General features: G+C 65.8%; 43 protein-coding genes and 1 pseudogene (2 of these 44 running past the window's edge). 25 read left to right on the top strand and 19 right to left on the bottom strand.

Features of this window, described 5'->3' with window-relative positions:
• The 7 genes from HWX22_RS09665 to HWX22_RS09635 form a co-directional block, all read left to right on the top strand.
• Positions 1–540, top strand: partial view of a succinylglutamate desuccinylase/aspartoacylase family protein gene (locus HWX22_RS09665; RefSeq protein ID WP_175915513.1) — the 3' portion only. 495 nt of this gene lie to the left of the window's left edge; only the last 540 of its 1,035 coding nucleotides appear in the window; its start codon lies beyond the left edge, outside the window; the stop codon is at positions 538–540.
• Between the two features lie 273 nt (positions 541–813).
• The gene (locus tag HWX22_RS09660; protein ID WP_059525532.1) at positions 814–1,374 is read left to right on the top strand and encodes a GNAT family N-acetyltransferase; all 561 of its coding nucleotides are present in this window, start codon (positions 814–816) and stop codon (positions 1,372–1,374) included.
• 63 nt (positions 1,375–1,437) lie between these two features.
• Entirely contained in the window at positions 1,438–2,379 is a 942-nt protein-coding gene (locus tag HWX22_RS09655; RefSeq protein WP_175906927.1) for an ABC transporter substrate-binding protein, read from the top strand.
• A gap of 38 nt (positions 2,380–2,417) precedes the next feature.
• The gene (locus HWX22_RS09650) at positions 2,418–3,467 is read left to right on the top strand and encodes an LLM class flavin-dependent oxidoreductase (RefSeq protein WP_175915512.1); all 1,050 of its coding nucleotides are present in this window, start codon (positions 2,418–2,420) and stop codon (positions 3,465–3,467) included.
• Positions 3,468–3,474: 7 nt separating this feature from the next.
• Complete coding sequence (locus HWX22_RS09645; protein ID WP_175915511.1) at positions 3,475–4,833, top strand: LLM class flavin-dependent oxidoreductase; 1,359 nt, start codon at positions 3,475–3,477, stop codon at positions 4,831–4,833.
• A 59-nt stretch (positions 4,834–4,892) separates the two neighbouring features.
• On the top strand, positions 4,893–6,674 hold the full coding sequence (locus HWX22_RS32240; protein ID WP_175915510.1) for an amino acid ABC transporter permease/ATP-binding protein: 1,782 nt from the start codon (positions 4,893–4,895) through the stop codon (positions 6,672–6,674).
• A gap of 34 nt (positions 6,675–6,708) precedes the next feature.
• Positions 6,709–7,638 carry an ABC transporter substrate-binding protein gene (locus tag HWX22_RS09635; protein WP_175915509.1) on the top strand — a complete coding sequence of 310 codons (930 nt, stop codon included), beginning with the start codon at positions 6,709–6,711 and terminating at the stop codon, positions 7,636–7,638.
• Positions 7,639–7,754: 116 nt separating this feature from the next.
• Here the strand turns inward: HWX22_RS09635 and tssJ are convergent, their stop codons facing one another.
• From tssJ to tssB, 12 genes are all read right to left on the bottom strand, one after another.
• Positions 7,755–8,282 (bottom strand): type VI secretion system lipoprotein TssJ, encoded by a 528-nt coding sequence (gene tssJ / locus HWX22_RS09630; RefSeq protein WP_175906917.1) that lies wholly within the window; start codon positions 8,280–8,282, stop codon positions 7,755–7,757.
• A 12-nt stretch (positions 8,283–8,294) separates the two neighbouring features.
• A complete protein-coding gene (gene tssG, locus HWX22_RS09625) occupies positions 8,295–9,413 on the bottom strand; it encodes a type VI secretion system baseplate subunit TssG (protein ID WP_175906915.1) in 1,119 nt (372 codons plus the stop codon).
• A complete protein-coding gene (gene tssF, locus HWX22_RS09620; RefSeq protein WP_175915508.1) occupies positions 9,410–11,224 on the bottom strand; it encodes a type VI secretion system baseplate subunit TssF in 1,815 nt (604 codons plus the stop codon). Before tssF ends, tssG begins: the two co-directional genes overlap by 4 nt.
• A gap of 12 nt (positions 11,225–11,236) precedes the next feature.
• Positions 11,237–12,817 carry a type VI secretion system protein TssA gene (gene tssA, locus HWX22_RS09615; protein WP_175915507.1) on the bottom strand — a complete coding sequence of 527 codons (1,581 nt, stop codon included), beginning with the start codon at positions 12,815–12,817 and terminating at the stop codon, positions 11,237–11,239.
• Positions 12,817–16,326, bottom strand: coding sequence for an ImcF-related family protein (locus tag HWX22_RS09610; RefSeq protein WP_175915506.1), 3,510 nt, complete (start codon positions 16,324–16,326; stop codon positions 12,817–12,819). Before HWX22_RS09610 ends, tssA begins: the two co-directional genes overlap by 1 nt.
• Positions 16,327–16,424: 98 nt before the next feature.
• The gene (locus HWX22_RS09605; protein ID WP_175906906.1) at positions 16,425–16,715 is read right to left on the bottom strand and encodes a PAAR domain-containing protein; all 291 of its coding nucleotides are present in this window, start codon (positions 16,713–16,715) and stop codon (positions 16,425–16,427) included.
• An 89-nt stretch (positions 16,716–16,804) separates the two neighbouring features.
• A complete protein-coding gene (locus HWX22_RS09600; RefSeq protein ID WP_175915505.1) occupies positions 16,805–18,058 on the bottom strand; it encodes a hypothetical protein in 1,254 nt (417 codons plus the stop codon).
• 9 nt (positions 18,059–18,067) lie between these two features.
• Entirely contained in the window at positions 18,068–19,147 is a 1,080-nt protein-coding gene (locus HWX22_RS09595; RefSeq protein WP_175915504.1) for a T6SS immunity protein Tli4 family protein, read from the bottom strand.
• Entirely contained in the window at positions 19,144–20,700 is a 1,557-nt protein-coding gene (locus HWX22_RS09590; protein WP_175915503.1) for a hypothetical protein, read from the bottom strand. Before HWX22_RS09590 ends, HWX22_RS09595 begins: the two co-directional genes overlap by 4 nt.
• Before the next feature lie 77 nt (positions 20,701–20,777).
• Positions 20,778–23,249, bottom strand: a complete 2,472-nt coding sequence (gene vgrG / locus HWX22_RS09585; protein WP_175915502.1) for a type VI secretion system Vgr family protein — start codon at positions 23,247–23,249, stop codon at positions 20,778–20,780.
• Positions 23,250–23,335: 86 nt separating this feature from the next.
• Positions 23,336–24,868 (bottom strand): type VI secretion system contractile sheath large subunit, encoded by a 1,533-nt coding sequence (gene tssC, locus HWX22_RS09580; protein WP_059690135.1) that lies wholly within the window; start codon positions 24,866–24,868, stop codon positions 23,336–23,338.
• Between the two features lie 73 nt (positions 24,869–24,941).
• Positions 24,942–25,454, bottom strand: a complete 513-nt coding sequence (gene tssB, locus HWX22_RS09575; RefSeq protein ID WP_059700463.1) for a type VI secretion system contractile sheath small subunit — start codon at positions 25,452–25,454, stop codon at positions 24,942–24,944.
• A 574-nt stretch (positions 25,455–26,028) separates the two neighbouring features.
• Here tssB and tssK point away from each other — a divergent pair.
• The 6 genes from tssK (at position 26,029) to tssE (ending at position 33,714) form a co-directional block, all read left to right on the top strand.
• Complete coding sequence (gene tssK, locus HWX22_RS09570) at positions 26,029–27,381, top strand: type VI secretion system baseplate subunit TssK (protein ID WP_175909931.1); 1,353 nt, start codon at positions 26,029–26,031, stop codon at positions 27,379–27,381.
• Positions 27,378–28,118: a DotU family type IV/VI secretion system protein gene (locus HWX22_RS09565; protein WP_175915501.1), complete on the top strand. Its 741-nt coding sequence runs from the start codon at positions 27,378–27,380 to the stop codon at positions 28,116–28,118. The genes tssK and HWX22_RS09565 overlap by 4 nt, the downstream gene beginning before the upstream one ends.
• The gene (locus HWX22_RS09560) at positions 28,115–29,842 is read left to right on the top strand and encodes an OmpA family protein (protein WP_244135203.1); all 1,728 of its coding nucleotides are present in this window, start codon (positions 28,115–28,117) and stop codon (positions 29,840–29,842) included. The genes HWX22_RS09565 and HWX22_RS09560 overlap by 4 nt, the downstream gene beginning before the upstream one ends.
• Before the next feature lie 95 nt (positions 29,843–29,937).
• Positions 29,938–30,423, top strand: a complete 486-nt coding sequence (locus HWX22_RS09555) for an Hcp family type VI secretion system effector (protein ID WP_059690140.1) — start codon at positions 29,938–29,940, stop codon at positions 30,421–30,423.
• Between the two features lie 134 nt (positions 30,424–30,557).
• Positions 30,558–33,266, top strand: coding sequence for a type VI secretion system ATPase TssH (gene tssH, locus HWX22_RS09550; protein WP_175915499.1), 2,709 nt, complete (start codon positions 30,558–30,560; stop codon positions 33,264–33,266).
• 13 nt (positions 33,267–33,279) lie between these two features.
• Positions 33,280–33,714: a type VI secretion system baseplate subunit TssE gene (gene tssE / locus HWX22_RS09545; RefSeq protein WP_059700474.1), complete on the top strand. Its 435-nt coding sequence runs from the start codon at positions 33,280–33,282 to the stop codon at positions 33,712–33,714.
• 48 nt (positions 33,715–33,762) lie between these two features.
• On the opposite strand, the pseudogene HWX22_RS31960 reads toward tssE, so the two are convergent.
• Positions 33,763–33,876, bottom strand: a pseudogene (locus HWX22_RS31960) (ABC transporter substrate-binding protein); the annotation flags it as partial.
• A 124-nt stretch (positions 33,877–34,000) separates the two neighbouring features.
• Between HWX22_RS31960 and HWX22_RS09540 the strand changes: the two are divergent.
• The 3 genes from HWX22_RS09540 to HWX22_RS09530 all read left to right on the top strand — a co-directional run bounded on the left by HWX22_RS09540 (position 34,001) and on the right by HWX22_RS09530 (position 37,268).
• Positions 34,001–34,918, top strand: coding sequence for an alpha/beta hydrolase (locus HWX22_RS09540; RefSeq protein ID WP_175915498.1), 918 nt, complete (start codon positions 34,001–34,003; stop codon positions 34,916–34,918).
• Positions 34,915–35,346, top strand: coding sequence for a MarR family transcriptional regulator (locus tag HWX22_RS09535; RefSeq protein WP_175915497.1), 432 nt, complete (start codon positions 34,915–34,917; stop codon positions 35,344–35,346). The genes HWX22_RS09540 and HWX22_RS09535 overlap by 4 nt, the downstream gene beginning before the upstream one ends.
• 461 nt (positions 35,347–35,807) lie before the next feature.
• Entirely contained in the window at positions 35,808–37,268 is a 1,461-nt protein-coding gene (locus HWX22_RS09530) for a sialidase family protein (protein ID WP_059819130.1), read from the top strand.
• A gap of 64 nt (positions 37,269–37,332) precedes the next feature.
• On the opposite strand, the gene adhP is transcribed toward HWX22_RS09530, so the two are convergent.
• Positions 37,333–38,361, bottom strand: coding sequence for an alcohol dehydrogenase AdhP (gene adhP / locus HWX22_RS09525; RefSeq protein WP_175915496.1), 1,029 nt, complete (start codon positions 38,359–38,361; stop codon positions 37,333–37,335).
• A 463-nt stretch (positions 38,362–38,824) separates the two neighbouring features.
• Here adhP and HWX22_RS09520 point away from each other — a divergent pair, with 463 nt between their 5' ends.
• The 3 genes from HWX22_RS09520 to otsA all read left to right on the top strand — a co-directional run bounded on the left by HWX22_RS09520 (position 38,825) and on the right by otsA (position 44,804).
• The gene (locus HWX22_RS09520) at positions 38,825–40,852 is read left to right on the top strand and encodes a TonB-dependent receptor (RefSeq protein ID WP_175915495.1); all 2,028 of its coding nucleotides are present in this window, start codon (positions 38,825–38,827) and stop codon (positions 40,850–40,852) included.
• 411 nt (positions 40,853–41,263) lie between these two features.
• Positions 41,264–42,901 (top strand): methyl-accepting chemotaxis protein, encoded by a 1,638-nt coding sequence (locus tag HWX22_RS09515; RefSeq protein WP_175915494.1) that lies wholly within the window; start codon positions 41,264–41,266, stop codon positions 42,899–42,901.
• 496 nt (positions 42,902–43,397) lie between these two features.
• A complete protein-coding gene (gene otsA, locus HWX22_RS09510) occupies positions 43,398–44,804 on the top strand; it encodes an alpha,alpha-trehalose-phosphate synthase (UDP-forming) (RefSeq protein WP_059525559.1) in 1,407 nt (468 codons plus the stop codon).
• Between the two features lie 7 nt (positions 44,805–44,811).
• Here otsA and HWX22_RS09505 read toward each other — a convergent pair whose 3' ends face one another.
• The gene (locus HWX22_RS09505; protein WP_175909944.1) at positions 44,812–45,279 is read right to left on the bottom strand and encodes an OsmC family protein; all 468 of its coding nucleotides are present in this window, start codon (positions 45,277–45,279) and stop codon (positions 44,812–44,814) included.
• A 124-nt stretch (positions 45,280–45,403) separates the two neighbouring features.
• On the bottom strand, positions 45,404–47,371 hold the full coding sequence (gene ftsH, locus HWX22_RS09500; RefSeq protein WP_175909945.1) for an ATP-dependent zinc metalloprotease FtsH: 1,968 nt from the start codon (positions 47,369–47,371) through the stop codon (positions 45,404–45,406).
• A gap of 413 nt (positions 47,372–47,784) precedes the next feature.
• On the opposite strand from ftsH, the gene HWX22_RS09495 reads away from it, so the two are divergent.
• A complete protein-coding gene (locus HWX22_RS09495) occupies positions 47,785–49,449 on the top strand; it encodes an acid phosphatase (protein ID WP_175915493.1) in 1,665 nt (554 codons plus the stop codon).
• A 102-nt stretch (positions 49,450–49,551) separates the two neighbouring features.
• Here the strand turns inward: HWX22_RS09495 and HWX22_RS09490 are convergent, their stop codons facing one another.
• Entirely contained in the window at positions 49,552–51,051 is a 1,500-nt protein-coding gene (locus HWX22_RS09490) for an FAD-dependent oxidoreductase (RefSeq protein WP_175909947.1), read from the bottom strand.
• Between the two features lie 291 nt (positions 51,052–51,342).
• The gene (locus HWX22_RS09485; protein WP_175915492.1) at positions 51,343–51,552 is read right to left on the bottom strand and encodes a hypothetical protein; all 210 of its coding nucleotides are present in this window, start codon (positions 51,550–51,552) and stop codon (positions 51,343–51,345) included.
• A gap of 452 nt (positions 51,553–52,004) precedes the next feature.
• Here HWX22_RS09485 and HWX22_RS09480 point away from each other — a divergent pair, with 452 nt between their 5' ends.
• The 5 genes from HWX22_RS09480 (at position 52,005) to HWX22_RS09460 (ending at position 55,940) form a co-directional block, all read left to right on the top strand.
• Positions 52,005–52,421, top strand: a complete 417-nt coding sequence (locus HWX22_RS09480; RefSeq protein WP_175915491.1) for a nuclear transport factor 2 family protein — start codon at positions 52,005–52,007, stop codon at positions 52,419–52,421.
• A gap of 3 nt (positions 52,422–52,424) precedes the next feature.
• Positions 52,425–53,282 carry an SDR family oxidoreductase gene (locus tag HWX22_RS09475; protein WP_175915490.1) on the top strand — a complete coding sequence of 286 codons (858 nt, stop codon included), beginning with the start codon at positions 52,425–52,427 and terminating at the stop codon, positions 53,280–53,282.
• Between the two features lie 41 nt (positions 53,283–53,323).
• Positions 53,324–54,082: an SDR family oxidoreductase gene (locus HWX22_RS09470; protein WP_175915489.1), complete on the top strand. Its 759-nt coding sequence runs from the start codon at positions 53,324–53,326 to the stop codon at positions 54,080–54,082.
• Between the two features lie 40 nt (positions 54,083–54,122).
• Positions 54,123–54,956 carry an SDR family NAD(P)-dependent oxidoreductase gene (locus tag HWX22_RS09465; protein ID WP_208456471.1) on the top strand — a complete coding sequence of 278 codons (834 nt, stop codon included), beginning with the start codon at positions 54,123–54,125 and terminating at the stop codon, positions 54,954–54,956.
• A gap of 78 nt (positions 54,957–55,034) precedes the next feature.
• Positions 55,035–55,940 carry an NAD-dependent epimerase/dehydratase family protein gene (locus HWX22_RS09460; RefSeq protein WP_175915488.1) on the top strand — a complete coding sequence of 302 codons (906 nt, stop codon included), beginning with the start codon at positions 55,035–55,037 and terminating at the stop codon, positions 55,938–55,940.
• 130 nt (positions 55,941–56,070) lie between these two features.
• Here HWX22_RS09460 and HWX22_RS09455 read toward each other — a convergent pair whose 3' ends face one another.
• Positions 56,071–57,671, bottom strand: the 3' portion of a protein-coding gene (locus HWX22_RS09455) for a phosphoenolpyruvate carboxykinase (GTP) (protein ID WP_059700504.1). The gene runs 265 nt beyond the window's last position; 1,601 of the gene's 1,866 nt are visible here — the last part of the coding sequence; its start codon lies beyond the right edge, outside the window; it ends in the stop codon at positions 56,071–56,073.

Below are 57,671 nucleotides of genomic sequence, written 5' to 3'. Positions count from 1 at the left end.
GACCCGCTCGACGATGACGAGGCCGCGAAGCTCAACGGCCTGCTGGTCGCGTTCGGGCTGCCGAACGCGCTGCTGCACGCGCCGAACCCGGTGCACTCGGCATCGGCCGCGCGCCGGCAGGGCGCGATCTCGATCGTGACCGAACTCGGCGGCGCGGGGATGGCCGATCCGTCGCTGATCCGGCTCGGCCGCCACGGGCTGCTGCACTACCTCGGCCATATCGGCCTGCTGCACGGCGCGCTCGTGCCCGATGCGCCGCCGACCGTCACGCGCTTCCTGCGTGTCGACGGCGATCGCCACTTCGTCTACGCGTACGAGCGCGGGCTGTACGAACCGCTCGTCGAACTCGGCGACCAGGTAAAGGCCGGCCAGCCGGCCGCGTGGGTGCACTTCCCCGATACGCCGCTGCGCGAACCGGTGCTGCACCGCTTCAACGGCGACGGCGAAGTGGTGTGCAAGCGCGTGCCCGCGCAGGTGCGGCGTGGCGATTGCCTGTTTCAGCTGGCGGAGGCGTCGACGCCTCCGCGCGTCATCGGGTAATGCGCCTGATCGACTATGGCTTCTTCGCCCACCCCACTCCCCCTGCAAGCCTTCTGACGCTCCCCGCGAAATCCTTATCGAAATTGCTTCGTTCGTCTTTGCCGGCCGCGCCGCTAACGTGTTCGAAACGGCGGCGGCACGCCGGATGCAGCGCAGGAAGCACCGCGGCCGCCGTCATCACGACAACCGCGTCGCGATAACGGAGCAGACCGGACGGGCCGTGTGGCAGGCCCCCGCCAGGAACGTCCGCATCGCGCGCCCTTCGCGATGCCCATGGCCACGAACGACCGCCTCATCGACACGACACCGCTCGACGTCCGCGCCCAGCCGCTGGTCGACGCGCTGATCGACGAATACGCGACGCGCTACGACGCGTATCGCCCCGACAGCCGCGCGTCCGCACGCGACGAACTCGCGCGCTACCCGGCCGAGCTGTTCGCGCCGCCCGAAGGCGCGTTCGTGCTGCTGCTGCGCGACGGCGAAACGATCGGCGGCGGCGCATTCAAGCGCTACGACGCGCAGACCGCCGAACTCAAACGCATCTGGACCCGCGCGGACCTGCGCCGCCAGGGGCTCGCGCGCCTGATCGTCGATGCGCTCGAACTGCGTGCCGCGCAGCAGGGCTATCGACGCGTGTACCTGACCACCGGCTTTCGCCAGCCCGAAGCGTGGGCGCTGTACGACCGCACCGGCTATACGCGGCTGTTCGATTCGTCGATCGATCCGGAAGCGTATTTCCACCTGCGCTTCGGCAAGGATCTCGCCGATCCGTCGCGCACGTCGACGCTCGCCGACCTGTGGGCGCCGCTTCCCGAAGCCGTGCTGCCGCGCTGAACGCCCCGCGCCACCCGATTCCGCTCTCCCGTTCCCCAAGACACGAAACGACAGGACACATCCATGCAACGAGCCGTACCCTTCACGCCGCGTGCGCTCCGCACGCTGGCCGCCGCGCTGATCGGCGTGACCGCGATCGCCGCGGCCGCCGCGACCTTCGACCTCAGCCCCGAGCAACGTGGCCGCCCGCGCGGTGCAGCCGATGCGGCCGTCGAGCGCGCGGTGCCCGCGTCGTTCAGGTTCGCCGAAGCCGGCACGCTGACGATCGGCGTCGCGCCGAGCCTGCCGCCGATCAGCTCGTATGCGACCGACGCGCGCACGGTGATCGGCTTCGACGCGGACGTCGGCCAGCTCGTGTCCGACAGCCTCGGCCGCAAGCTGAAGATCGTCCCGCTCGCATGGGCCGACTGGCCGCTCGCGCTCGAATCGGGGAAAGTCGACGCGGTGATCTCGAACGTAACCGTCACCGAGGAGCGCAAGCAGAAGTTCGATTTCTCGACCTACCGCAAGGACCAGGTCGGCTTCTACGTGCGCAACGACAGCAAGATCCAGTCGATCCGCGAGCCGAAGGACGTCGCGGGGCTGCGCATCGTCACCGATGCCGGCACCAACCAGGAAAAGATCCTGCTCGCATGGGATCGCGAGAACGTCGCGCACGGCCTGAAGCCCGTTCAGGTCCAGTACTACGACGACCAGGCGATGCGGATCGTCGCCGTGCAGTCGGGCCGCGCCGATGCCGTGTTCAGCGTGAACTCGGTGCTCGCCTACCAGAGCGCGCAGCAGGGCAAGACGCGCCTCGTCGGCGCGATCAGCGGCGGCTGGCCGCGCACGGCCGACATCGCGATCGCGACGCGCCGCGGCAGCGGGCTCGCCGATCCGCTGACGGTCGCGCTGAACGGGCTGATCCGGAACGGCCGCTATCAGCAGGTCCTCGACCGCTGGAACCTCGCCTCCGAAGCGATCGACCAGTCGCGCACGAATCCGCCGGGCTTGCCGAAGAGCTGAGCGCCGCCCGTCCACGCCCTCGCAGGAACGCCGACACCATGTCTTATTCGCTTTCATTGCTGGACAAAAGCCCGATCGCCGACGGCGCGACCGCCGCCGACGCGCTGCGCTTCACGACGACCCTCGCGCGGCGCGCGGAACAGCTCGGCTACGAGCGCTTCTGGGTCGCCGAGCATCACGGCGCGCCGGGCTTCGCGAGCTCCGCGCCCGAGATCGTCGTCGCGCACCTGCTGGCGCACACATCGCGCATTCGCGTCGGTTCGGGCGGCGTGATGCTGCAGCACTACAGCCCGTTCAAGGTCGCCGAGTCGTTCAAGCTGCTCGCCGCGCTCGGGCCGGGCCGCGTCGATCTCGGCATCGGCAAGGCGCCCGGCGGATTGCCGCTGACCACGCGCGCGCTGCAATGGTTTCACGACAAGGCGAAGAAGCCCGACTTCGCGGGCCAGCTCGCGGAACTCGACGCGTTCCTCGGCTGGGGCGTCGCCGAGGATCATCCGCTCGCCGGCGCGGTCGCGATGCCGGTGCCGCCGCACGCGCCCGAACGCATCCTGCTCGGCGGCTCGCCCGACAGCGGCGCGCTCGCCGCCCGCCACGGCTGGCGCTTCTGCTACGCAGGACACTTCAACGGCGACGACGCGAACCTCGAACGCTCGCTGGCGGCGTACCGCGACGCGGGCGGCACACGCCCGATCGTCGCGTTGTACGCCGTCGCCGCGCCGACCCGCGACGAAGCCGAGCAACTGATCGGGCCGCTGAAGATCTTCAAGCTGCAATTTGCCGGCGGCCAGAGCTTCAATCTGGCGAGCGCGCAGGCCGCCGCCGAATTCGCGCGACAGAGCGGCGCGTCCGACTACCGGATCGACGAGTTGCGCCCGACCGTGCTGGCCGATACGCCCGAACGCGTGCACCGCGCGCTCGACTTGCTGAGCCGGCGGCTCGACGTCGATGCATTCGTGATCGACTCGCCGGTGACCGACTACGCGGCGCGGCTCGCGTCGGCCGAATGGCTCGGCGGCGCGCAATCGATCACGCCCGTGCAGGCGGCCCTCGCCGCCGAACGTTTCCCTTCCCCCGACCAGAACGCGTGACGCTCCCATGACGACCCGACGATCGATTCCCTTCGGCCTGATGCTGCAAGGCGCAGGCAGCCACATGAACGCGTGGCGGCATCCGAGCAACCCGCCAGACGCGAGCATCAACCTCGACTTCGCGATCGGCATCGCGCGCAAAGCGGAAGCCGCCGGCATCGCGTTCGCGTTCGTCGCGGACGGCCTCTACATCAACGAGAAGTCGATCCCGCACTTCCTGAACCGCTTCGAGCCGCTCACCGTGCTGTCGGCGCTCGCGGTCGCGACGAAGAAGATCGGCCTCGCGGGCACGATCTCGACGTCGTACAGCGAGCCGTTCACGGTCGCGCGCCAGCTCGCGTCGCTCGATGCGATCAGCGGCGGGCGCGCGGGCTGGAACGTCGTCACGACGCCGCTCGAAGGCACCGCGAAGAATTTCGGCAAGGCGCATCCCGATCACGAACTGCGCTACGAAATCGCCGACGAATACCTCGACGTCGTGCAGGGGCTGTGGGACAGCTGGGACGACGACGCGTTCGTGCGCGATCGCGCGAGCGGGCGCTTCTTCGATCGCGACAAGCTCCATACGCTCGATCATCACGGCCGCTTCTTCCAGGTTGCCGGCCCGCTGAACATCCAGCGCTCGCCGCAGGGGCAGCCGGTGATCTTCCAGGCCGGCTCGTCCGACACCGGCATCGGGCTCGCGGGCAAGTACGCGGACGCCGTGTTCACGCATTCGCCGTCGCTCGACGAAACGGCCGCGTTCACGCGACGCGTGAAGCAAAGCGCGGTCGAGCACGGGCGGCAGCCGGGCGACGTGAAGATCTTTCCCGGCGTCGGGCCGATCGTCGGCCGCACGGCCGCCGAGGCCGAAGACAAGTACCAGGCGATCCGCGACCTGCTGACGATCGACGAGGCGCTCGCGTATCTCGGCCGCTATTTCGATCACCACGATTTCACGCAGTACGCGCTCGACGCACCGTTCCCCGAACTCGGCGATATCGGCCGCAACAGCTTCCGCTCGACCACCGACCGGATCAAGGCCGACGCGAAGCGCAAGCGCCTCACGCTGCGCGAGACGGCACTCGCCGTCGCGACGCCGCGCCCGAACTTCATCGGCACGGCCGAGCACGTCGCCGACGAGCTGATCCGCTGGCACGACGCCGGAGCCGGCGACGGCTTCATCCTTGGCTTCCCGGTGCAGGCCCAGGGCGTCGACGACTTCGTCGAACTCGTGATTCCGGTGCTCGAGGCGCGCGGCCGCTACCGCCGCGACCTGCCGGGCAGCACGCTGCGCGACCACCTCGGCCTGCCGCGCAAGGCGAGCCGCCATGCGGCGCCCGGCGCGGTGCGCAAACAGGGCGACGCGGCCGAAGCGCACGCCTGACGCCTGCGCGCCGCCTCGCGCGGCGCATCCGGCCAACTCGATCGAGGACCCTCACCGACATGAGCGACACGACCCATCTCGGCGGCGCACTGCCGCCGCTCACTTCCGCCCCCGCCCGCGACGCCGGCCCGCGCCCGCGCATCGTGCCGGCCCGGCACAGGTCGCGCACCGTCGGCACCGTGCTCGCGCTCGTGCTGATCGCGCTCGCGCTGCATTCGATTCTCGGCAACCCGCAATGGGGCTGGCCGGTGTTCGCCGAATGGTTCCTGTCGCCGCCGGTGCTGTCCGGGCTCGCGCGCACGCTGGTGCTGACGCTGCTCGGCGCGGTGTTCGGCTTCGCGCTCGGCGCGCTCGTCGCGCTGGCCCGGCTGTCGCGCTCGCGCCTGCTTGCCGTGAGCGCGTGGACGTTCGTGTGGCTGTTCCGCTCGATTCCGCTGATCGTGCTGCTGCTGATCCTGAACAACCTCGGCTACCTGTACGAACACGTGCGGCTCGGCGTGCCGTTCACCGACATTGTGTGGTTCGACACGCCGACCACCGACCTGATCAGCCCGTTCCTTGCGGCCGTGCTCGGCCTCACGCTGAACCACGCGGCGTTTTCCGCGGAAGTGATTCGCGGCGGCATTCTCGCGGTCGACCAGGGGCAGCTCGAAGCGGCCGCCGCGCTCGGCCTGCCGCGCGGCCGCCAGACCACGCGCATCGTGTTGCCGCAGGCGATGCGCGCGATCCTGCCGACCGCGTTCAACGACCTGATCACGCTCGCGAAAGGCACGTCGATGGTCTACGTGCTCGCGATGCCCGAACTGTTCTACACAGTGCAGGTGATCTATCGCCGCAATCTGGAGGTGATTCCGCTGCTGATGGTCGCGACCGTCTGGTACCTGATCATCCTGACCGTGCTGTCCGCGATCCAGGTGCAGGTCGAGCGCCACTATGCGCGCGGTGCGCTGCGCAATCCGCCGCCGTCGGCGCTGACGTTCGTGCTGGCGCGCATCGGTGCGCTGCGGCGGCGTGCTGCGACACACAGCGCAACGGCCGATGCGACGTTTCAGGGCAACGCTGACGCGCCAGTGCCGCGCACCGGCGGCGAGGTCGCCGTGCACAACGTGTCGAAGCAGTTCGGCATGCAGCGCGTGCTCGACAACGTGTCGTTCGTCGCGCCGCGCGGCAGCGTGACGGTGATCGTCGGGCCGTCCGGCTCGGGCAAGTCGACGCTGCTGCGCACGATCAACCATCTCGAACGCGTCGACGACGGCTTCATCGACATCGACGGCGAGCTGATCGGCTATCGGCGCGACGGCGACGTGCTGCACGAGCTGAAGGAGCGCGACGTGCTAAAGCGGCGCACGGCGGTCGGAATGGTGTTCCAGAACTTCAACCTGTTTCCGCATCTGACGGTGCTCGAGAACCTGGTCGAGGCGCCGGTCGCCGTCGGTGGCGTCACGCGCGAGGCCGCCGAGCGCACCGCGCGCACGCTGCTCGCGCGCGTCGGCCTCGCGGACAAGGCCGATGCCTACCCGCGCCAGCTGTCCGGCGGCCAGCAACAGCGCGTCGCGATCGCGCGGGCGCTCGCGTTGCGCCCGAAGGTGCTGCTGTTCGACGAGCCGACGTCGGCGCTCGATCCCGAACTGGTCAACGAAGTGCTCGACGTGATCAAGGAGCTGGCGCGCTCGGGCACCACGCTCGTGATCGTCACGCACGAGATCGCCTTCGCGCGCGAAGTCGCGGACAACGTGGTGTTCATGGAGCGCGGCCGCATCGTCGAGTCGGGCCCGCCCGCCGTCGTGCTCGACGCGCCGGCCCATCCGCGCACGCGCGCGTTCCTGTCGCGGGTGCTCTGATGCGCGCCGCTCACGACCTCCGAGGCACCTGACGATGATCGACCGACGCCAGTTCATGACCGCCGCGCTCGGGGCCGCCGCCGGCCTCCGGTGGCACGCGGCCGACGCGGCCGCGACCGCCGATCTCGATCCGCGCCAGTCCGGCCGGATCCGCGCGTCGCGCGACGATGCGGCGATTCGCGCGGCAGGCAACTATCGCTGGGTACGCGACGGCGCGTTCACGGTCGCGATTTCGCCGCACGCACCGCCGGTGTCGACCTATGCGACCGACGCGCGCACGGTCGTGGGCGCCGATCCCGACTATGCGCAGCTCGTTGCGGACGCGCTCGGCCGCACGCTGGTGCTGGTGCCGATCGCGTGGGCCGACTGGCCGCTCGGGCTCACGTCGGGCAAGTACGACGCCGTGATCTCGAACGTCGGCGTGACCGAGAAGCGCAAGGAGAAATACGATTTCACGACCTATCGGCTCGGGCTGCACGGCTTCTACGTGCGCACCGCGAGCCCGATCGCGAAGATTGCCGAGCCGAAGGACGTCGCGGGCCTGCGCGTCATCACGGGTGCGGGCACGAGCCAGGAGCGCATCCTGCTCGAATGGAGCCGACGCAACGTCGCGCAAGGGCTGAAGGCGACCGAACTGCTCTATTTCGACGACGATGCGGCAGCCCGCGTCGCGTTGCTGTCGGGCCGCGCCGACGCCGAGCTGAACCCGAATGCGTCGCTGGCTTACGAGGCCGCGCGCGACGGCAAGATTCGTCGGGTCGGCGTCGTCAACGCGGGCTGGCCGGCGAATGCGGATGTCGCGATAGCGACGCGTCGCGGCAGCGGGCTCGCGCCGGCGCTGACGCTCGCAACGAACGCGCTGATCGGCAACGGCCGCTACGGGCAGGCGCTGGCGCGCTGGGGGTTGCAGAGCGAGGCGGTCGCGCGCGCGGAGACGAATCCGCCGGGGTTGCCGTCGTTTTGACGGTGCGGCGTCATGGCGGGCACGCCATGCGGTGCCGAACCTGTCACGGACAACGTTGCGCCACGACCAGTTTCACGTCCGTCGTCGCCACCTGATTGCCGTTCACATGCAATTGATCACCGGGATGCATTCTCAGATGCACTGGCAGAAAGCAGAAGCTGATCGACCAGTTCGAGCTTCAACGGCTTGTCTGCGTCGAGCTTCTTCTTCTCGATCACGACCTTCCAGTCATCGCCGCTTCCAGGGTTGCGGTAGAACGCAACAATCGCGACATACTTGGTATCGACCTGCATCGGCTGCGAGAGGCTCGCGGCCGCGCCCGGATTCAGGACCGTCGCCATGTTGGCCTGCAGATCCTGCACAAGCATTGTCCGATCGTTCTTCAGCAGGTCGTTGTAGGACGCGCCATCGAACATCTTGCGGTCCTTCAACTGATACACGCGCACCGCAACCGACGTCGGGCGGCCGGCGTCGTCCGGATTCAACGCCTCGCGTGCCGACAAATCGATGTTGAGCACCTTGACCTGCTTGAAGAAGACAGTGCGGTAGGCGCTCGACGAGGCATCGGAGACGGTTTGCCATGCGCCGCATGCCGACAGCAGCAGAACGGATGCAAGGGTCGAAACGGCGAAGCGGATAGTCATAGTCTTCTCTGGTCAAACATGTTGTGTCAGGTGTGGATTGGTCCCGGGCGCAGGAAACGCTTCATAGACGCCGAGCGCGATGTTGATCACGCGCTCTTCGTCGGCGGGCAGCACGGTCGTCCAGCCGAGGCGCGGCGCCTGATCAGCATGTGCCGGACCGATCGCGGGTTGCGGCGCATGACGTGACGACAATTCCATGCGCAGGTGCACGTCGGCCTTGACGCCAACATACAACTGCACGAACGCCATCAACTCACGATGCAGCCACGCGCCAGGCAGGAGATCGCGGGCCTGCTGCGCATCCGCTGGCCGTAGCGTCACACGCACCGCGCGACTGCGATAGGCCATCCGTTTGCCCAGCACGTAGCCGCCGCCGAGGCCCCGGCGCCTGCCCTCCGCCGATGAACCGGCAAACTGGCCCGACGTCAGCGGCTGCGCTTGTCCGACGCGCATAGCCACTGGAAAGAACTCGTCGACGCGAACCTCGATACCGGGTACGGCCAGTGCGATGACGCCGGTCAGGCCTTCGGGCGTGCGCGTGTGCTGGATCAGCAACCCCAGCAGCGCGAGCAATCGCGAATCCGGCAGGCCGGCGCGCCGCGGCTTGTCGCCCCACCCGAAGCCGGCCAGGCACAGCAGGTTGCGCGAATGCGCGTCGCTGCCGCCCGGGCGGAAGCTTTCCGGATAGCGGTATTTCTTCCACGCGCGGTACAGCAGCGTGACGTACCGGTGATTGAACTGGTCAAGAAACGCTTCGACGACCTCATGCCCCTCCTCGCGCAACACGATCTCGTCGATCATGTGCGGCGGCATCGCCGCGTCGACACCATACAGGCCCATGAACGTCGTGCGTACGGTCGGCGGTGCATCGGGACGCTCGTCGTCAAACTCTACCGCCGAGATTTCTCCCGCCGGAAAGCCGACGCGCGGCCGCGGCCGGAAGCGCACGCGCTCATGCTCGGCCGTGTCCTGCGTGCCCAAGCCCGGCGAGTCAGGCACCCGCACCTCGAGCAGCCTGCAAAGCTGCATGAAGTTCATGCGTGGCGCGCGGGCCAGCAGCGACGCGACCAGCGGCTCGAGATTCGGCAACGCGTCTCCCAAGGAGACATCCTGCGGGGCGTGCTGCTTCATAGCGGCGCCCGTTGCGCCTTGCTGCGCGGCCACACGGTGCGGGCCTGCGACGGCAGGCTGATGATCGACAGCTTCGTGAACAGGTTGATCTCCGCGTATTGTGCAAAGAAGCGATGCAGCAACTCGCCGAACAGCATCACGTCACCCTCGCCCGCGAACGCATGCGAATCGAGCGTCACCTCGATCAGCACGCCGCGCTCGACCGAGCCACCGGTTACTTCCTCGAGCAATTCCTGCGAAACCCACAGAATGCCCGCCAGCCGCCGGCGGTTCAGCTCATCGTCGGTCCAGTCGTACAGCGCGAGCGCCCCGCGCAGCACTTCCGCGTTCATCATCGACAGAAAATTCGGCGCTAGATGCGACAGCACGCGCCACTGGAAACGGTCCTCCGTCGGCGGATACAGCGGCAGCGTCGGCGACACGAGATTGCGCACGCCCGCGACGTTCGGCGTGCTGGCCGCGAGTTCGTCGAGACTGGCTTCACGCAGCCCCTTGCGCGGCAACAGGCCATTCGTTCCCGTCACGCGCAGCGACAGGCTTTCTTCCGGCAGCGTGTCCATCGTCTCCCACGCGTGTCCGCCGAGAATCACCCAGGTTTCATGCAGCCCCGACACCCCTGGTCGCACGCGCGTGTGGAAATAGCGCTCCGGCGCCTCGTGTCGCAGCATGCCGCCGCGGTGCCGGAACGTCGCGAACGGCACATATTCGTAGCGTTCGGCCGAGTCGTGATCGAACGTCGCGATCGCGTCGACCGAATAGGTTTCGACGTGCTCGCCTTGATGGCCGGCCGGCACCACGCGGTATTCGGTTTCGTGATGGTCGATCTCGATCGGCTCCGCATCCAGCTCGAACAGGTTGATCACGGGCGAGCAGAACAGCCGCACGTTCTCCGCGGTGAAGCGCTGGTCCGACGGATAGGCATGCGTCAGTACGATCTCCAGCTCGAAGCGGGTCGAACTTTCGGGCAGCTTCGCGATGTCCAGTCCGCACAGGTCGACGAACAGAAATTTCTCGCGGAACGTGAAGTATTCGAGCAGCATCTGATAGCCGGAGAAGGCCGCATCGGCCTTGGGCCACAACCGCTCCTCGGCCGAGAAACCGGCCGGCTCGATCGTCACGCCGGCGAGCGGCACCGCTTCGCCGTCGCGGACTTCCGGAATGCGCCACTGGATCGCATCGACCTGCCGCGTGAGCGCGAGATGCATCGCGAACGCGGTCGGCAGATCCGCATTCAGGTGCAGGCGCAGCCGCGACAAATCCGTTTCCTTGCGAAGTGCCGAGCCGTCCAGCGCAAAGCCAAGCCGGATCACCGACCGTCCGTCATAACGGACGAACGGTCCGGCGTGCGTAATGGCGACAGGTTGTAGCGCGACAGCCTGCGTGGTTCGGTACTGGCACTGCACGGTTCTCGGTGTCGTGCCCTCGGCGCCGGGTGCAGGCGGCACGGTGATCGGCGCGGCACGCACGGGCACGCCGGCCGGCACCACCTCGGTCTTCTGAAGCTTTTCCGCGAGCGGGAGAAGTTCGACCACCGACAGCGACGGGATCATCCGCAGATAATGCGGCCAGAGCAGGCTCACGAGCCCTTCGGTGAGTTCCGGCAGTTCGTCGTCGAGCTTCTGCCGAAGCCGGCCGGTCAGGAATGCAAAGCCTTCGAAAAGCCGCTCGACATAGGGGTCGCGATCGCCGACGCGATCGAGGTTGAGCAGGCGTGCGCGATCAGGATGCGCCTTCGCGAATTCCTTGCCGGACTCGCGCAGGTAGCGCATTTCCGCTTCGTAGTAGCGCAGAATCGGGTCGTCGTTTTGCATTGATCTTCGTTCTTATGAGAGGGTCAGGGCGCGCGCCGGGTCCAGCACGGTCAGTTCCGCGTGCAGTTCGCCGATGCGGCGCGCAAGTGCCGGTTTGTCGGCATCCTTGCGGTTGCTCATCGCTTTCAATGCACGAACGAGCTGTTGCTTGACCTCGAACACCAGCGCCGGCTCCCAGCGCATCAGCGGCAGCGACCGGGATGACGTATCGAGCTCGGCAAGCAGCGCGAGCGCCGTATCAGGACGACCGGCATGATCGGCAACGCGCGCCATCACGAGCCGTTGCAGATAGCGGTGACGTTCGGTCTTCATGCCCGGCAGCGCTTCGAGCCACGCGAATGCGGCCTCGACGCCCTCACGCGCGGTCGCGTCGCGCGCCTGCGCCTCGATTTCCGGCCAGTCGCCGGCGGCATCGCCCTCGCTGTCGGCCGATACGGGCAGTGGGACGACGGCCTCACCCGCTTCGAGGTCTCGCACAACCGCGTGCCGCGCGATCCATTCGAGCGTCGTGTCGTCGGCGAACGGTGTGCCGTCGTTGAACGCCAGCCGCTCGATGCCCGGCAAGCGTTCGAGGAACAGCGCGAAGTCCGCGCGCAGCAGTTCGCGCCATGTGTGGTACGGCGCACCGACGTGGTCGAGTGCGACATGCTGGAAGTACTGCAGGTCGAACCACAGGTGATTGACGCCTTCCATGAACGCGCCTTCGACGCGTTCGAGCAGTTCGTGCCACTGCTTCTGCAGCACGAGACGTTTCATTTGCTGCCTCAGTTCGCCGCGTGGTGGTACGAGCCGTGTATGCGATGCTGCGTCCGCCGGCGGCACCTCGTGCAGCGTGTCCCAGCGGATGCTGCGTACGAGCCGCACCGACGGCAGGTAGCCGTTCTCCTGGCTGCGCAGCCATACCGCCATCGTGCGCGCCTGCTCCAGCAAATCGCGTGTCGACGCTATCGCGCCGGATGTCGTCGACGCGGTTGTGGTTGCTGACGCAACCGTCTCGGTTTCCATGCTGCGCGGCGCTTCGCCATTGCGCTCGAAACGAGAGACGAGCGGCTGCAGGTTCGGGCGCGCTGCGTCTGGCCACGCGCCGGTGATGGCCACCAGCACATCGAGCGCGGCGAGCGCCCGCTCGAGATCGGCGGGCGCGAACTCGCCGCGGCTTTCCAGCAGCTCGAGCACGCGCGCGGTTGCCAGCATTTCGAGCGCGCCCTTCTTTGCCTCGGCGCGCGCGGGCAGCACCGCTTCTCCGAACCGGTCGACGAGCGCGGCCGCGAGCTCGAGTCCGTCCGCGAAACCGGCGGGGCCGTCCTGCCGCAACCGCGCAAACGCGTGGTAGCCCGCCAGACGCAGATCCTTGCCGGTTTCGTTGAGAAGCTGTTCGCAGGATCGGACGATCAGTCCGTCATCGATACCGGAAAGCTTTTGCGTTTCTTCCCGAAGCGCGAAGAATACGTCCTCGTAGCCGGGATCGCGGCCGACCCCGCTCTCGCCGGCAAGCGGCTGCAACCATGCACTCCATGTGTCGAGCCGTGCACGCACGAGTTGCTCGGCGTCGTCGCGCGCCGGAAAGAGGCTCTTGAACAGTCCACCCAGCATTATTCGGTCTCCGAAAACGTGCCACGCGGCAGGGGCACCGCGGCGTGCTTCGCCGCCGCGATCATCGATGCCGGTAACGGCGGTGGATTGCTGGACGAAAGCTTCGGTCCCGATTTTGTCGAGCCGGTCACGAAAATTCGCGTCGGCAGCGTGAAGTTGCGCAACTGCAGCACGTCCAGCGGCCCCGCGCCCGCCTCGCTGCGTAGCTGCACCCTGAGTGGAATGCCTTGGCTCGTGTCCGGCGTCCAGGTCAGCAGATAGCGCGCGCCGTCCTGCTGCGACACCTTCGCACGCTCCAGCAGCCGGATCAGGCCGAATCGGCCCTGCGAATCCAGCGCGGTACGCAAGCCACCCTGCTCGGTCTGCCATTCGATGTGCGACAGGTTTTCCAGCGACTGGCCCGGCCACTCGAACGGCGTCCACTCCTGCTTCTGGTTGAAGTAGTGCAATTCGCGTCCGGACAGCACGAACCGCATGTCGGTGACGCCCGGTGTCGGCACCGCCTGCAACTCATAGCGCACGCGCGCGTCGCCGGACGGGAACAGCACCGTCGAGATTCGCGTGAGCTTGTTCAGGCTGGCGAGGAAGCCCGGATCGATCGTCAGCGCGCCGTGGCCGGCGCCCTGCGCGGCCACCCACCGGTCGCCCTGCCGCTCGATGACGCCAGCCAGCTGCGTCGTGACGAACTGCGTGATCACGCCGTTGTCGGGGCGCATGAAGCGTGCCATTTCGGGTAACGACGCATCGTTGTCGGAGTCGGCGAACGGATAGCGGCCGCCGAATGCCCTGTTCCAGTCGGCCAGGATTGCGGTGCGCCAGATCTCGTTCAGGCTCGCGGCGGCCGGCTGCACGACGACCTGCCACGACTGATCGAACGGCGCGCGGAACAGTTCGCCGAACCCCGACCACTGCTCGCCCAGGCTGGCGGCCAACCGGCTTGCGTAGTCGCGGCTGTCGGCGATGTCGGATGTCTTGCCCTGCAGCACCGACTGCGCGGCCAGACGCGCCATCGCGTCCGGATCGGCGCCGGAAACGATCTGCGACGCCTTGAGCCGCATCGCAGTGACCCGCTCGAGGTAGCGCGCGAGACTCAAGTCTCCAGTCGCGGCGAGCTGCGCGGCGGCTTTGCCGTTGCCTGGCGCACCTGACACCAGATCACTGCCGGTCAGGCGCAAGATCGGGCCGAAAGCCGTGGCAAGCGGCGCAAGCTGCGGCTGAGCCTGCTTCGACGGGTCCTTCTCGCTGCCGCCGACAAGTTGCTGCGCCTTGTTGATCAGGTTGTCGGCCAGCGACTGCGCATTCGCGCCGGTGCCGGCCTGGTAGACGACTGCGTTCATCAGCGCGACAAGCGGCGAGCGTTGCGGGTCGCCAAGCAGCGTCAACTGGTCGGCCGTGGCCGACAGCGTTGCGGCGGGTTGCCAGCGCAGGCCGTTGAGGAACAGCGCCCAGGCGCGCGCGTAGTCGTCGAAGTAACGCTGGCGCAGGTCGGCCTTCAAGGTCGACGGGGTGGCCTGGGTAGTCTTGACGTCGGATAACACCCAGTCGCCCGCAGCGTTTTGCCGCTCGCTCGCTTCGTCGATCGCCTTCGCGATCCGTTCGTCCCATGCTGCGCGCGTGAACACGCCCGGGACCGTCGCCGTGGTGTTGAACAGGCCGCGGCTGGTCGTATCGCCTAGCAGTGTCGCGAGCGACACGGGCGGATATTTGGCCTTCGCGTCGTCGAGGATCTGCTGGTACACAGCGTCGGTCGAGTTCTGGATGCCGCGCACGCCAATGACCGTCTGGCGGGTCGAAGCAACGAGGCCGAGATCCGGGGTGATTGCCGGCAACCCACCGCGGCCCAAATGGTCCGCAAAGAAGGCAATCGTGTGCTGGCGAAGGTCTTCCCAGGCGCCCGACGATAGCGGCGAGTTGCCCGGTCGCACGGGTGCCGCCGTTGCAGCGAGCTGCGGTGTCAGGAATGACGCGACAGCGCGTTCGGGCTTCGCGAGCATCAGGTAGGCCTTCAGCGTGTCGTAGGCGGCCTGTACCTGCGCATTCCCGCCGCTGGCGATCTCGGCGTCTGACAGGGACGCGAGCTGATGCAGGCGTTCCTCGAGCTTCTGACGGATCGGTGCAACGAGGATGCGGCTCGCCACGTTGGCGTAGCGCGGCCACAGTGCGTCGAGCAGCGCGCCGTCGCGGTTCAGGCCGAAACGGGTCAGCCAAGGGGCGCCGTCGCGCCGATGGACTTCGAGCGTGTCGATCTGCTTGTCGAGACGGTCCAGCGTCAACATCGCCTGGGTGCGATCCTGCGTTCCCGACAGCTTCGTGAGCGTGTCCCCGGCTGCCTGAATCGTCGCGCGGTTCGTGAAGCCCGACACCATCGTGCCGACGATCCACAAGCCGATCAGGGTCGTGGTGAGCCACGCGGCCGTCGTCGACAGCGAGAAGCCGACCCGGCGGCCGTGGATCTTGCGACTGTGCTCGGCGACCATCTGCCAGATCGTTCGATGTTGCGGGCCGAGCGGCAACTCGTCGTCTTCCGGGGCGCCGGATGCCGGAGGTGCCAGTTCCCGCGCCTTGAACAACGGTGCGAACAGGACGCCATGAACCGCGTGCCGCCAGACGCGGGACTGGGCGGTTTGCAGCACCAATCCCGACAACGCGACGCGCAGATCCGAAATATGCCGCGACAGCTCGGCGGGATAGCGGTCACCCGCATCCTTCGTCAAACGCACGACGCCCACGTCCGCGAGGTTGTAGGCGAGGTCGCCCAACGAAGCGTCGATCTCGTCAGCCTTGATGCGCGCGTTCGCCCACGTGAAGCCGATCGCTTCGTCGGGACTCGACGTTTCGTCGCCGAAATCCGTGACGTTGAGCAGATATGCGGGCGCCGCCCAATGCAGTGCACGTGCGTGACGGGCGAGCCGCTGCGAGAGATTGTCGGCGTCGAACGGCGCATGGGCCGAGCTGCGGTTACGCGTCACCGCGACGATCGCGTCGACCGGGCGGCGACGGCGCAGGCGGCGGATTTGCTCGAGCCAATCCGTGTCGAGCGTGTTGCTCGTTTGTTTCGCGTAGAGCAGGACGGTGTCGCCGGTGATCGCATAGCCGGTGTCGGCGAGGCCTGGTGCCAGGCGCTTGACGAGCGGTTCGTCGCCGGCAACCAGCACCCAGCGATCCCGGTAGGGCCAGCGCCAGCCGTGACGGTCGCGAAGACAATTACGCAACGCAGCACCGCGCGAGTCACCGAGCGGGGCATTGGCATCGCGCGGCTCAGATGATGAATCGATCTGTTTCGCGACCCAATACCGAATACGCCGCGCTGCCACGGCTGGGCGGGACGAAGCGTCGAAGCTGAACCACAGATACAGCACGACGAAGACGATGCACAGCGCGACAAGTCCCATCGCGCGCTGTTCGGCCGAGCGCAAGCCGACCCAGTCGCCCTTGAACCAGATTAGCAGCCCAGGCAGGATGACCACAATAACGACGCTCAGAATGTCGATCCGGAACTTGCGAAGCATATTGAATAGAAATTGAACCGAGTTTGCTCATACAGATGCAGGCGCGTTGGTAAGCGACGACGCGAATGCGGTTTGTTGCCGAAGTCTTTCGCCTCAACTCAGATGTCCACATAAGACGACTGCTGGGATGGCAGCAGTCGGGGCGGCGGATCGCACTTGCATACGCATAGATCATCGCTGAGCGCGCCTTCCCGACCGTCCGGCCCCCGCATCGACAAGCGCGGGCCTTGGCACACAATTTTTCCCACCGCCTGGCATGCGGAGCACCAGACATCGTCGCGCTCGTACGCCTGTTCGCGATCGCCGACCCGGTCGTTCGAATCGCCTCCCAATACCGTGCCGTCCGATGTTGTCTTGTCGCCTTTCAAAATGTCGTACCGCCTGACCATGATTTAATCTCCTGAGTTCCTGGGGGGCCGAGTGTTGCCCTGTGCGCTGCCGCGATGCAAAGAGCGGAAAAGACACCCGTGCCCCCCCTTCATTGCGGGTCGACATTCCGCAAAACAGTGAAGCAAGGTCCTTTCTTGCCGGCGGTCACAACCAGCTGGGCCGAACCATCCTGTGCCGCTGCCTTGGCTGCACACGCCACACCCAGCCAGGACGCGACTTCGCCTGCATGCCCGACCATGTAATCGATGTTCGCGGGCTTCGCGGCGATACCAGCCTTGACTACGGCCGTACTCGCCTCATTTGCTGTGACTGACTCGAGACCGCTTTGCCAGATACGATCGACGGCCGCGGGCTCCACGCGCCCCCAACGCAACGCACGTGCGAGGGCAACATCTACTGGGCATGTGTCAGTCTCGTTTGGTCGATGCAACCAGGCAATCGGCTGTATTTTGAATTCCCGCTGCACCCGCTCCGGTGCGACCAGAAGCGCAACGCCAGCCTCCGCGCTTCCTTCCGGCGGAAGCGCCTGAAGAATGGAGTTCAACCGAACGAACACAAGCAGACGTGCCTCGTGATCTCGCTTCTGGTTGATTCGATCCAGCCACGCGTCAAGCGCCATCAAGTCGGGAGGCGCTGGCAGTATCTTGGCTTTGAGTGACCGAAGATCGGATTTCGCCCATTGCTTGTTCCATGATGCCAACGCTTCATCCGCGTTCGCCGTGTCCGGCAATACCAACTGGATCGCCAGTTTCGATTCCGATGACAATGAACGCACCGCTTCAGCGACATCTTGGATCAGTGCCCCGAACACCCACTCGCGCACGTGACGACGTCGCTCGTCGTCGATCATGAATCGCTTCCCGTCTTCGTCTGCGTCGGGTTGCTCGAACCAGCGTGCGTTCACCGGAGGCGTATCGGGTTTCGACGCGGTCCGCGGTTCGAGTTTGATCGAACCCTCCAGCAATTTGTCGAACGGCTCTTCTTTCGCATCGCTCGCAAACCGGTATGTAGCAGCAACAAGCGCAAGCGGGCAGTTGGCCTGATCGAATACGCTATTCACGTGCTTTCCTCGCGCTGCGTTCCACTCGATGGCGTCCAGCCGACGCCCCTCGTAGACGCTATAGCGCCGCAACACGACGAAGGCTGCAACGCCAACCGGATACGCGGTGACGCATATCCAGAACCATAGGGTTCGCGTTGACTCGCCTTTCGGCCAGAACAGCAGGACGGCGAAAACTCCGGCCAGCACGATCACGAAAAACACGATAGTCCAGATGAAGCGCGAAGGAGGTTTGTCCGGTACGGGTTCCTCCGGTGGCAGCTTTTCGAAGTCAACGGCCATCGGTCATTCTCAAAAGGCGTTAGGCCGAGGGCGAAGACTACGAGACACCGCATCCCACACCGCAATGGTTTCTGCCTCAGTCAAGGATGCCTTGTCAATCTTGTCCTGCAATACTCTGTTCGGCGCGCCGGTATCCATGTCCAAAGTAAGCAGTGGCGTTTCCGCACTGCCCGTTTTTGAGTTGGCCTCCAACGTCAAATGATGTCCTGGAATTCCCAGCGTCGTTTTCCCCGATACCAACCATTCCACGGCCTCTATACCTTCCAAAGTGACTCGGCCTTTCCGAATCGTTCGTCCACCGTTATGACGTAGCACGCCGTTTATAGATTCGCCTCGCTCCAGAAGAGTGTTCGGCTCCTGAATCTCGGTATCGGTTTCGATGTCGAAACTGACATCCCGGTGATTGAGTGGTACAAATTGGGTAGCCACCACCTCCGGATTGCCTGCCTTCCCTGGAAGAAACCCACCCAGGAAGCAAACCCCAGGCACCGCGGGAATACTTTTGTCTGCACGCCCTTCTACTCTTCTCAGCAGATCGAAGATCAGCTGCTTTTTTTCCGGTACATCATTGATCAACTCTCCCGGTATGCCGTAGGGTGTGCCCTTGTTTTCTTTGACATACTCGCTGTTAATTTGATCTCTCGCCTCGATCTGAAGTTTGATTTGATATCCAGCATCCCACTTGTAGGCTTCTACAAGCCGGCTCATGTCGCCAGACTGTCCTTCATATTTGAGATGGACAAAGTACTTGGTACCTTTACTTGGTCCCTCACCGTACTCGTAAAGGAAGCGATATCCCAACGGACTTGTTGTCGCCTTTAACGTCGCCTCGTATGCATCGATCGCGTGACGATACTCATCCGCCGACATTGCCTTTGCATCGAACGACACCCCCTGAATCTTAGCGCGCCCGAAAGTCAAGACATCGCCAGGCATACTGATCTGATATCGTCCGATACAGTGAACATTCATCTTCTCGGTCAGAGTATTCACAATCGCCCCCTCTTTCTCATTAAGCCCAGTTGATTTATTGCAGCCGGCAAAAAATATTGAAAATATGGATATCACTGAAATCTTGATCAGAGTCATGATTTGTATGCCATATTCGTAAACCGAACATTGTAGGCAATCTTAGTAATCGCCCACAACGCAAATAGTTGCTGAGGCCGTTCTTTATAAGCGCCCTCGTGATCAACGCCCTGGTAAGGAACGCATACCTTAACTTTGCCACTCGGCGCTCTTCCGGAACGTTTTGGCACTGTGCCATCACCGTCTTCCGCCGCTGGCTGGATGTCGAATATCGCAAGATCTTCTTGTCCTCCGCGCGAAGACATCATCCCGATAGTCCCTTTTCCCGTCTCCGAAATCAATCGACCATTGAGCGGATTATTTATTTGTGGAAATTTCGAAACAATTTCATGCCGTGAAGCGATCCTACGCGTCCACATCACGTCACCCCATGCTTTGTGCTTTGGATCTTCACCATAAAAAGCATAGGTATTGCCGTGATAATTTCCAGATATTTTTTTGTGAAACGAAATAACATCATCCTCTATTATCTGAGCATATGCAATCCAGCTTTTATCGATGGATTTCTTCTTCCTGTCCAGTGGATCGACAAGCTTGTCGTCAATCAGACTCCACCATTGCCCGCGGCTCAGATAGATTTCCTTGTACGGGTCGGAAGCGGGTAAACTAATCAAGCGTGCTCCGTCCTGCACCTTCAGCCAACCCATCCCATACTCGATGCTGGGAAGCAATTGGAGCGGCCCTGGTGCCTGAGCGAACACCGCGGTCATTTCCGCTGAGTTCGAACCCAGCGCCAATCCGGCGGGCATTTCAGTGCCGGCTTTCACCCGTTTATAGGCGGTCGCCGCCCCTGTCGTTGGCATGACGCCATGAGCGATACCTAGGACATTGCTTCGTTTGTTGAGGACCTCGGAGTAGTATCTCGCAACAAGGCCGCCCATCGAGTGCGTCACAATAACGACATGGGTGCACATGTAACCCTTGTCGCGGTAATGCCGCATGAAGTCGTCGATTCTTTCGTTCAGACGCTTGGCAGAAACCTCATTTGACTGCAACCAGTTGTAGCCGACGGCATGAACGGGAAGCTGATATCGATATGACATGGCGACTTCGTCATGCGTCAACAGATCAACCGTGGGCGCCTGTGCAACCAGTCTCTTCATCAATTCCGATCGGAGCCCTTCTCGTGCCCTTAAAGGATCGTTAAGGGCATTTTCAAGCCAGGGCAGGAAAGTTCCGTAGCTCATGTTGCCAACCTCACCCCAGCCGCGCCGCTTCAACTCTGCATCTGTTTGCGCGGTACCTTGGGGGATATCCCCGCCCCCATAGACCACGGTGGTCTGCGGATCAAGGAGCCGTTTTCGCTTTTCAGGGCCCCTCATGCCCCAGTCTTTCAACACGCTCCAAGTGCCATTGACCAACCACACCGGGCTTCCGTCTGAACCCATCAAATTAGTACCCATCACGCCAGGTACAAAAATGACGGGAATTACCCTCGTTGGAATCATTGGGCACACAGCAATGCTGTCATCGCACGGTGACATTACGGACGAGTAGTGAATAGAGCCATCTTCGGCTATTTTAGGTGGAATGATACGTTCAATTGTTGCCATGCAATCTCTCTAATCTATTCTGCGACAGAAAGGTCGGGAACGAATAGCATTGTGGTCGGGCTATTTGATCTCCACTCTTATTCGGCGTCGATACGGAGGCGCACGCCATCCGCAAATATGCTCTTCTGGAGCCCCGTTTTCCCGTTCGCGTCAGTGATACCTCTGAGCACGCTCCCGTCCTCACGAATAATCGAGAACTTGTGATGGGCGACAGGCTTGCCGTCAAAGGGCCACTGGAGAGCGAACTCCTCATCGAAGTTCGCGTGCTTCCACGTGTTCATGGATTCGCCCAACGACGACGGTCCTTGGCGGCTGAATGCCGCGGACTTGATAGTCCGATTACCCTGAGTGCCGTCCTCGATACCGTTGGACGAGATCCGGACGTAGGAACCGCCACATTTGAGTATCAGCTCGCTTTTCGCTTCGATCGTGACCCGCCCGTTGGCACTGGTCATCCGCATGTCCTTCTCGGACATCAAGTGCATCTCGTCACTCTGCGCCTGGATCTCGACCCTGCCACGAGCTGCAAAAAGTTTCAGCCCGAGTTTCTGTGCAAATAGCGATACGAGTTCGCCCGCGGCAACCGTGAACCGCTTCATGACGCCGATATCAGCGTTTCCGCCGGCGGTGGCAATCAGATTGTCGTTCGCAGTAAGTTGAAGATCGGTTCCGGATGCCAGTCCCATCCCGTCCGGCGCACTGACAAGCACGCCCGATTTTTTCAGTTCCTTGAGCGTTCCGTCGAGCAACGCGCGTTGACGGTCGTAATCCGCCGCGACAGCTTGCGCTGCACTGGCCGCCTCACTGAGAGACCGCATCTGCTGCAGTGCCAGATCGAGCAACCCCTGGGCGCCCTGCATCGCAAGTTGTTGACCCGAGGCACTCGATTGAGCTTCAGCGGTGACAAGCACCCCTTTTGCGCCCCGAACCGAGACGTGCTCATCCGTCCGGAGCTCAGCCCCCTTGCCTCGCTCCTTGCGCTCCCCATCGACCATATGCCCGAGATTGAGCTCACTGGTCTGAAACGGCGTCGTCAGATGAATATGCTCGACACCCTCCTTGTCCTCCATCCGCAACTCGTTCTGCGCGGCCGTGCGGATCAGGTTCCGAGTGTGATTCAGGTTGTTGACGAGATCCGGATGCAGGCTGTCGTGCATCGCGCCGATAATCACGGGCCGATCCGGATGGCCGTCCGTAAAGACGATCGCCACCTCCGCCCCGTCGATCAGCGGGAAATGATGCCCATAGTTGTCGCCGCTATACGGCTTTGCGAACCGCACCGGCCGGCTCGTGCCACCCGGACTCCACTCATCGAGATCGAACGGCAGCTTGATCACGTACCAGCCCTGCTCGGTCAGGTACGCGTACTTGTAGTCGCCCGGTGACGTAATGCGGGCCGGCAGGATGCCGTCGATAGCCGGTCGCTCGATCGAGGTCATCGGCGTACGCCAGACCCGGTCCGACGCAATTCCCTCGAAGCTCACCCAAAATGATTCACTGCGCCCGCCGCGCGATTCGACCGACGTGATGAAGATCCCGTGCTTCGCATCGGCCTGAACCGGGTCGACGCGCATCACCTCGCCCGCTTCGAGCCAGAACGGATTGCCCGCGCCGTTGAAGGTAATCTGCGCGGCTAGATACTCCTCGTGGCGCCGACGAGCGATCTGCTGACCTTCCTCCGGCGTCTCGTAATGCTCGCCCCAGCGGTAGTCGACACCGTTCGTCGACTTGTCCGCGCGCGCGGCGTTTTCCTCGACGAGCAGCGACACACCGGCCTGCCGGTGGTTGTAATCGTGCAGCCGCACGGCTTCAGGCACGCGCCGGGTCCGCTTCTCGAGCGTCTTGATCGCGTCCCGGCCGGCGCTCTCCAGCCCCGAGTCGCGCCGATACGACACGGTACGTTGCTTGCGCGCGTACGCATCGAGATCGTCGCCGAACACCAGCACCGCGTGATCCTTCTTCTGCTCCCAGCGAAACCAGATTCCCTCTTCCGCGCACAGGCGCCGGATAAAGGCGAACGTGGTCTCGTGATACTGGGTGATGTATTCGTGCCGCTTGTACTTCCCGCGTAGCTGGAACTGGAAGTCGACGCCGGCCCGGTAGCCGTAATGGCGCAGCGTATCGGTGACGATCTCCTCGACCGACTGCTTCTGGAACAGCCGGCTCGTCACGCCCCGATTCAGATCGGCGAGCGTGGGCTCGAGCCGGACCCGATAGTGCGTCTCGTCCGCCGAGGTGCCGAGCTCATCGAACTCCGTGATAACGCCGTGGATCGTGTATGCCGGCGGCATCTTGCTGAATTGCGCCGCCCGCTCGCCGAACATCCTGCGCAAGTAGTCCATGTTCGGATCGACCGGGGCGATGATGAATTTCGCCGGGCGACCGACCATCTGATCCATCGGAATACCGGCCATCGGGCTCGTGAACTCGATGTCGTAGCGATACAGCTCGCTCACGGCATCCCGCCCCGCGAACTTGAGGACGGACGTTGGCGCCGGATGTGGCGCCAGCTTCAATTCATAAGCCTGGGTAGGCAGGATCATCGACATGCAGGAATTCTCATGAACGCGCGAGAGGGACGGACAACAACGCCGGGGCCATGACGGCCCCGGCGGCTCATGCGACAAACGTCAAATCAGCTCTTGGCCTTCGGCATCTGCGACACCAGCGACAGCCCGATGTCCATGCCCTCCACCTGGAAGTGCGGGATGATGAAGAGCTTGATGCGGAAGAAGCCCGGGTTATCCTCGATGTCCTCGACGGTCACCTTCGCGTCGCGCAGCGGGTGCGAGGCCTGCAGTTCGTCGCCCGGATCCTTCATCTCGGTCACGAGACCCTTGATCCAGCTGTTCAGCTCGAGCTCAAGCAGACGCCGATCCTTGGTCGTGCCGATGTTCTCGCGCTGGATCAGCTTCAGATAGTGGGCAATCCGCGACAGCAGGAAGATGTACGGCAGGCGTGCGTTGATGCGGCTGTTGGCCGTCGCTTCCTTGGTCTCGTACAGCGCGGGCTTTTGCGTCGAACTGGCCGAGAAGAAGCACGCGAAGTCGTGGTTCTTGTAGAACGACAGCGGAATGAAGCCCAGATTCGCGAACTCGAACTCACGCGTCTCCGGAATCAGCACTTCCGTCGGGATCTTCGGCTGCACGCCGGTGCCGAGGTCGTACAGGTGGACCGGCAGATCCTCGACCTTGCCGCCAGCCTGCGGGCCGCGGATCTGCACGCACCAGCCGTTGTTCACGAAGCTGCGCACCATGTTGGCCGCGAACGCGAAGGAGGCGTTGACCCACAGGTACTTGTCGTGGTCCGGGCCCTTCACGGCTTCGTCGTAGTTGAACGCGCGCACCGGCGTCGTGTCCTTGCCGTACGGCAGGCGCCCCAGCACGCGCGGCATCGTCAGGCCGACATAGCGTGCGTCATCGGTGTCGCGGAAGCTCTTCCACTTGATGTACTCGGCGCGATCGAAGTAATTGCCGATGTCCTGAATGGCCGCCACTTCCTCCATCGACTGCTTGCCGAAAAACGCTGCGCCGACCGAGCCGATAAACGGCATGTGCGCGGCGGCCGCCACCTTCGAGATGTTGCGCAGGAGCGCCACGTCCATCGGCGAGTTCTCGAACTCGAAGTCGCTGATCATCGCGCTGATCGGCTGGCCGCCCGGCGTGTCGTATTCCTCGATGTAGGTCAGGCGATACAGGCCGCTCTGGATCAGTTCCGGCGTGTCCTCGAAATCGCGTTGCAGTGCATCCTTCGATACGTCCAGCACTTCGATACGCGCATTCTTGCGGAAGTCCGTGCGTGACACGAGCATCTTGAGACCGCGCCAACGGCCCTCGAGCGCCTGGAATTCCGGCGTATGCATCACGGCGTCGAGCTGGCGGCTGATCTGCCGGTCGAGCTGACCGATATGGAAATCGAGTAACGACTTGTCGAGACGGTCGACCGGCTTGCTTTCCTTCGCGATCAGGTTGAGCAGCGCGTCCATGCCGCGCGCGACGCGTTCGTCGGCCGATGCCTCCGACAGCGTGTCGTTATCGCGGAACGCTTCGAGCGGACGCGCCTCGGCGACCGTCTTCAGGTTGATCTTGTTGCACAGCGCGGCGTAGACGCTGTCGTTTTCGAGCACAACGGTCTCGGCTGCCCCCTGACGGGATTCGTTCTGTTTCATTGCTTGTCCTGTCTGCGTATGTAAAGCGATCTGGTTGCGGAATGCGGTAAAGGCTCGCTTGGGCCGGCCGCGTTCAGGCATGGCCTTCCGGTTGCGTCGCGGCCGTCGCGATCTGCGACAGCTCGCCGCGCAGCTTGTCAGACAGGCGCTTGTCCTTCAGGATCTTCTCGAACTCGCGGCGGAACGTGCCGTTGTCGAGCAGGTTGCTCTTCAAATCGCGCATCAGATTGCGCATCGCCAACATCGCCTGCAGTTCCGGGATCTGGCGCGCAACCTGTTCCGGCTCGAAGTCCTTCATCGAGCGGAACGACAGATTGACCGGCAATTCCGAGCCATCGCCGGCCAGGGTGTTCTCCGCGGCGATCTTGAGATCGGGCGCATAGTCCGCCAGGACCGCATCGAAGTTGTTCTTGTCGATGTTGACCTTCTTGCGCTCGGCCAGCGGCGCCTGCTCGCGGCCCGCGCTGAAGTCGCCCGCCACGAGCAGCTTCAGCGGCAGCTCGATCTTCTTCTGGGCGCCGCCCGTATGCAGATCCAAGGTAATTGAAACGCGACTTTTCGGAATTTCTCTCTGGAAGCTATCCATTTGCAATCCTTAGTTGTTAATGGTCGAGCACGGCGCAGACGCACACCGCATCCGGCACGATGTCGACGTGGTCGCTACCTTGCGCACGTGTGCCAAGCACCTGATGCACGGTGTGTCCCGATCGATTATTCATCGTGTGGTCTCCGTTCGTACGGCGAAATCGAACGGGACTTATACATGGTAAACACGGCACACGTCAAAGCTTGTTGCGTATTAGCCTCTAAATAAAAGCCCAATCAAATGTCAAATTTCATGTCTATTTTTATGGATTTAACGTTTATCAACACCAATTCAGACAGTTCCCGATGCAATCACATCTGCTGTCAATTATCTCGGTATTTCATATCGCACCATATGCCCGCCATACAACGGCCACACCAGAATCTCAAAATAACCACAACTCCGTAATCTCAATAATAAAAATCCAAAAAAATGTGCCTTCGTGGTTTTTACGATCTCACGATCCGCCACGATTCCAATTAGTAAACCAAACTACTTGGCTATTGCACTGCTCGATCAGGATCATGTATAGGCTTACGCACTTGAACCGATAACGAACAAACAGACCATACTCATGCGGATCGATAAACCGCTGTTCCACGAGGGGCTCATCCTGACGCAGCAGCACTTCCAGCAGCAGGCGCGCTGGGCCGAATTTGCACTCCATCAATTCGCGACGGCTGCGCTCGCGCAACCGTGGGGCACACTAGGCGTCGAGGTCGACGAGGAAGCGCTGGCCACTGGCCGCATCAAGCTCACGCGACTCAAGCTTCGGTTTACGGACGGCACGCCGATCGATACGACCCTCGCCGATCCACTGCCTTCCGCGCGCGATCTGACTCAAGGCGTCCCCGCCGATCTGCAGAGCGTTGTCGTGCTCGCCGCGCTCGCACTGCCGAATGCGAACGGCAACAACTGCCGCTTCGACGAGGCCACGCTCGCGCGCCCACGCCGCTCGTACCGGGAGTTCGTCAAGGTCACGGACCTGAACGGGACGGGAGAAACGGAGATCGCGGCCGAGCGCCACGCTGTGCGCCTGCTGTTCGACTTCGAGTCACATGCGGACGACACGGTTTGCGCGATCGCACGGCTTACGCGAGGAACAAATGGCCAGTTCCAGATCGATCAGCGGTTCGTGCCGCCGTGCCTGACGCTCGGCAGTCATCCACTGCACCTTGAGCGCATCAATCGCCTGGCGGACATCCTGCATGCCAAGAGCCTCGCGCTCGGCGTGCGCCGCAGCGAGCGCATCGATCAGGTCGCCGAATACGGTGTCGCCGATGTGCAGCTCTTCTGGCTGCTTCACTGCATCCATGCCGCCTGGCCGCAACTGAGGTTGTTCGCCACCCACCCCGGCCGATCGCCGGAGCACCTGTACGCCACGCTCGCGCAACTGGCCAGCGCGCTGATGACCTTCTCGACTTCGTCTGATCTCACGGACATTCCGGCGTACGACCACGCGCGTGCCGACAAAGTGTTCACGAAGCTCGAAGCGATGATTCGCGACCTGCTCGACGCGATCATTCCGTCGCGCGTCGTGTCGATCGGCCTCACCCGCCAGAGCCCGACGACGTGGACCGGGCAGTTCCTCGACGAGCGGATCGTCGAAGGCGCTGCCGACTGGTACCTGTCGGTCAATGCGCCGACACCCGCCTTCACGCTCGTCGAGCAGTTCCCGCGGCTCTGCAAGATTGGCGCGCCGGACGAAGTCGAACACATCGTCAATTCCGCGCTCCTCGGCATTCCGCTCAAGGCCGTACAGCGTGTACCGGCCGCGATTCCGGTGCGGCTCGACAACCAGTATTTCGCGCTCGATTCGAATGATCCGGCGCATGCGCGCATGCTCGCCGCGCGCGCCTGTCAGATCTACCTGCCGGCGTCCGTGCCCGACGCCTCGCTCGAACTCTACGCGGTGCTTCGCTCATGAACGCCCTGACTTCTAGCCGTAGTGAAGCGGCCCTCCCGCAGGAAGCGCCTGGCGCCGGCCGCGTGCCGGGCAGCGGTATCCGGGACCTGCTGAGCAATACGGCGCTGCTCGTCACGACATTGGCGCCGGGCGGCCGGACGCGCGATGCGGACGAATTGCGCGAACACTGCGGACAGCTCATCAACCAATTCTCGACCGCGCTGCAGCAGCGCGGTTATCCGGACGACGTACGCAATGAGGCGCTGATCGCGCAATGCGGCTTGCTCGACGAGGTGGCGCTGCGGCATCTGCCGCTCGATGTAAGGTCCGAATGGGCCGGGAAGCCGTTGCAGGTCGAGCGCTTCGACCTGCACGATGCCGGCGAGCGCGTGTTCGACCGGCTCGAGGAGCGCATGCGAGAAACACCGCCGCAGACCGATCTGCTCGAGTGTTATTCGGCCATCCTCGGGTGCGGTTTTGTCGGCCGCTACGCCCGTGACGCGCTCGAGGGGGAAGCAAAGCGCGCGGCGCTGATCGATTCATTGGATGCCCGGTTGAACAAGCTCCGCCCATCGTCGGACCGGCCGTTCATCACCGATCGCGCCGGCCTGCGCCTGTCCGACTGGTTCTACCGGCTGTCCCCGTGGGCGATCGCGGGTTTCGCTTGCGTAGCCGTGGCGATCGTCTGGGGCGCATGGGCCACGGGGCTCGACATGCAGGTTGCGCAACTCGTATCCGCAAAGGTCGCCCGGCCGTGAAATCCGACCTGCCTGTCCTGTCCGCGACATCGGCGCCGGCACCCGACCATCCTCACGAGGGGCTCGGCTACCCGTTCCGAGTGATGACCGTGTTCGCGACCGCGTCGGCGCTTGCGTTGATCTGGCTTGTGCTGCCGCTCGAGCGCGGCATGGTCTGGACGCTCACGGCGATCATCGGGCTCGTTGCCGTCGCGCTCATCGGGTGGCGCAGCCACCAGTTATTCCGCGTGCGTGAGCAAAGCGCACACATACTGGCGGCGCTCGGTGAGGCGACCGCGGAGATCCCCGTCAAACTTCGCACGCGCATGCCGTTGGTGCTCGTGACGGGCGACGGCTTGTCGGCGCTGTTCAACCAAGCTGGAGAGGCACGACATGCGCACGTCGGCGACGGCGGGATCTGGCTGCGCGTCGATCGCGTGCAGGATCTGCCACGGCTGGCCGTGGCGGTCAGGCAGTGGCGCGATGGACGCGCGCCGGACGGCGTCGTGCTGACGGTCGCGCCCGCCCTGCACACGGGAACGGACATGCTGACACAACAGCTGCGTGCCGTACGGCAGGCGTTCGCCGATGCGGCGCGCATGCTCGGCGTGAGATTGCCCGGGTATGTTGCGATCTACCAGCGGCTTACGACCGGCCCCGCCAGTCCCGCGATACCGCAGTGGTACGGGGTGTCTTCCGCTACCCACCTGGTGGACGCGGGCCGTTTCGAACCGGTGATCCGTGCCGCCGAGAACGAGATGCAACACGCGGCCGGAGAACAGACCACGGCGGTTCGCACCGCGGCCCTCGCATCGATCATCGGATGGACGCAGCGGGTCGTGATCGGCGCACTGACGGATCGTCATCATCCGGCGACGCCCTCGACACTGTTCGGCGCCGGCTGGATCGACTGCGGCCCCGAGAGCGGAACGGGGAACCCTTGGGAACGTGACGTCGAGATGCAGATTCGGGTGATGCGGGCCGATGCCAGCGCCTCGCCACTGCCGTGGCCGCTGCCGCAACCGTTGATCGAGGCGATGCCTCACCGGCATTGGATATCGCCACGCATGGCGGCCATCGCTCATGCGCTCGCGTTGCTGGCGTGTGCGGCCGCTGTCGCCTTCTGGGGCGCCTCAAAAAATAATGAGGCGTTGCTGACGCGTATCAGCACCGATCTCGATCGGTATTCGATGACCCCGGCCGCGCACGATGCCGCGAAGCGCGACGCATTGAAGGTCCTCATCGCCGATCGCGACCGGCTCGACTTGTATGCGCGCACGGGTGTTCCGCTGCGCCTGTCGTTCGGCATGTACCGGGGCATGCACGTGATGCCGGCGCTGAACGACGCGATCGCCTCCTACGAACCGCCCCCCGCCCCGCCGCCGCCCGCCGTCGTCACGCTGGACAGCATGTCGCTGTTCGACAGCGGCAAGTCCCGACTGAAGTCAGGCACCACGCGCGCGATGGTCGGCGCGCTCGACATGATCAAGGCGCATCCCGACAAACGGATTCTCGTCGCGGGCTACACCGACAACGTCGGCAATTCGGATAGCAACCTCAAACTTTCGACGGCGCGCGCGCAAGCCGTGCGCGACTGGCTGATTGACGCGTCTGGTATTCCGGCCACGCAGTTCGCCATCCAGGGCTACGGCGTAACGCGACCGATAGCGGACAACGACACGCCCGACGGGCGCGCGCGAAACCGACGCGTCGAGATCACGCTGATCCCGGACGTCGGCAAATAGAAACAGTTTTACCCCCGGAGCAAACCACTTCGGGATTCTGAGGCTCGGGGGCTGACTCCGAGTATTGGTAGCAGTACGAAAAAATGGAGTGAAAGATGGCAATTCCGGCATATATGTGGCTCAAGGACGACGGTGGCGCCGACATCAAGGGCTCGGTGACGGTTCAGGGCCGCGAAGGCAGCGTCGAGCTCGTCGAATTCGGTCACGGCGTGCACATCCCGACCGATGGCAACACGGGCAAGCTGACTGGGACGCGCGTTCACAAACCGATCACGCTGACCAAGGAAACCGACGCGTCGACGCCGTACCTGTACAAGGCGGTAACAAGCGGCCAGACGCTGAAGTCGGTTGAGATCAAGTGGTACAAGATCGACGACGCGGGCAAGGAAAAGGAGTACTTCAACACCAAGCTCGACAACGTGAAGGTCGTCGCCGTGAATCCGGTGATGCACGACATCAAGAACCCGGACTACGAGAAGCACAACCACCTCGAGAACGTCGAGTTGCGCTACGAGACGATCACCTGGTCGTACAAGGACGGCAACATCATCCACAAGGATACGTGGAGCGAGCGTTCCTGATCCTGACCGATTGGTCGGAACCGACTGGCTCCCTGGCGGTTCCTTTGCCGGCCTGACCGATTCAGGCTGGCCTTTTTACATCCGCGGGTGGCGCGCCCAACGGCTGCCGCCGCCCCAATCCCGACCGCCCTGTCATGACTCTGCGAGACACCACTCACTTGCTCCGCCAGCTCAATCCGCACTGCGCGAAAACACTCGAGGCGGCCGCGAGCCTATGCCAGGGTCGGCTTTCGGACGAAATCACCGTCGAACACTGGCTGCTGAAGCTGATCGAGGCAGGCGACGGCGACATTTCGGCGGTCCTGCGACACTACGGGATCGACATTGATGCCGTCTGGAATGCGCTGATCGCCGCGATCGAGCACCTGCCCCGCAACCTGCGCGGCAAGCCGGCGCTTTCGCCACAACTGGCAACGATGCTGCAGGATGCGTGGCTTCGCGCATCGCCCGAGGGTGACGATGCGTCGATCCGGTCAGGTAACCTGTTGCAAGCGATCGTCGACGCGCCGCACGTGTTGCGCGCGCAGAATGCATGGCCGCTGCTGTCGATCAGCAGCGCACAGATTGAGCGGCTCCTGCCGCGTCTCGCGCACCGCTCCTGCGAAAGCAGGCTCGACGAACACGAAGCCGATGCCGGCGAGCCGGTCACGGCGATGTCCAACGATGCGCGTGCGGGCGTGCCCACGGCTACCGAAACCCAAGCGCCCCGACGGACGACCGAGGGCGACGCACTCGCCCGCTTCGCGATCGACCTGACCGACAAGGCCCACAACGGTCAGATCGATCCGGTGTTCGGTCGCGATCGCGAGATCCAGCAGATGGTCGACGTGCTCGCGCGGCGGCGCAAGAACAATCCGATCCTCGTCGGCGAGCCCGGCGTCGGCAAGACCGCGCTCGTCGAAGGCCTCGCGCTGCGCGTCGCAGAGGGGAGCGTGCCGAACGTGATTCGAAATGTACGCATCCTCACGCTGGACCTGGGTTTGCTGCAGGCCGGCGCCGGCGTGAAGGGCGAATTCGAGCAGCGCCTGAAGAACGTGATCGACGAAGTGCAGGCGTCGCCCGTGCCGATCCTGCTGTTCATCGACGAAGCGCACACGCTGATCGGCGCGGGCAATGCCGCCGGCGGCGCCGACGCAGCGAACCTGCTCAAGCCCGCACTCGCGCGCGGCGAGCTGCGCACGATCGCGGCCACTACGTGGTCCGAGTACAAGGAATACTTCGAGCGCGACGCCGCGCTCGAGCGCCGTTTCCAGATGATCAAGGTCGATGAGCCCGACGACGACACAGCGTGCCTGATGCTACGAGGGCTCAAGAGCCGATACGCGACATACCATAATGTGCACATCAGGGATGAGGCGCTCGTCGCCGCGGTCAAGCTCTCGCGCCGCTACATTCCCGCGCGGCAGTTGCCGGACAAGGCGGTTGACCTGATCGATACGGCCGCCGCCCGCGTACGCATGGGTCTGGAATCCCCGCCGGCGGAGCTGCAGCGCGCCCGGGCCGCGGTCTCCGCGCTGGAACTGGAAGTCGACATGCTCGAAGCCGATCAGCAAGCCGGTATCGACGGTGCGGACGCACGCCGTGCCGCGCTTGACGCAGCGCTCGCAAACGCGAAGGCAACGCTGGCTGATTTGCACGCGCGCTATGAGCAGGAATGCAAGCTCGTTCAGGCGCTGCACGAACAACGCGACCTCGATCCATCCAAGCGCGACGACGCGTCGCTGGCGCACGCACGCCACGCGCTCGCCAGCGTGCAGGGCAAGGCGCCGTTGATCTTCGTCGACGTCGACGCCCAGGCGATCGCGCGCGTGGTCGCCGAGTGGACCGGCGTGCCGGTCGGCAATCTGGTCGAGGATGAACTGCGGAGCCTCCTCGCGCTCGAAGCTCAGCTCGCCAGGCGCGTGGTCGCACAGGACGACGCGTTGGCTGCACTGGCCGAAAGCCTGCGTACCGCGAAAGCGGGACTCAAGAACGAGCATGCGCCGCTCGGCGTCTTCCTGCTCACGGGGCCATCGGGCGTCGGCAAGACCGAAACGGCGTTGGCTCTGGCCGACCTGCTGTTCGGTGGGCAAGGTGCGCTTACGACGATCAACATGTCGGAGTACCAGGAATCGCACACGGTGTCGCAGTTGAAGGGCTCTCCGCCCGGCTATGTCGGCTATGGTCGCGGCGGGATACTGACCGAGGCCGTGCGGCAACGCCCGTACAGCGTCGTGCTGCTCGACGAAGTCGAAAAGGCGCATCGCGACGTGCTCGACCTGTTCTATCAGGTGTTCGACCGCGGCATGATGCGCGACGGCGAAGGGCGCGAGATCGATTTCCGCAATTGCGTGATCCTGATGACGTCCAACCTCGGTAGCGTCCAGATCGACGAGGCGACTGCCGACGATGCCGAAACATCGCAAGCCGACCTGATCCAGGCCATTCATCCGCAACTCGTGTCGCACTTCCAGCCGGCTCTGCTCGCGCGCTTCCAGACACTGGTTTACCGGCCGCTCGACGTGACCGCACTCGCTTCGATCGTACGTCTGAAGCTCGCCAAGGTCGCCGACCGCTTGCGCAGGCAGCATGAGGTCGAGCTCACGTGCGACGACCCGCTGATCGGCGCAATGGCCGAGCTGTGCCTTGCTCGCGAATCCGGCGCGCGCAATGTCGATGCATTCCTCAATCAGCGCATTCTGCCCGCCGTGTCCCGTGAGTTGCTTGCGCGCATGGCTGCCGGCAACACGCCGGCCCGGATCTTGCTCGCGAGTTCGGCCGATGGCAACGTGACGATCGACTTCGTCGATCGCGACAACAACACTGTCGTCGGCCATCCGGCGCCCGCGGCGATGATCGCATAACAGGAGCGACACCGTGCCGGCAGGCCCATCCCTTTATGACATGCTGCTCGGGCAGATCGGTGGCGAACCGCTCGATGCGTACGACGACCGAACGCTGGAATGCTTGAGCGTGCAGCAAAACGTGCGGCGCATCCTGAACACGCGCGCCGGCGCGCTCAAGCATCTGCCTGACTACGGTCTGCCGGACCTGACGAACATCTACAAGGCGCTGCCTGCGTCCGCGCACATGCTCAAGGAGCAAATGGAAGCGACGCTGCTGAAATTCGAGCCACGCATCCGTTCGATCGACGTCGAGATCCTCGAGAACGACGACCCCGGCGTGCTCGTGAGTTTCGAAATGACGTGCCATCTGAAGAAGGCCGGACTCGTTCGGTTCGGCACGTACTTCGAGCCGCCCGGGCGGATGCGGTTGGAGCGAATGCAACAGGCGAAATCCGGCAGATATTGACCGTTCCACAAATCGCGACATCACCAAAGTGTGGCCTGCTTCCAGTAAGGAGCGGCCGACGACGCCGACATCAATCGCGTTGCCGTTCAGGCTTTCGGCGACGGGCGTGGCCGCCTGGAAGTGCTTCCACTCAATCGTGTACGGCAGAGCCTTCAGCACGCCGGGAACACCGTCCACCGGGCTTCACGGCAAGTCGTTCGAATGATTCCTCGATAGATATTTCGTGCACGAAATAAATCCTGGTCTATATTTCGCATACGAAATACCTACCCAAACGAGGACGGCCATGACGTCGGAACCTGTCGAGTTTTGCGCCGCCGACGGCTATACGCTGCGCGGCACGCTGTGGTCGCCGGACGCGTCGCCGCGCGCGCTGGTGTTGATCCATCCGGCCACCGCCGTGCCGGAGCGGCTGTACGCGGGATTCGCGCGCTTCCTGACCGAACGCGGCTTCGCGGCGCTGACTTACAACTATCGCGGCATCGGCGCGTCGCGGCCCGCGCGGCTCAGCGCGCTGCAGGCCAGCATGCGCGACTGGGTCGAGCTCGACGTGGGTGCCGCGATCGCGTGGGCGCGCGATGCGTACGCGGGGTTGCCGCTGCTGGCGGTCGGGCACAGCGTCGGCGGCCACGCGATCGGGCTGTCGGCCGGCACCGCGCATCTGCGCGCGGCCGTGCTCGTCGCCGCGCACGCGGGCAGCACGCGGCTGATTTCCCGCGCGGCCGAACGGCTGAAGGTGCGGCTGATCCTGCGCGTGCTCGGCCCGCTCGCGTCCGCACTGCTCGGCTACGTGCCCGGCAAGCGGCTCGGGCTCGGTGAGGACCTCCCCGCCGGCGTGTTCCGCGAGTGGAGCCGCTGGACCACGTTGCCGCGCTACTTCTTCGACGATCCGACGCTCGGGGCAGCCGAGCGCTTCTCGAAGCAGCAGTTGCCGATTCTCGCGCTCGGCTTCGACGACGATCCGTGGGCAAACCCGCCCGCGATCGACCTGCTGGTAAGCTACCTGACCCGGGCGGCCGTCGAACGCCGCCAGATCGATCCGAACGCCGCGGGCAGCGGGCCGGTCGGACACATGGGCTTCTTCCGCAGCCGGCCAGGCACCGTGCTGTGGCCAGCAGTCGCCGACTGGCTCGCGCAGGCGCTCGACGCGCCGCGCGCCGCGGGTCGACCGTCCCTTTCCATTGCAGCCGGGAACCGAGCTTGAGCGAAGACCGACGACTGTTTTTCCTGTTGAACATCGGCCAGCGGCGCGTGCAGCGCTGGGTCGACCGCAAGGCCGAGACCGATGCGCGCGCCAGCGCCGCGCAGGCCGGCGTGCTGTTCTGCCTCGCGAGGCAGGACGGCGCGCTGATCGGCGAAGTCGGCGCGGCGCTGCAACTGGCGCCGTCCGCGATGACGGGGCTCGCCGACCGGATGGCGAAGGCCGGCCTGCTCGCGCGGCACGCCGATTCGGACGACGGGCGGGCAACGCGACTGTTCCTGACCGACGAAGGACACGCGGCGCTCAAGCGTGCGCGCGTGGCGCTGCGCGAGCTGAACAGCAAGCTGTGCGACGGGTTTTCCGACGAGGAACTCGACGTCGTCGCGCGCTGGCTGCACGCGTTGCAGGACCGCTTTCCGGCCGATCGCTGAACCGCGCCGGCGGTGCGCTGCATCGGCAAGATGCCCCGTAATCGATAGCGATTCCGATTCGCGCTTTCGATTCGGTTTCCGAACTTTCCGGCGGCAAATTTTGCGTTCTGGATCCGCCGCTTCGGCAACGCTTTCCGGCTACGTCCTGTTACAAAAAATTGCCTGCCGCGCCGCATATCGATCGCCTACATTGCTATCCACTTCGACGCATTCGTCGTATGCACGGACTGGCCTTCCCGTCGCGTCTGCATCCCGGGACGCACCCGACAAGCAATGAAAACGAACAGGTGTCTTGACCGACGTGCTGGCGGCATCCAGCACACGCGGATTGCGATGACTGAAGCGGCTTCCTGAACGACACGATCCGACGCGTGGCACGGCATCCCTTGCCGCCGCGTACCGGCGCGCGACGTGCCGCTGTTCCTTGACATCGCCGCCGCACGTGAACGAGGAGCAGTCCCATGCGACGCACGATGGTGTCCCACTCGCTTGTCACCCGCCTCACCCGCCTGTCCGCCGCGACGGCAATGGCGATGGCCGCCGCCGCGGCCGCGCATGCCGACCCCGTGGTCGTGTCCGGCCCGAGCCCGTTCGCCGCCTGCACCATCGGCGGCCCCGGCACGAACTACGTGAACGCCGAGGTCGAACCATGGCTCTCGGTCAATCCGGCGAACCCGACCAACATGATCGGCGTGTGGCAGCAGGATCGCTGGTCGAACGGCGGCGCCCACGGGCTCGTCGCCGGCTATACGTTTGACGGCGGCGCGACCTGGGCGCGCACGCCGCAACCGTTCAGCGCCTGCGCGCCGGGCGGGCTCAAGTACGAGCGCGCGTCGGATCCGTGGGTGTCGTTCGGGCCCGACGGCACCGCGTATTCGGTATCGATCTCGTTCAACCAGTCGAACAACGGCAATGCGGTCGCGGCCTCGGTGTCGACCGACGGCGGACAGACGTGGAGCAGCCCGGCCGTGCTGATCGCGAACGACGAACCGACGACGCAGTTCTTCAACGACAAGGAATCGGTGACGGCGAACCCGGTGAAGGCCGGCACGGCCTACGCGGTGTGGGACCGCCTCGAGCTGCCGAACGGCAACCCGTACGCGAACCTGCACACACAGGCATATCGCGGGCCGACGTTCTTCTCGAAGACGGTCGACGGCGGCAAGACGTGGAGCAGAGCGAAGGTCATCGTCAATGTGCCGTCGCGTCAGCAGACGATCGGCAACCAGATCGTCGTCGACCCGAAGACCGGTACGCTCTACGACTTCTTCGACCTGATCCAGCCGCCGTTCAGCAAGGCGGCCGGCAAGGTCGCGTTCATCAAGTCGACCGACGACGGCGCGACCTGGACGAAGCCGCAGGTGATCGCCGGGCTGCAGACGGTCGGCGTGACCGATCCGAACACCGGCGAACCGGTACGCACCGGCGACATCATTCCGGAACCCGCGATCGATCCGGCATCGGGGCAGCTGTACGTCGTCTGGCAGGACAGCCGCTTCAACGGCGGCAACTATGACGAGATCGCGCTGTCGACGTCGAAGGACGGCGGCGCGAGCTGGAGCGCGCCGCTGCAAGTGAACACGCCGACCGGGCGTGCCGCGTTCAATCCGTCGGTGCGCGTCGACAATGCCGGCTCGGTGATGGTCACCCACTACGACTTCCGCGACCTGCAGGCCGGCAATACAACGACGCTGCCGACCGGGTTCTGGCGCAAGATCTCGCATGACGGCGGCACCACGTTCGCTGACGAGCGGCGCGTCGGCGGCCCGTTCGACATGAAGCTCGCGCCGAACGCGGAAGGTTTCTTCATCGGCGATTACCAGGGGCTCGACGTGCTGCCGTCGTCGTCGTTCCACCCGTTCTTCGTCCAGACCAACGCGGGCAACCTGACGAACCGCACCGACGTGTTCTTCGCGCCGTGATGCGCGCATGAGCGCAGCGCTGCCGCGACGCCCCTCGCGTCGCGGCAGCGTGCCCGCATGCACGTCAATGCATGTCGGTCAGCACGATGCGGCCGTCGACCTTCCCTTCGCGCAGCCGCGCGAATATGTCGTTGATGTTGCCGAGCCGGTCGCGATGGATGTGCGCGCGCACCAGTCCGTCCGCCGCGAAGTCGAGCGATTCCTGCAGATCGCGACGCGTGCCGACGATCGAGCCGCGCACCGTGATGCCGTTCAGCACGGTCGAGAAGATCGGCAATGGGAAATCGCCGGGCGGCAAGCCGTTGAGCGCGACCGTGCCGCCGCGCCGCACCATCCCGAGCGCCTGCGCGAACGCGCTGCGCGACACGGCCGTGACCAGCACGCCATGCGCCCCGCCGATCTCCTTCTGGATGACCTTCGCCGGATCGTCGGTCGACGCGTCGATCGTCAGTTGTGCGCCGAGCTGGCGCGCAAGTTCGAGCTTGGCCGGAGACACGTCGATCGCCGCGACGTGCAGGCCCATCGCGCGCGCGTATTGCACGGCCACGTGGCCGAGACCGCCGATACCGGAAATCGCGAGCCACTGGCCCGGACGCGTATCGGTGACGCGGATGCCCTTGTAGACCGTCACGCCCGCGCACAGGATCGGCGCGATCTCGTCGAACGCGACCTGCGCCGGCAGATGGCCGACGTAGTCGGGATCGGCCAGCACATATTCCGCATAGCTGCCGTTGACCGAATAGCCGGTGTTCTGCTGCCCGTGGCAAAGGGTTTCCCAGCCGGTGTGGCAGTACTCGCAGTGACCGCATGCCGTGTAGAGCCAGGGCACGCCGACGCGGTCGCCCTCGCGCACGTGCGTGACGCCCGCGCCGACCGCCGCGACGACGCCCACGCCTTCGTGTCCGGGAATGAACGGCAGCGTCGGCTTCACGGGCCAGTCGCCGTCGGCTGCGTGCAGGTCCGTATGGCAGACGCCCGACGCCTTGATGTTGACGAGGATCTGGCCTGCGCCCGGCGTCGGGATCGGCACTTCCTCGATGCGCAACGGTTCGCCGAACGCGTGCACCACGGCCGCTTTCATGGTTTGAGTCATGCGTCGCTCCTGTCTGGTCGATGACCGCGCCAGTATCCGGGCTCGAAACCGCAACGCATTGATACGCATCAACGGGGCAGAAATCGTGCGCGCCCGCGGCGGATTCATCGCGAGACATGGTTCCTCGCGTCACCGGCCCCGCTGCCGGTTTGACGTACCGCCTCTGTTTTCTCAGCCATTTCGGCAGGTTGTCGGAAACCCCGTGGCCCACCGTCATTCCGCTTGGAATTCGAAATGATATAACATATCATTTCGCGAGCTCGTCCACCTGCAGCCGTTCCATCCGGGTGGCCGGGTTACGCCGAGTCATATCCAAACGGGTCACTTCGCGCCGCAGACGCAACAATATATCGTATCCAGCCGTGACCCACATGACTCGTTTCCCGATCCGATTCCAACCGATTCACCGACCATGCGCGACCTCCCTCGTCTACCGCTTCGCCCGCTCCCGCCCGTTTCGCTGATGCTGTTCGCCGCCGTCGCGCACGCGCAAGCCGATACGCCCGCCTCGTCAACGCCGACGCACACCACGCCGCTCGCGCCGATCTTCGTGACCGCGAACCCGCTCGGCGACACCGAGCTGATCTCGCCGACCGTGCAACTGTCCGGCGACGCGCTGACGCGCCGCCAGGCCGATTCGCTCGGCGAAACGCTCGATGGCCTGCCCGGCGTGTCGACCACCACCTACGGGCCGATGGTCGGCCGCCCGATCATTCGCGGGATGGACGGCGACCGGATCCGGTTGCTGCAGAACGGCGTCGCCGCCTACGACGCGTCGTCGCTGTCGTACGACCACGCGGTGCCGCAGGATCCACTATCGATCGAACGCGTCGAGATCGTGCGCGGGCCGGCCGCGCTGCTGTATGGCGGCAACGCGGTCGGCGGTGTCGTCAACACGATCGACAACCGGATTCCGCGCGAGGCGATCGAAGGCGTAACGGGCGCGCTCGACGCGCGCTACGGCGGGGCCAATTCGATGCGCGCGGGCGCCGCGCAGGTCGAAGGCGGCAACGGCCGCTTCGCGTTCCATGTCGACGCATTCGACCGGGAAACGAGCAAGCTGCGCATTCCCGGCTACGCGCGCAGCAGCCAGCAACGGGCGATCGACGGCCCCGACACGCCGCAACCGTACGGCAACGTGCCGAACAGCGACGGCCGCGTGCATGGCGGCGCGCTCGGCGCGTCGTACACGTGGGCCGATGGCTTCGCGGGCCTGTCGTACAGCGGCTACGAGTCGAACTACGGCTCCGTCGCCGAGGACGACGTGCGCTTGCGAATGCGCCAGGAACGCCTCGCGCTCGCGTCCGAGGTGCGCAACCTGAGCGGTCCGTTCACGAAGCTGAAGTTCGACTTCGCGTACACCGACTATCGCCACAAGGAAGTCGACAACGGCGCGACGGCCACCACTTTCCGCAACCGAGGCTACGAGGCGCGCATCGAGGCGCGGCATCGCAAGATCGGCCCGTTCGAAGGCGCGATCGGCGTGCAGTTCGGCCAGAACACGTTCTCGGCGCTCGGCGACGAGTTGCTCGTGCCGTCCACGCGCACGAACAGCGTCGCGCTGTTCGGCCTCGAGGAATGGCAGGTCGCCCCCGCGCTGAAGCTGAGCCTCGGCGGGCGCTTCGAGCACGTGAAGGTCGATCCCGATCCGGCCGGCGTCGAGAAATTCGCGCTCGCGCAGTCGCGCGACTTCAATGCCGGCAGCGTATCGGCCGGCGCGCTGTTCTCGCTGACGCCCGTGTGGTCGGTCGCGGCGAACGTCGCGTACACGGAACGCGCGCCGACCTTCTACGAGCTGTACTCGAACGGCCCGCACGACGCGACCGGCCAGTTCCTGATCGGCAACCCGAACGCGTCGAAGGAAAAGGCCGTGTCGACCGACCTGTCGCTGCGCTATGCAAGCGGCCCGAACCGCGGCAGCGTCGGCGTGTTCTACAACCGCTTCTCGAACTACCTGACCGAGTACAACACGGGCCGCATCGTGAACGGCGACGGCGAACCGGTCGCACCCGGCGCCGGCGATACGCTCGACGAAGCAATCTATCGCGGCGTGCGCGCCGAATTCTACGGCGTCGAACTCGACGGCAAGTGGCGCGCGTTCTCGCGGCGCGGTCACACGGTCGATCTTGAACTGACCGCCGACTACACGCATGCACGCAACGTCGACACCGGCCAGCCGCTGCCGCGCATCGCGCCGCTGCGCGCGACGCTCGCGGCCGATTATGGCTACGGCCCGTTCGGTGCGCGCGCGCAGGTCACGCACGCGTGGTCGCAGCACCGCGTGCCCGACAACGACTTTCCGACCGACGGTTACACGTCGCTCGGCGTGATGTTCACGTACAAGTTCCGTGTCGGCGCGACGCACTGGCTCGCGTACCTGCGCGGCGACAACCTGACGAACCAGGAGATCCGCTATGCGACCTCGGTCGTGCGCGGCTTCGCGCCGCAAGGCGGCCGCAGCGTGATGGCCGGCCTGCGCACGACGTTCTGATCGCCGGACGGCCCGCGGCGACGGCCGCGGGCCGGATCGAACGGGCATGCATTCGTAGACCAGTTTTACGGGGCCGAATCGGGCGTTCCCCAACGTCCGACCGTAAATGCGCGATTCACCCGTAAATCGACGAACATGCCAATCGGACGATTTGAGAAACCGACCGGAACTTATTAACTTTCGCCAAAAGGCGATATTTATATCCGCGTATGAACGCGACGATCATCGATGATTCCCGAGCCTTTCTCCGGATCGGGAACGCCCGACCGGCGGGGATTCCAGCGAAAAAGAATAAATATCAGGGTTTTCGATGGGTAAAGAAATATCCGGCATTCCCGTTAATGACGGCACGGGCCTGCACGCGGTCGAACAATAAATTCCCATCACCAACCACTCGCACGGGGGCACATCGTGAAAATCGCCAGAATAACCATCAAGACAAAACTGCTTGGCGGCTTCGGTTTGCTCGCCGTGGTCGTCGTGATCGTGTCGGGCATGGCGCTGAAAGCGCTGTCCGATACGAACGACGAGTTTTCCCGGTACATGAACGGCGTCAATGCGCGCGCAAACTTGTCCGCGCAAATCCGTACGGCGGTCGACCGGCGCGCGATCGCCGCGCGCAACCTGGTGCTCGTGACCACGCCTGCCGACATCCAGCTCGAACTGGCCGAAGTGCAGCAGGCGCACAAGGACGTGCAGGACCGTCTCGCGAAGCTGAAGGACATGATGGCGAACGCGACCGACACGACCGACCGCGCGCGCGAACTGGTCGCCGAGATCGGGCGCGTCGAAGCGAGCTACGGGCCGGTTGCGCTGAATATCGTCGGGCTCGCGCAGGCCGGCAAGAAGGACGAGGCAACCGCCGATATCGACAATCGCTGCCGTCCGTTGCTCGCGCAACTTGTTCGCGCAACCGATGCGTACGCAACCTATACGCACGAGCGCGAAGTCGCGATCGCGCAGGCATTCGCGGATCGCTACGCGATCGAGTGCAACCTGCTGCTCGCCATCTGCGCAATCGCGATCGTGGTGGCGGCTGGCGGCGGCCTGTGGCTGACGCGCAGGATCACCGCACCGATCATCGCGGCGGTCGACGTCGCGCGCACGGTGGCCAACGGCGATCTCGGCAGCCGCATCAGCGTGAGCGGCAACGACGAGACGCGCGACCTGCTCGACGCGCTGTGCACGATGAATGCGCGGCTGATCGACATCGTCGGTCGCGTGCGCGATTCGTCGAACAGCATCGCGCATGCGGTGGGCGAAATCGCATCGGGCAATCTCGACCTGAGCCAGCGCACGGAGGAACAGGCCGCATCGCTGCAGGAAACCGCCGCGACGATGGAGGAATTCACGTCGACGGTGCGCCTGAACGCGGAGAACGCGCAGCAAGCGAGCACGCTCGCCGCGAATGCGTCGGACGTCGCGCATCGCGGCAGTGCGGTGGTCGGCCGCGTGGTCGATACGATGACGGAGATCGGCAACAGCTCGTCGAAAATTGCGGACATCACCGGGATCATCGAAGGCATCGCATTCCAGACCAACATCCTCGCGCTGAACGCGGCCGTCGAGGCGGCACGCGCGGGCGAACAGGGCCGCGGCTTCGCGGTCGTCGCGAGCGAGGTGCGCAGTCTCGCGCAACGTTCGTCCACCGCCGCGAAGGAAATCAAGGAACTGATCTCGGCATCGGTACAGACGATCCAGGACGGCTCGGCGCTCGCGGGCGAGGCCGGCAAGACGATGTCGGACGTAACGCGAGCCGTCGCGCGCGTCACCGACATCATGGGTGAAATCGCGGCCGCATCGGCCGAACAGAGCCGCGGCATCGATCAGGTAAACCTGACGATCACGCAGATGGACGAGACGACGCAGCAGAACGCGGCACTCGTCGAGCAGGCCGCGGCCGCGTCGAAATCGCTCGAGGCGCAGGGTCGCGATCTGTCGGAGACGGTGTCCGCGTTCCGGATGCCGGCCGGCGAACATGCAGCGTCGGCACGCGCGCGCACGCATGCGGCCGACGGAGCATCGCACTGGCAAGCTGCCGCCGCGTAACGCGTCACGCGGCGCTCGAAACACGATGCGCGGGCGCGCGGTACGCGGTCCGGCCGCGCATCGCCCCCGCCTGCGTGCGACGGTCGTCGTGCTCGTTCGAACCTGAAACGGCAGGCGTCGCACGGCACGCATTCTCTCGCGCGTCGACCACGCGCATCGCGCTCAATCGAAGCAATGTCGATCGACGCCGAATACGATCCCTTTCTCCGGAATCGCCGCTTCCCGTTGCACACGTTGCCGCGCAATTTCCGGTCCCGCCCCATACGCGACGCAGCATGTAATGAACCGACGTGCGAATTCGCCGATCGCGGTCATGCACTTTTAAATCAGCCGAATGACGAGTATGCTTAAAAAAGCATTCCACGTTCGAACGGCGAATCGCATGCCCTGATTCCCGTCCGCTCGTATCGCGGCCCCATCGCGCCACGCGTCGATGGCGGCGTCCGCCTCGCGCCCTGGCCGCACGAACCTTCCCCAACCATTCGCAGGAGAGCTGGTGAGCCGACTCGTCGTCGTATCCAATCGTATTGCAGATCCCCGTAAAGCCGCGGCAGGCGGGCTTGCCGTGGCCGTGAAAGACAGCCTGCAGGAATCGGGCGGCGTCTGGTTCGGGTGGAGCGGCAGGTTGCGTGGCGAAGGCGAACGCCCCGCGCACGGCGACGACGTGCAGATCCAGAATGTCGGCGGCATCCAGCTCGCGACGATCGATCTCGATCCGCAGGATTACGACGCGTACTACCTCGGCTACTCGAACAACGTGCTGTGGCCGGTGTTCCACTACCGCCTCGATCTCGCGCAGTTCGACCGCCGCTTCGCGGACGGCTACCGGCGCGTGAACCAGTTGTTCGCGCGCAAGCTGAGCACGCTGCTGCGCCCCGACGACGTCGTCTGGGTCCACGACTACCAGCTGATTCCGCTCGCCGCCGAACTGCGTGCGACGGGCTGCACGAATCCGATCGGCTTCTTCCTGCACATTCCGATGCCGCCGCCGCCGATCATGGCCGCGATCCCGGAGCACGAGTGGCTGATGCGCTCGCTGTTCGCCTACGATCTCGTCGGCTTCCAGACCGAATCGGATCTGCTTCACTTCGAGCATTACGTCGAGGCCGAAGCCGGCGCCGCGCGGCTGCCGGACGGCCGCCTGCACGCGTTCGGCCGCACGCTGTCGGCCGGTGCGTTCCCGATCGGCATCAACGTCGACGAATTCGCGGCGCTCGCGGAGAATCGCGACGGCATCGACATGTTCGAGCGGATGCGCGACGAATATTCGCGCCGCCAGCTGCTCGTCGGCGTCGACCGGCTCGACTACACGAAGGGGCTGCCGCAGCGCGTGCACGCATTCCGTCAGTTGCTCGAACAATATCCGGAGAACCGCGACCGCGCGACGCTGATCCAGATCGCCGCGCCGAGCCGCGAGGATCTCGGCGCATACGACGACCTGCGGCGCGAGATGGATAGCCTGTGCGGCGCGATCAACGGCGATTACGGCGAACTCGAGTGGATGCCGATGCGCTACATCCACCGCACGGTCGCGCGCAAGCGCTTGCCGGGCCTCTACCGCGCGAGCCGCGTCGCGCTCGTCACGCCGCTGCGCGACGGGATGAACCTGGTCGCGAAGGAGTTTCTCGCCGCGCAGGACGAGGCCGATCCGGGCGTGCTCGTGCTGTCGCGTTTCGCGGGCGCGGCCGAGCAACTGAAGCCCGCACTGCTCGTCAATCCGTATGACACGCAAGGCACCGCGCAGGCGATCCAGCGCGCGCTCACGATGCCGCTCGACGAGCGCCGCCAGCGTCACGACGCGCTCATGGCGATCGTGCGCAAGACCGACGTGCACTGGTGGCGCACACGCTTTCTCGACGCGCTCGCCGAAGCGGCGGAAGTCGCCGCCGCGACCGCGTCCTGACGCACGCTCACACGCCGGTCATCTCGCGGTCGAGCACCGCGCCGTTCACATCCCGCACCGCCACCGAAATCGGAATGCCTTCGCGCATGCTCTCGGTCACCACGCAATATGCATCGAACCGGTCGAGCATGCGCGTGGCCGCCGCGAGATCGGCCCACGCCTTGCCGACCGACAGCGTCACGGCCATCGCGCCCACGCGCACCCTGCCCGCTTCGTTCTGCACCATGTCGACGTCGATATGCGCGGTGACCGGCTGCGGATCGACGCGCTGTTTCTCGAGCGCGAACAACAGGCTCGCCGCGAGGCAGCTCGCGACCGCCGCGGCCAGCAGCCGGACGGGATTCGGACCGCGGCCGGCGCCGAGCGGCGGCGGCTCGTCGGTGAGCACCGGCGAAAGCTCCGTGCCGGCAAACGTGACTTCGAAACTGAAACGCGCATGCTGCGCGACATCGACCGATACGTGCGCCTCGCTCATGGCGACTCCGTGACTGGAAAAGGGGAAACGAAACGCCGGCGCAACGCCTCGCCGGCGAGATTGAATCGCAGCGACGGTGCGGCACGCTCGTGGCCACCCGCCGGCTGCGCGACAGGCTCGCACTTCAGCGTTCGGGTTCGCGCGGCGGCCCGTATGCGACGAAATCGCGCTCGATCGCCGACGCCTGCTCCGGCGCATTCGCGCCCGAGCCCGGCCCGAGATCGGTCGTGGATGGCGCGGCGCCAGGCGCCTCGCGCCCGTCGATCAGCGCCTGCAACGCATCGCGTTCGAGCACCTCGCACGCGAGCAGCCGTCGTGCGATCCGCTCGAGCGCTTCGCGACGCTCTCCGAGCGTCGACGCGACGCGCGCATGCGCATCGGTCAGCAGCGTGTGCACCTCGTCGTCGATCATCCGTGCGGTGTGCTCGCTGCAGCGTGCCTCGCCCGCATGCCATGCGCCCGGTATGCCGGTGCGCGCATCGCCGTCGTCGAAGCTCACCAGCCCGATCTGCTCGCTCATCCCGTATTGCATGACCATGTGGCGCGCCATCGCCGTCGCGCGCTCGAGATCGTTCTGCGCGCCCGTCGACACGTCGCCGAACACGAGTTCTTCCGCGACACGCCCGCCGAGCAGCGCGTCGATCCGGTCGAGCAGCTCGCTCCTGCGCAGGACGTAGCGATCCTCGGTCGGCACCTGCTGCGTATAGCCGAGCGCGGCCACCCCGCGCGGGATGATCGACACCTTCTTCACCGGATCGCAATGCGCGCGGCTTTCCGCGACGAGCGCATGGCCGGCCTCGTGATAGGCGATCGTCAGCTTCTCCTGCGCGTTCATCACGCGGCTCTTGCGCTCGAGGCCGGTCAGCGCGCGATCGATCGCCTCGTCGAAGTCGTCCATCCCGATCGCCGGCTTGCCGAGTTCCGCCGCATGCAGCGCGGCCTCGTTGACGACGTTCGCGAGATCGGCGCCGACGAAGCCCGGCGTGCGCGACGCGAGTTCGCCGAGGTCGACGTCGGCCGCGAGCTTCACGCGCTTCACGTGCACGCCGAGGATCTGACGGCGGCCGTTCACGTCGGGCCGGTCGATCGCGATGTGACGGTCGAAGCGGCCCGGGCGCAGCAGTGCGGGATCGAGAATCTCCGGCCGGTTGGTCGCGGCCATGATGATCACGCCGGAGCCGGCCTGGAAGCCGTCCATCTCGACGAGCAGCTGGTTCAGCGTCTGCTCGCGCTCGTCGTTGCCGGACATCGGGCCGACACCGCGTACCTTGCCGAGCGCATCGAGCTCGTCGACGAACACGATGCACGGCGCCTTCTGCTGCGCCTGCTCGAACAGGTCGCGCACGCGCGCCGCGCCGACGCCGACGAACATCTCGACGAACGCGGAGCCGCTGATCGAGAAGAACGGCACGGCCGCCTCGCCCGCCACCGCGCGCGCGAGCAGCGTCTTGCCGGTGCCGGGCGCGCCGACGACCAGCACGCCCTTCGGAATCTTGCCGCCGAGCCGCTGGTAGCGATCCGGATCGCGCAGGAACGAGACGAGCTGTTGCAGCTCGGCCTTCGCTTCGTCGATGCCCGCGATGTCGTCGAACGTGATGCCGGTTTCCTGCTGCACGTATACGCGTGCGCGGCTCTTGCCCATTCCGGTGAAATCCTGCAGCCCGCCGCGCTTGCGCAGCATCAGGTTCCAGATGAATACGAACGCGACGAGCGGCACCAGCCACGACGCGAGCGACGCGATCCAGCCGGTGTCGGACGCGCCGTGAAAGCGGATGCCGGCGGCGCTCAGCGTGTCGATCAGCTGCGGGTCGGTCACGCGGTTGGTGGCGAAGCGCGGCGGCGTGCCGCCCGACTTCACGGCCGCGACATCGGACGCCGGCAGCATCGCGCCGGCCTGCGGCATCGTCAGCGTGCCTGTGATCGTCGTCGATCCGATCTCGAGATCGTCGACGAGCCGCGCGGCGACGAGCCGATGGAAATCGCTGTACGCGATCAGCGTCGACGCCGGACGCAGCATCAGCAACTGCGCGGCGAACAGCACAAAGAAGCCCGCCGCGATCAACAATCCTGCGAAGTCGAATTTCCTGTCCATGGCATCGGGCCGGCCGGTCGCGCCGCTGCGCGCTTATGCGTGCCCGCGCGCCGGGCCGGCACGCGGCATCGGCAGCCACGCGCATACGGAATGCATCCGCGTCATCGTCGCCTCGTTTCGTCGCATGAATGACACCGCGAAGGCGCGCCACGCGCCGTTCGCGCGGACGACGCACGGCAATGCGCCGCCCGTGATTCAAGTCTAGTTCGCGCGCGGGCGTCCCGCATCGTCCGACAAACAGCTTTCGTCGCGGCGGCCCGGCGCGTTATAGTCGCGCTCATGACATTTTTGTGACAGCCGGCATCGCCCCGCCCGGGCGCGACGCCGGCCGTTGCGTCCCGTCCCGCGTCGCGGCAGGCCGCGCGACGCTGCCGCGCATCGAACGACAACCGCCCATCCGAGGAGCTCACGACGTGAACGACACCCCCGATCGCCCCGACGACCTTCCCGTTGATCCCGACCGCCGCCGCATGCTCGGCGGCCTCGCCGCGCTCGGCGCGGGCGTCGCGCTCGGCGGCTGCGAGACCACGCCGGGCAGCGCGCCGCGCTCCGCCGCCGACCTGCGGCTCGACGAAGCGCTGCGCCGGCAGGTGCGCCACATCGTCGTGATCTATGCGGAGAACCGCAGCTTCGCGAACCTGTACGGCGACTTCCCCGGTGTGCGCTACCCGCTGAGCGAGGTGCGGCCCGAGCATGCGCAGCAGCTCGATCGCGACGGCAAGACGCCGTTGCCCGTGCTGCCGAAAATCTGGGGCGGACTCGTGCCGCAGGCGCAGGAAGTGGACGGCAAGCGCTACGCGATCGCCGAGCGCGACATCGACAAGCTGCCGAACGCGCCGTTCCGGATCGCCGACGCGCAGGGCAAGCCGCTGCCGAACGGCGTGATCACCCGCGACCTATGGCATCGCTTCTATCAGAACCAGATGCAGATCGCCGCGGGCCGCAACAACCAGTTCGCCGCGTGGGCCGATTCGGGCGGCCTCGTGATGGGCCATTACCGCAATTCGGCCGACTCGCTGCGGCTGTGGAACCTCGCGCGGCAATACACGCTGTGCGACAACTTCTTCATGGCGGCCTTCGGCGGTTCGTGGCTGAACCACATGTTCCTGATTTCCGCGCAGCCGCCGATCTATCCGGATGCGCACAAGCATCCGCACGCGGCGAAGCTGCTGTCGAAGGTCGACGGCGACGATCCGGCCGGCACGCGGCTGACGCTCGCCGCCGATTCGCCGGCCTCTGCGCTCGACGGCCCGCCGAAGTTCGCGGTCGACGGGCCGCTGACGCCCGACGGCTACGGCGTCAACACGATGGCGCCGCCGTACCAGCCGAGCTACGTGCCGCCGGCCGACCCTGGCAATGCCGCATACGCGGATCCGGCCGACCATCGCGTGATCCCGCCGCAGGGCCATGCGACGATCGGCGACCGCCTGTCGGAGAAGAACGTCGACTGGGCGTGGTACAGCGGCGCGTGGCAATACGCGCTCGAGCACCGCGATACGGGCATGGTGCCGGATTTCCAGTACCACCATCAGCCGTTCAACTACTTCGCGAACTACGCGCCCGGCACCGACGCGCGCCGCAAGCACCTGCGCGACGCGGGCCTCGGCGACGAGCCGTCGACCAACCATTTCATCGCCGACATCGACGCGGGCCGCCTGCCGGCCGTCGCGTTCTACAAGCCGCAAGGCAACCTGAACATGCACGCCGGCTATGCGGATGTCGAATCCGGCGATCGCCACATCGCGAACGTGATCGAACGCATCCGGCGCGGCCCGCAGTGGGCGAACACCGTGATCGTGATGACGCACGACGAGAACGGCGGCTGGTGGGATCACGTCGCGCCGCCGGTCGGCGATCGCTGGGGCCCCGGCTCGCGGATTCCCGCGCTCGTGATCTCGCCGTTCGCGAAGAAGGGTTACGTCGACCACACGATGTACGACACGAACTCGATCCTGCGTTTCATCAGCCGCGTGCACGGGCTCGCGCCGCTCGACGGCGTCGCCGCGCGCGACAAGGCATTCGCGTCGCGCGGCGCGCCGCCGCCCGGCGACCTGACGAACGCGCTCGATCTCGGCTGACGGCCGGCCGACGCTCCGCCGACATCCGCCTGAAACGACGACGCCCCGGTGCAACACGGTTGCCCGGGGCGTCGTGCTTTCCCGTAAAGGGTAAAGGCGACGCTACGCCGCGCTGCGCAGCGCCTCGCTCGCCGCCGAACGCGCGGCGTGACGGCCGGCCCGCCGGCCGAAGAACGTCGCGTCGGCCAGCGACAGCCCCGAGCTGTACCCCGCGCCCCAGCGCGGCAGCCCGCAGCTCGTGCGGCCGGCCGCATAGAGGCCCGCCACCGGCACGCGCGCGGCGTCGAGCACCTGCCCGGTCGGCAGCGTATCGAGCCCGCCCAGCGTGAAATGCGGATAGAACGCGTAGTCGATCCGGCAATCGAGCGCGACGAACGGCGGCTCGATCAGCGGCTTCAGCCACTTCTTCGCCTTGTGGAACAGCGGATCGGTGCCTTCGGCCGCGTGGCGGTTGTAGACGTCGACGGTCGCCGTCAGCGTGCCGGCCGGCATCTGCAGGTCGCGTTCGACTTCCTCCCATGTCTCGCCCGCCGCCGCGATGCCGATCCGTGCGATCGCGGGCGGCTCCTGGTAGGTCGCCTGGTCGACCAGCAGGTAGATCCGGTCGTCGGCCTGGTGGAACGCGTGATGGCCGGTGCGGCCGTGATAGCCGTCCTCGTTGATGAAGCGCTGGCCGCGCGCGTTCACGAAGATCCCGTGGATCAGCGATTCGGGCGCGTAGAACGGCAGGCTGACGAAGCCCTGGTCCATGTGGATCGCGGCCCCGCCCGCGCTCTGGCCGAGCAGGATGCCCGAGCCGTCGTCGCCCGGGCTGCCGATCGGTTCGTCCGAGCGCAGCAACTGCGGCGCGTGCCGACGCACCATGTCGCGGTTCATCGCGAAGCCGCCCGCGCACAGGATCACCGCGCGGCGCGCCCGCACGCATGCCGTCTCGCCGTACGCGCGCAGCACGACGCCGCGCACCGCGCCGGCATCGTCGACGATCAGCGCCAGCGCGCGCGTGTCGTAGCGCATCGACACGCCGAGCGCCTGCACGCGCTCGGCCAGCACGCGCATCAGCATCTGCCCGCCGCCCCAGCCCGGCCATTGCGGCGTGTGGCCGCGCGGGCACGGCTTCGCGGCCTCGCTGAACGGCCAGGCCTCCTCGCTGCCCGACCAGATCAGGCAGTCGTCGGTTTCCGGTTCGACGATCCGCTCGGCGATGAACGTGTTCTTGTACGTGAGGCCCTGCGCGACGAGCCAGTCGTGATGCGCGAGGCTCTCGTTCGCGTAGAGCCGCACCTTCGCCTCGTCCGCGTCCCGGCCGCCCGCGAGCATCAGGTAGCGGTACAGGTCCTCGGTATCGTCGCTGAAGCCGGCCTGCCGCTGCGCGGGCGTGCCGCCGCTGCCGCCGAGGTAGATCTCGCCGCCGGACAGCGCGCTCGTGCCGCCGTAGCTCGATGCGCGCTCGACGATCAGCGTGTCGGCGCCGGCGCTCGCGGCTTCGATCGCCGCGCACGCGCCGGCCGCGCCGAAGCCGACGATCACGACGTCGTGTTCGGCATCCCAGCGAGGCACGTCGCGGATGTTCAGGGGGCGGGTCAGGGAATAGTCGGATGACATCGCGTAATGGTTCTGCGTGAAGGGAATCGGTGAAAGACGGTGGTCGCGGCGAAGCACCGCGGGCAGGCGGCCCGACGCGGACCTCGGCGCGTTGTCGATGCGAGCGTTCGAGCGTGCGCAGTCGAGCCGCGCGTGGTGTCGCGGGCGGGAGATTCGAACGACGACGGAAACCGGATGGGCGCCACGCGACGCATGTATCGCGGTGCCCCCCGGTGTGTCCGCCAGGACGCCGCCGCATCGCGACGGCTTCCGGGCGACATCGAATCGGCGCGGCGCACGGCCGCGCCGGCGTCACATGCCGCGCAGCGCGGCGAAGCCGAAGTGCGACGGATCGATCGGTACGCAACCGGTCGGCAGGCCGTTCGAATCGACCGAGCGGCATTGCAGGATGCCGGCCGCATACGGCGGCGACGGAACCTGCTCGGCGCCATATCGCGCCATTGCCATCGCCGCGAAGGTGCCCATCGCCATTACGCACAGCTTGCGAATCGTGAGTCTCATGATCGTCGTCCCCTCCGGTTGGCCGCTATCGCGGTTCGTGTCCGGCGACCGGCCACATGCAGCGGCACCGGATGACTGCACGGTAGCCAGCGCCGGCTCGCCGGCCATCGTCCGTTTCGACTAGGGACAAACGCGAAGCGGGCTGCATGCGGCATGCCGCGTTGCAGCATTGATGCGCGGTCGGTTCGACCGAAGGACCCGCAAACCATCTGCCCCGGCTTGCTGCGACGAGCCGCGTCACCGTCGGACGAATGCCATGCGTCAGCCGCCGCATCGCAACATCGGACGCTGCACCGCCGCCGATCCCGGTGTTTTCCCCGATCCTTACCCTGCTCCGTATGGATGATGAGGATCGATCGGTCAGATGCGAACCTGCGCGTCGACGTCGCAATGCCGCCGCGTCCGCGCTCGCGGCGCGGCAGACGCTTTCCGTTCACTCACGGGAGTACCGCATGACCGATTCGAATCCCCGCCACGCGCTGTACGAACTTGCGTGCCGTTACGCGCAAGCCGTCGACCGGCGCGACTGGCCGCGTCTCGCCACCCTCTTCACCGCCGATGCGCAGCTCGACGGCCCCGGTTTCCGCTTCGACGACCGCGATGCGATCGTCGCCGGAATGAGCGTGATCGAGCGCTACGAGACGACCCAGCATCACGTGCACAACCAGCTCGTCACGCTCGACGGCGGCGAAGCCGATGTCGAGACCTATGGCGTCGCGTGCCACGTGTATGTCCGCGACGGCGTGAAGCGCAAGCTCGACTGGGGGCTGCGCTATCGCGACCGCTGCGTGTTCGACGGCGGCACGTGGCGCTTCGCCGTGCGCACGCTGCACGTCGACTGGTCGCAAGACCTGCCGCTGGAGGGCTGAACGATGCGCTCGCCCCTTCCCCTCGCCGGCCGCACCGCGCTCGTCACGGGCGGCGCCGGCGGCATCGGCGCGGCCTGCGCGCACGCGCTCGCCGCCGATGGCGCGGCCGTCGTGCTGATGGGCCGCCGCCGCGACGCGCTCGAACGCACGCAGCGGCGCCTTGCCGACACGGTGCCCGGCAGCCGCGTCGCGATCCACGCCGGCGACGCCTGCGACGACGCCGACCTGCAGGCCGCGCTGGATACCGCGTGGGCGCTCGACGGCCGTCTCGACATCGTCGTGCCGACCGTCGGCGGTGCCGGGTTTCGCCCGCTGCTGATGCACGACGCCGACAGCTTCCGCGCGGAAATCGACCTGAACCTGCACAGCGCGTTCGCCGCGATCCGTCACGCCGCGCCGCGGCTCGCCGATAGCGGCGGCGGCGCCATCGTTTGCATCTCGTCGACGGCCGCGCAGATCAATTTCCGCTGGCTGTCCGCGTACTGCACCGCGAAGGCCGCGCTCGAGGCGCTGGTGCGCGGCGCGGCCGAGGAACTCGCCGGCGCGAAGATCCGCGTGAACGCGGTGCGGCCCGGCCTCACGCGCTCCGAAGCCACCGCCCCGATGTTCGACAACCATGCGCTGGTCGACAGCTTCCTCGAACAGATTCCGCTCGGTACGCTCGGCGAACCGGATGCGATCGCGCATGCGGTGCGCTACCTCGCGGGCCCCGAATCGGGTTGGGTCACCGGCCAGAGCTTCGCGGTCGACGGCGGCCACGAGTTGCGCACCAACCCGCGCGTCGACGACACGATCGCGCAGATCTACGGCGCGGCCGCGCTCGATGCGGTTAAGGCCGGCCGCGCGCCGGGCGCCGAATGAGCGCCCGCCTTCTTTCAACGTCACAGGAAATCGACCCAAAGATGAATCGAGTCGCAAACAAGGTCGCGCTGATCACCGGCGCGGCGAGCGGCGTCGGCCGCGCCGATGCGCTGCTGCTGGCCGCCGAGGGCGCGCGCGTCGTGCTCACCGACATCGACGAGGATGCGGGCCGCGCGCTCGCGCGTGAAATCGGCGAGACGGCGCTGTTCGTGCGCCAGGACATCGCCGACGAGGACGGCTGGCGGCACGCGATCGCGTCGACGCTCGATCGCTTCGGCCGGCTCGACGTACTCGTCAACAACGCGGCGATCTGCCCGGTCGGTTCGATCGAGGACACGAGCCTCGACACCTGGCGGCGCGTGCTGCGCGTCAACGCGGACGGCTATTTCCTCGGCTGCAAGTACGCGATCGGCGCGATGAAGGACAACGACACGCCGGGCTCGATCGTGATGATGTCGTCGGTCGCCGCGCTCGGCGGCCTGCCGATGATGTGCGCATACACCGGCTCGAAAGGCGCGGTGACGGCGCTCGCGCGCAGCGTCGCCGTGCACTGCAAGCGCAGCGGCTACCGGATCCGCTGCAACTCGATCCACCCGGACGGCATCTGGACGCCGATGACGCAGGCGCTGATGCCCGGCCTCGATCCGGCCGAACTCGGCATCGGCAACGATCCGATGGCACGCATGTGCGACCCGCAGGACGTCGCGAATCTCGTGCTGTTTCTCGCATCCGACGAGTCGCGCTTCGTGAACGGCGCGGAGCTGCGGATCGACAACGCGCAACTCGTTTCGTCGCTGTGATGCGGCTCGCGGCTTTTCCGTTCGAAGGAGTGTCGTGATGATTTCATTTACCGGCAAGACGGTCCTGGTCACCGGCGGCGGCGCGGGCATCGGCCGTGCGTGCGCGGAAGCATTCGGCGCGGCGGGCGCGCGCGTCGCGGTGGCCGAGCTCGACCCCGCTCGCGCGCAGGACGTGCGCCAGGCGCTCGAAGCCGCGGGCGTCGACGCGCTCGTCGGCGCCGTGGACGTCACGCGCCGCGACGAGGTCGACGCATTCGCGCGAACGATCGACGCACGCTTCGGCGGCCTCGACGTGCTCGTCAACAACGTCGGCGATTTCCTGCAGATCGCGAAGCCGTTCGACGACCATACCGACGACGACATCGCGCGGCTGTTCGACGTGAACCTGCGCCAGGTGTTCGTCGTCACGCGCGCGATGCTGCCGTTGCTGCGCAAGCGCGGCGCGGGCGGCAGCATCGTCGGCGTGTCGTCGATCGAAGGCTTCCGCGCGATTCCGAACTGCAGCGTCTATGCGTCGTTCAAGGCCGCGCTGACCGGCTTCACGAAAAGCCTCGCGCTCGAACTCGGGCCGGCCGGCATTCGCGTGAACCAGATCGCGCCGGAGACCACCGAGACGCCGCAGGTGCCCGTGAGCGCGATGGTCGCGGCCGAGCATCGCGCGCACATCCCGCGCTGGATTCCGCTCGGGCGCTTCGGTGCGGCCGGCGACATCGCGGGCGCCGCGCTGTTCCTCGCGAGCCCGCTCGCCGCGTGGGTCACCGGCACGACGCTGCACGTGGACGGCGGCGCGCTCGCGGCGGCCGGCTGGTATCGCGACCCGAACGGCTTCTGGACCAACATGCCGGTCGTCACGGGCAACGGCTTCAACTTCTGAGCGCCGATCCGCGCGGCTTCACTCGTTCAATCGTCGGTTCAATTCATGCGGCGCGCCAGCGCCGCCCTCGGAGACACCATGAAAATCCTGATCATCGGCGGCACCGGCCTCATCGGCGGCCACGCCGCGCTGCATCTGCACGCGCAAGGCAACGACGTGACGCTCGCCGCCCGCAAGCCGCCCGCGCCGGGCAGCGCACTCGCGCAATTCGACGTGCTGCTGCGCGACTACGTGGCCGGCAACTTCACGCGCGACGATCTCGCGCCGTTCGACGCGGTCGTGTTCGCGGCAGGCAACGACATTCGTCACCTGCCGCCCGGCACCGACGAAGCCGCGCACTGGGAACGCGCGAACGTCGACGCGGTGCCGCGCTTCTTCGCGCTCGCGCGCGATGCGGGCGTGAAGCGCGCGGTACTGGTCGGCAGCTTCTATCCGCAGGTCGCGCCGGCACTCGTCGACACGGTGCCGTACGTGCGCTCGCGCCATCTCGCCGACGAACGCGTGCGCGCGCTCGCGTCGCCGTCGTTCGCGGTATGCAGCGTCAATGCGCCGTTCGTCGTCGGGTCGGTGCCGGGGCTGCGCAACGAGATGTTCGCCGCGTACACGGGCTATGCGCAGGACAAGCTCGCCGGCCTGCCGGTATACGGGCCGGCAGGCGGCAGCAACTTCATCTCGACGCAGTCGCTGTCGGAAGCGATCTGGGGCGCGCTGCAACGCGGCGCATCCGGCAAGGCGTATCTCGTCGGCGACGAGAACCTGAGCTTCGCCGACTACTTCGCGGCCTTCTTCCGCGCGGCCGGCAATCCGCAGCCGGTGCCGTCGCTCGATCAGGAGCATCCGCTGCTGCCCGATATGGCGATCTACACGGGGCGCGGCAACGTCGTGTCGTACGAACCCGATCCGGCCGATATCGCGCTGCTGCGCTACCGGCGCGGCGACGTGCAGCGCGCGGTGAACGAAGTGGTCGAGCATTGCGGCGCGTAGGCGCACTGCCGGCGCGACACGCGCAACGCTGAAACGAAGCAGAAACAAAACGTCCCGCCGCCGGCGATGCATGCCGGCGGCGGGACGTTCATGCCACCACGTCGTTACTTCGTTGCTTCGACTCCGATCGTCAGCCGCCGATGCGCTGCTCGATCTTCTTCATCGTGTCGGTCAGTTCGGCCGGCAGACGCAGCTTCAGCGTGTCGAACAGCGCCGCATGCAGCTTCAGTTCCTCGCGCCATTCGCCGGCATTCATCGACGTCACCGCCTCGAACTGCTCGCGCGTGAAGTCGAGCCCATCCCAGTGCAGGTCGTCATAGGCCGGCGACACGCCGAACGCATGGTCGCCGCCGCCGCCGTTGCCCTCGAGGCGATCGAGCATCCATTTCAGCACGCGCATGTTCTCGCCGAAGCCCGGCCACACGAACTTGCCGTTCGCGTCCTTGCGGAACCAGTTCACGCAGTAGATCTTCGGCAGCGTGGCGCCGGCGCCTTCGATCTGCTTGCCGAGCTTCAGCCAGTGCGCGAAATAATCGCTCATGTTGTAGCCGCAGAACGGCAGCATCGCGAACGGGTCGCGGCGCACCACACCCTGCTGGCCGGCAGCCGCGGCGGTCGTCTCCGAGCCCATCGTCGCGGCCATGTACACGCCTTCGATCCAGTCGCGCGCCTCGGTCACGAGCGGCACGGTCGTCGAGCGACGGCCGCCGAAGATGAACGCGTCGATCGGCACGCCGGCCGGATTTTCCCAGTCCGCGTCGATCGACGGGCATTGCGATGCCGGCGCCGTGAAGCGCGAGTTCGGGTGCGCGGCCTTGCGGCCGGTTTCCTTGCCGATCTCCGGCGTCCACGGATTGCCCTGCCAGTCGGTCAGCTTCGCGGGCGGCGTGTCGGTCAGGCCTTCCCACCACACGTCGCCGTCTTCCGTCAGCGCAACGTTCGTGAAGATCACGTTTTCCTTCAGCGTCGCGATCGCGTTCGGATTGGTCTTCACGCCCGTGCCCGGCGCGACGCCGAAGAAGCCGGCTTCCGGGTTGATCGCATACAGGCGTCCGTCGCGCCCCGGCTTCAGCCAGGCGATGTCGTCGCCGATCGTCGTGACCTTCCAGCCGTCGAAACCCTGCGGCGGAATCAGCATCGCGAAGTTGGTCTTGCCGCACGCGGACGGAAACGCCGCCGCGACGTGATACTTCTTGCCGGCCGGCGACGTCACGCCGAGGATCAGCATGTGTTCGGCGAGCCAGCCCTGGTCGCGGCCCATCGTCGACGCGATGCGCAGCGCGAAACACTTCTTGCCGAGCAGCGCGTTGCCGCCGTAGCCCGAGCCGAAGCTCCAGATCTCGCGCGTATCGGGGAAGTGCACGATGTACTTGACCGGGTTGCACGGCCACGGCACGTCCTTCTGGCCCGCTTCGAGCGGATGGCCGACGCTGTGCACGCACGGCACGAATTCGCCGTCCTCGCCGAGCACGTCGTAGACGTCGCGGCCCATGCGGGTCATGATCCGCATGTTCACGGCCACGTACGGGCTGTCGGACAGCTCGACGCCGACGTGCGCGATCGGCGAGCCGAGCGGGCCCATCGAGAACGGCACGACGTACAGCGTGCGGCCGCGCATCGAACCGCGGAACAGACCGTTCAGCGTCTCGCGCATTTCTTCCGGCGCGATCCAGTTGTTGGTCGGGCCGACGTCGTCGGGCGATTCGGTGCAGATGAAGGTGCGGTCCTCGA

The sequence above is a fragment of the Burkholderia sp. BCC1638 genome (assembly GCF_902833195.1).
Taxonomy (GTDB): domain Bacteria; phylum Pseudomonadota; class Gammaproteobacteria; order Burkholderiales; family Burkholderiaceae; genus Burkholderia; species Burkholderia diffusa.
This window is presented reverse-complemented; position numbering and strand designations above follow the sequence as displayed.

Excerpts from the sequence above, each read along its gene's own strand:
- HWX22_RS09635 (WP_175915509.1), top strand. The coding sequence starts at position 6,709 with ATGATCGACCGACGCCAGTTCATGACCGCCGCGCTCGGGGCCGCCGCC.
- HWX22_RS09565 (WP_175915501.1), top strand. The coding sequence starts at position 27,378 with ATGAACGCCCTGACTTCTAGCCGTAGTGAAGCGGCCCTCCCGCAGGAA.
- tssC (WP_059690135.1), bottom strand. The coding sequence starts at position 24,868 with ATGAAACAGAACGAATCCCGTCAGGGGGCAGCCGAGACCGTTGTGCTC.
- HWX22_RS09605 (WP_175906906.1), bottom strand. The coding sequence starts at position 16,715 with ATGGTCAGGCGGTACGACATTTTGAAAGGCGACAAGACAACATCGGAC.
- tssK (WP_175909931.1), top strand. The coding sequence starts at position 26,029 with ATGCGGATCGATAAACCGCTGTTCCACGAGGGGCTCATCCTGACGCAG.
- tssA (WP_175915507.1), bottom strand. The coding sequence starts at position 12,817 with ATGCTGGGTGGACTGTTCAAGAGCCTCTTTCCGGCGCGCGACGACGCC.
- HWX22_RS09590 (WP_175915503.1), bottom strand. The coding sequence starts at position 20,700 with ATGGCAACAATTGAACGTATCATTCCACCTAAAATAGCCGAAGATGGC.
- HWX22_RS09555 (WP_059690140.1), top strand. The coding sequence starts at position 29,938 with ATGGCAATTCCGGCATATATGTGGCTCAAGGACGACGGTGGCGCCGAC.
- HWX22_RS32240 (WP_175915510.1), top strand. The coding sequence starts at position 4,893 with ATGAGCGACACGACCCATCTCGGCGGCGCACTGCCGCCGCTCACTTCC.
- HWX22_RS09485 (WP_175915492.1), bottom strand. The coding sequence starts at position 51,552 with ATGAGACTCACGATTCGCAAGCTGTGCGTAATGGCGATGGGCACCTTC.
- HWX22_RS09460 (WP_175915488.1), top strand. The coding sequence starts at position 55,035 with ATGAAAATCCTGATCATCGGCGGCACCGGCCTCATCGGCGGCCACGCC.
- HWX22_RS09655 (WP_175906927.1), top strand. The coding sequence starts at position 1,438 with ATGCAACGAGCCGTACCCTTCACGCCGCGTGCGCTCCGCACGCTGGCC.
- tssB (WP_059700463.1), bottom strand. The coding sequence starts at position 25,454 with ATGGATAGCTTCCAGAGAGAAATTCCGAAAAGTCGCGTTTCAATTACC.
- tssJ (WP_175906917.1), bottom strand. The coding sequence starts at position 8,282 with ATGACTATCCGCTTCGCCGTTTCGACCCTTGCATCCGTTCTGCTGCTG.
- HWX22_RS09520 (WP_175915495.1), top strand. The coding sequence starts at position 38,825 with ATGCTGTTCGCCGCCGTCGCGCACGCGCAAGCCGATACGCCCGCCTCG.
- HWX22_RS09490 (WP_175909947.1), bottom strand. The coding sequence starts at position 51,051 with ATGTCATCCGACTATTCCCTGACCCGCCCCCTGAACATCCGCGACGTG.
- ftsH (WP_175909945.1), bottom strand. The coding sequence starts at position 47,371 with ATGGACAGGAAATTCGACTTCGCAGGATTGTTGATCGCGGCGGGCTTC.
- HWX22_RS09650 (WP_175915512.1), top strand. The coding sequence starts at position 2,418 with ATGTCTTATTCGCTTTCATTGCTGGACAAAAGCCCGATCGCCGACGGC.
- HWX22_RS09660 (WP_059525532.1), top strand. The coding sequence starts at position 814 with ATGGCCACGAACGACCGCCTCATCGACACGACACCGCTCGACGTCCGC.
- HWX22_RS09505 (WP_175909944.1), bottom strand. The coding sequence starts at position 45,279 with ATGAGCGAGGCGCACGTATCGGTCGATGTCGCGCAGCATGCGCGTTTC.
- HWX22_RS09470 (WP_175915489.1), top strand. The coding sequence starts at position 53,324 with ATGAATCGAGTCGCAAACAAGGTCGCGCTGATCACCGGCGCGGCGAGC.
- HWX22_RS09475 (WP_175915490.1), top strand. The coding sequence starts at position 52,425 with ATGCGCTCGCCCCTTCCCCTCGCCGGCCGCACCGCGCTCGTCACGGGC.
- tssF (WP_175915508.1), bottom strand. The coding sequence starts at position 11,224 with ATGCAAAACGACGACCCGATTCTGCGCTACTACGAAGCGGAAATGCGC.
- HWX22_RS09600 (WP_175915505.1), bottom strand. The coding sequence starts at position 18,058 with ATGGCCGTTGACTTCGAAAAGCTGCCACCGGAGGAACCCGTACCGGAC.
- HWX22_RS09480 (WP_175915491.1), top strand. The coding sequence starts at position 52,005 with ATGACCGATTCGAATCCCCGCCACGCGCTGTACGAACTTGCGTGCCGT.
- vgrG (WP_175915502.1), bottom strand. The coding sequence starts at position 23,249 with ATGTCGATGATCCTGCCTACCCAGGCTTATGAATTGAAGCTGGCGCCA.
- adhP (WP_175915496.1), bottom strand. The coding sequence starts at position 38,361 with ATGACTCAAACCATGAAAGCGGCCGTGGTGCACGCGTTCGGCGAACCG.
- tssH (WP_175915499.1), top strand. The coding sequence starts at position 30,558 with ATGACTCTGCGAGACACCACTCACTTGCTCCGCCAGCTCAATCCGCAC.
- HWX22_RS09645 (WP_175915511.1), top strand. The coding sequence starts at position 3,475 with ATGACGACCCGACGATCGATTCCCTTCGGCCTGATGCTGCAAGGCGCA.
- HWX22_RS09540 (WP_175915498.1), top strand. The coding sequence starts at position 34,001 with ATGACGTCGGAACCTGTCGAGTTTTGCGCCGCCGACGGCTATACGCTG.
- HWX22_RS09610 (WP_175915506.1), bottom strand. The coding sequence starts at position 16,326 with ATGCTTCGCAAGTTCCGGATCGACATTCTGAGCGTCGTTATTGTGGTC.
- HWX22_RS09530 (WP_059819130.1), top strand. The coding sequence starts at position 35,808 with ATGCGACGCACGATGGTGTCCCACTCGCTTGTCACCCGCCTCACCCGC.
- tssG (WP_175906915.1), bottom strand. The coding sequence starts at position 9,413 with ATGAAGCAGCACGCCCCGCAGGATGTCTCCTTGGGAGACGCGTTGCCG.
- HWX22_RS09595 (WP_175915504.1), bottom strand. The coding sequence starts at position 19,147 with ATGACTCTGATCAAGATTTCAGTGATATCCATATTTTCAATATTTTTT.